The following is a 53,302-nucleotide window of genomic DNA, read 5'->3' on the forward strand; positions in this document are numbered from 1 at the left end:
CGCTGAAGATGCGCGAGGCCGCGGGCGCCTGGACGGAGTCCTACCCGGCGATGGAGTACCGCCACGGCCCCATCGCCATCACCGGCCCCGGCCGGGTCGCCTGGATGTTCGGCACCCTGCCCGAGGGCCTCGCCGGTGACGTGGCCCGCGTCGGCGGCGAACTGGTCGCCCGCCAGGAGGCTGACCCGCTGGCCGACCTCATCCGCGCCCAGCGCCTCGCGGTGGCCCTGGCGGAGGCCCGCGGCTTCGACCCGGACCGCCCCCGCAACCTCACCCGCAGCGTCATCCTCACCTGACCCCGCGGCTCCGCCCCCGGAAAAGGACCCCCGTCCACCACGAAAAGACCCCCGTCCACCACGCCCACCCCGAAGTGGACTAGACCTCTCACGGGGTGACGCGCGAGACTGTCCCCCGTGAGACACGTCATCGCCCTCGATGTGGGCGGCACCGGAATGAAAGCCGCCCTGGTAGGGGCGGACGGCGCCCTGCTGCACGAGGCGCGCCGGCCCACTGGCCGCGAGCGGGGCGCCGACGCCGTCGTGGAGTCCATCCTCGACTTCGCCGCGGACCTCCGCGCCCTCGGCATCGCCCGCTTCGGCGAACCCGCCGCCGCGGCCGGCGTCGCCGTCCCCGGCATCGTCGACGCCGAGCACGGCATCGCGGTGTACGCGGCCAACCTCGGCTGGCAGGACGTCCCCCTGCGGGAGCTGCTCAGCACCCGTCTGGAGGGCGTCCCCGTGGCCCTGGGCCACGACGTCCGCACGGGCGGCCTCGCGGAGGGGCGGCTCGGCGCGGGCAGGGGCGCCGACCGGTTCCTGTTCGTCCCCCTGGGCACGGGCATCGCGGGCGCGATCGGCATCGGCGGCGCCATCGAGCCGGGCGCCCACGGCTCGGCCGGCGAGATCGGCCACATCGTCGTACGCCCCGGTGGCCCGCCCTGCGGCTGCGGTCAGCGCGGCTGCCTGGAGCGCCTGGCCTCCGCGTCCGCGGTGAGCCAGGCGTGGGCCGAGGCGAGCGGCGACCCGGAGGCGGACGCCGCGGACTGCGCGAAGGCCGTGGAGTCGGGCGACCCGCGGGCCCAGGAGGTCTGGCGGAACGCCGTCGACGCGCTGGCCGACGGCCTGCTCACCGCCCTCACTCTGCTGGACCCGCACACGCTGATCATCGGTGGCGGTCTGGCCGAGGCCGGGGAAACGTTGTTCACGCCGCTGCGGGCCGCCGTCTCGGCACGCATCGTCCAGTTCCAGACGCTGCCGGACATCGTCCCCGCGGCCCTCGGCGACACCGCCGGATGCCTGGGTGCGGGCCTGCTCGCCTGGGACCTCGTCGACCGGAAGACCGGCGACCGGAAAACCGACCCCACGGAGGTAGCCACCTGATGGCCACTAGCAAGGTTCTCGCCGGTGCCCGGGTGGTACTGCCCACCGGGACCGTCACGAACGGCCGCGTGCTCGTCGAAGGCACCCGTATCGCGGGGGCCCCCGGCGCGGACGCCGAGACCGTCGACCTCACCGGCCACTGGGTCGTCCCCGGCTTCGTCGACATCCACAACCACGGCGGCGGCGGCGCCTCCTTCACCTCGGGCACCGTCGAGGACGTCCTCAAGGGCGTCCACACCCACCGCCTGCACGGCACGACCACCGTCGTCGCCTCCACGGTCACCGGCGAGATGGACTTCCTCGTCCAGCGCGCCGGTGTGCTCAGCGAACTCGCCGAGCAGGGCGACCTCGCGGGCATCCACTTCGAGGGCCCCTTCATCTCCCCGTGCCGCAAGGGCGCGCACAGTGAGAGCCTGCTGCGGGACCCCGACCCCTCCGACGTCCGCAAGCTGATGGACGCGGCGCGCGGCCAGGCGAGGATGTTCACGCTCGCCACCGAACTGCCCGGCGGCATCGACTCCGTACGGCTGCTCGCCGAGCACGGCGTGATCGCGGCGATCGGCCACACCGACGCCACGTACGAGCAGACGGTGGAGGCCGTCGACGCGGGCGCCACCGTCGCGACGCACCTGTTCAACGCCATGCCGGGCCTCGGCCACCGCGTCCCGGGGCCGATCGCCGCCCTCCTGGAGGACGAGCGGGTCACCGTCGAGCTGATCAACGACGGCACCCACCTCCACCCCGCCTCCTTCGAGCTGGCCTTCCACCACGCGGGCGCCTCCCGCGTCGCGCTGATCACCGACGCCATGGACGCCGCGGGCTTCGGCGACGGCCGCTACATGCTCGGCCCGCTGGAGGTCGAGGTGAAGGACAGCGTGGCCCGGCTCGTCGAGGGCGGTTCGATCGCGGGCTCGACCCTGACCCAGGACCGCGCGTTCAAGCGCTCGGTGACCGTCGACGGGCTGTCCGTCGAGGACACCGTCCGCGCGATCTCCGCGAACCCGGCGCGGCTCCTCGGCCAGTACGACCGGATCGGCTCCCTGGAGCCGGGCAAGGACGCGGACCTGGTGGTCCTGGACGCGGCGTTCGACCTCAAGGGCGTGATGCGCAAGGGCGAATGGGTGGTTGAGCCCGTTTAGCCCGCCGTATCAGTCCCCCGTGAACCCGTGAACCCGTGAAACGGAAGGCGGTTGGCCCTCACCCCTGGGCCAACCGCCTTCCGTTTGGCATGATCAGAACCCTAAAGAGGCCGGTGGCAAGGTACTTCGGGGGTGGCACGCATGATCATCACCGTCACGCTGAACGCCGCCCTGGACCTCACCTACCGCGTCCCCGCCCTCGTCCCGCACGCCTCGCACCGCGTCACCGAGGTGACCGAACGCCCCGGCGGCAAGGGCCTGAACGTCGCCCGCGTGCTCGCCGCCCTCGGCCACGACGTGACGGTCACCGGCTTCGCGGGCGGCGACACCGGCCGCACCCTGCACGAGCGGCTCGCCGGCGAAGCGCGCGTCACGGACGCCCTCGCCCCGGTCGCGGGCGCCACCCGCCGCACCCTCGCCGTGGTCGACGCGACGACCGGCGACACCACCCAGCTCAATGAGCCGGGCCCGACCGTCACCCCCGCCGAATGGGCCGCCTTCCTGGACTCCTACACGGAGTTGGTGCACCGCGCGGGCACGGCCGCGGTCGCGCTCTGCGGCAGTTTGCCGCCCGGCGTGCCCGTCGGGGCGTACGCCCTGCTCGTCCGGGCCGCACGGACCGCCCGCGTCCCCGTCCTGCTCGACACCAGCGGCGAACCGCTGCGCCGCGGCGTCGCCGCCCGCCCGGACATCGTCAAACCCAACGCCGACGAGCTCGCCGAGCTGACCGGCTCCCACGAACCGGCCCGGGCCACCCGCGACGCCCGCCGCCGGGGCGCGCACGCCGTGGTCGCCTCGCTCGGCGCGGACGGGCTGCTCGCCGTGACACCGGACGGCACCTGGCAGGCCCGGCCCCCGGAGCGGGTGCGCGGCAACCCGACCGGCGCCGGTGACTCGGCGGTCGCGGGGCTGCTCTCCGGGCTCGCCGAACACCTGCCGTGGCCCGACCGCCTGGCCCGCGCCGTGGCGCTGTCGGCCGCGACGGTGGCGGCGCCGGTGGCGGGCGAGTTCGACCCCGCCACGTACGACGGACTGCTGCCGCGGGTCGCGGTGGCGGCCGCCGCGTCCACAACGACGTAGAGCCGTACGCAGGCCCCTGCGCAGAGCCGTATCCGCACCGCACAACGGGGCGCAGCGCCCCGGGAATTGGGGAGCACGTGCCACTGGTCAGCACCGGAGACCTCGTCACGGAGGCCCGCGAGGGGGGCCACGGCGTCGCCGCGTTCAACGTCATCACCCTGGAGCACGCGGAGGCGGTCGCACGCGGCGCGGAGCGGGCCGGGGCCCCGGCGATCCTGCAGATCTCGGAGAACGCGGTGACGTTCCACGGCGGCCGCCCGACCGCGATAGCGGCGGCGACGGCGGCGGTGGCCCGCGCGTCCGCCGCGCGCCTCTCGCTCCACCTGGACCACGTGACGGACCCCGGACTGCTGCGCGCCGCGCACCCCGAGGGCTTCAGCTCCGTCATGTTCGACGCGTCGAAGCTGCCGTACGGCGAGAACGTGAAGGCGACGGCGGACGCGGTGCGCTGGGGCCACGAGCGGGGCATCTGGATCGAGGCGGAGCTCGGCCGGGTGGGCGGCAAGGAGGGCGAGGCGCCGCTGGACGCGCACGCGCCGGGGGTGCGGACCGATCCGGCGGAGGCGGCCGCGTACGTCGCGGAGACGGGCGTGGACGCCCTCGCGGTGGCGGTGGGCTCCTCGCACGCGATGACGGAGCGCACGGCGGCCCTGGACCACGAGTTGATCGCTTCCCTCGCGGCCGCCGTGCCCGTACCGCTCGTGCTGCACGGCTCAAGTGGCGTGCCGGACGCGGAGATCCGGCGGGCCATCGGCTCCGGCATGGTGAAGATCAATGTGGGCACGGCCCTCAACACGGCGTTCACCGGCGAGGTCCGCGCCTACCTGAACGCCCACGAGAAGGGCGTCGACCCCCGGAAATACCTCGCCCCGGCTCGCGAGGCGATGGCCGGGACGGTGGCGGGTTTCCTGGGGCTCCTGACGTAGCGGAGGGCCCCCGGGCGGGGCGCGCGGCGGTCAGCCGTTGGTGCCCTCCACGAGCCACATCTGGTCGATGTTCGCCCCGGTCGTCCCGCACAGGTCGCTCTGTGCGCAGGAGAGCGTGACGGTGTTGGTGCCCTTGGTGAGCTGGACCACCGCCCAGGTGTTGGTCCAGCCCTTCTCCCAGTTCCCCTCCTCCGCGTGCGCGAAGTTCTTCATGTTCAGGGGGCGGGTCTGCTTCTTGCCGTTGACGAGGATGGTGGCGTTGGAGTCCTTGCCGGGCACGCCGTAGTTCACCCGGAGGCTGTACGAGCCGGCCTTGGGGATGCCGTTGACGGTCCAGGTGACCTGGGCGCCGACCTTGTCGAACCCGGCCACGTACACCCCGCCGTCCGCCTTGGCGCCGTCGACGTCGGACGCCGTCGTCGTGCCGCCCTCCAGCTTCAGGGCCTTGGCGTCCGTCTCCGGCAGCTCGACCTTCTTCTCGGGCTTCTTGCTCGGCTTCTCGCTGGGCCGGACCGACGCGGCCTGCGACGGCTTGCCGCCCGCGTCCGCGTCGCCGCCCTTGTCGTCGTCGTTGCCGGTGATCACGGCGGCGAGGATGCCCACCGCGACGACCGCCACCACGGCGACCGCGCCGATCAGCAGCCCCTTGGTGTTCGGGCCCCGGCCGCGGCCGCCGCCCGCGGGCGCGTACTGCGGCGAGGCGACGGGGGCGCCGCCGGGCTGCGCCTCGGGGGCGGTGTAGTGGGCGTTCGGCTGGCCGTAGGGCTGCTGGCCCTGCTGCTGCGGGACCTGCTGGCCATAGGTCTGCTGCTGGCCGTAGGTCTGCTGCCCGTACGCCGGACGCCGGTCGCCGACCGCCCGCACGTGGTTGTACGAGGAGCGGGGACCCGGGTATCCGTAGCCACCCCCACCGCTGGGCGGGGTCGCTCCGGCCGCCTGTCCGTCCTCGTACAGGTAGCCGAACGGATCGTCGTCGCCCTGCGGCGCGCTCGGCGTGTTCTCGCCGTTATTGCCGGGCGTCATTCCCAGGTCACTCCCTCACATCGCTGACGCGGGGAGCCTACCCGGTCCACACGGGCCCAAGGGGTGGCGTCGGCCTCATCCGGACCGCTACCCGGCCCGCCGGTGCTGTTTGGCACGGGACCGTTTCTCCACGTACATCCGCTGGTCGGCGGAGTGCAACACTTCGTCCGCCGACATCCCGCAGTGTGCCCAGCCGATGCCGAAACTGGCCCCCACGCGGACCGCCCTGCCGTCGACGCGGATCGGCGGGATGATGCCGTTCCGCAGCCGGACGGCGAGGTCCTGGGCGTCGGCGCGGCCGAGCCCGTCGGCGAGGACGACGAACTCGTCGCCGCCGAGCCGCGCCACCGTGTCCCCGTCCCGCACCGCGTGGGTGAGGCGCCGGGCGACCTCGATGAGGACGGCGTCGCCGGTGTGGTGGCCGAACCTGTCGTTGATCGACTTGAAGCCGTCCAGGTCGCAGAAGAGGACGGCGAGGCCCTTGGTGCCGTCGTCCACGTCGCCCTCCCCGCCCTCGGGGGCGATGGTGTGCACGTGGTGGTCGAACCCGTCGTCCTGCTGGCGCGCGGCGGGCCCGAAGTCGAAGCCGTGCTCGTACGCGGCGTCGAGGGAGTCCACTGCGCTGGGCTGGCCCGCGTGGGGCCTGCGACAGAGACGGGCGCTGAGCCGGGCGCGCAGCTCGGCGGAGTTGGGCAGTCCGGTGAGGGAGTCGTGGCTGGCCCGGTGGGCGAGCTGGAGCTCCCGGCGCTTGCGCTCCTCGATGTCCTCGACGTGCGTGAGCAGGAAGCGGGGCCCATCGGCGGCGTCGGCGACGACGGAGTTGCGCAGCGACACCCAGACGTACGTGCCGTCGCGGCGCGCGAGCCGCAGCTCGGCGCGGCCGCCCTCGGCGGAGGTGCGCAGGAGCGTCCCGATGTCCTCGGGGTGCACGAGGTCGGAGAACGAGTAGCGCCGCATGGCCGAGGCGGGCCGCCCGAGCAGGCGGCAGAGTGCGTCGTTGGTCCGCAGGATCCGTCCGTGCTGGTCGCCGCCCATCTCGGCGATGGCCATGCCGGAGGGCGCGTACTCGAAGGCCTGCCGGAAGCTCTCCTCGCTGGCCCGCAGTGCCTGCTGCTCGCGCTCCAGGCGGACCAGGGCGCGCTGCATGTTGGCCCGCAGGCGGGCGTTGCTGATCGCGATGGCGGCCTGGAAGGCGTACATCTGGAGGGCCTCGCGGCCCCAGGCGCCGGGCCTGCGGCCGTTGCGGGGCCGGTCCACGGAGATCACGCCGAGCAGTTCGCCGCCGGCCGCCCCGGTCGCGTACATGGGGGCGAAGAGTCGGTCGGAGGGGTGCCACTCGTCCTCGAAGCGGGGCTCGGGCCCTTCGGTGTACCACTGCGGGACGTCGTCGTCGTCGAGGACCCAGCCCTCGGTGTACGAGATGAAGCGCAGGGCGCCCCAGGCCTCACCCATGGCGAGGCGGCGCTCCCAGGCGTCCCGCGAGCCGACGCGGCCGGTGATGAGGGCCTCGGCGGAGGAGTTGCCCGCGAAGGCGGCGACGACGAGATCGCCGTCCGGGCGCACGAGATTGACACACGCCAGCTCATAGCCAAGGCCGTTGACGACGCCGTCGGCGACGGTCTGCAGCGTGTCCGCCAGGCTCCGGGCCGTGTTCAGCTCCGCTACCACCTGGTGCAGCTGCCGCAGGGTCGCAAGACGGACGTACGGCTCCGACTCGGTCTCCATGCTCGTTCTCCCCGAGACCTCGACAGCAACTCCAGGATGCGCAGCGCCCGCAGCGTTTCCGTGCCCGTGCCCGTACTTCGTGTGGCAGTGACTCTTCCGTGCCCTTGTGCCTTTGGTGCCCTCAGTGTCTTATTGCCACCGTCACTGAATCACAGCGAGCTGCTCACTCGGTACACAGGGTCAACAAAATATGGCCCCTGTGACTCAAGTCACAGATGGGATACCGTCGTTGGTCCAGTCCCTTGGACTAGTCCACCGCGCCGACGGCACTGCGTGCCAGGCCCGGCGGCCGGGGCCTGCGAACCGCCGGAGGGCCTTCGGAGGACCTTCGGACCTAGGACCGGTCTGGGCCCACAGCCCGATGTTTCGGGCGACGCGCAGGGGCTAGCTTCGACCACGTGGCTCATGTACTCAAGACTCTCCCGGCCCCGCCTTCCCCTCGCCACCCGTCATCGGATGGGCATGCTGATGGGGTGAGCAACGACGAGTTCCGCGCTGCGATGTCCCGGCTGGCCGCGGGCGTGGTCCTGGTGACGGCGCGCGAGCCCGGCCTGGACCCGGACGACCCGGGCGCCCCGCTGGGCGAGGACGTGGGCATGACGGCCACGGCCTTCCTCTCCGTCTCCCTCGACCCGCCTCTGGTCATGGTCAGCCTGCGCGAGGGCTCCCGCATGGACGACCTGCTCGCCGAGCAGCCGCTGTGGGCGGTCTCGGTCCTCGCCGAGAGCCAGCGCCACATCGCGGGCCGCTTCGCGATGAAGGGCCGCATCAGCGACCGCCTGCTCTTCGAGGACATCCCGTACACGCGCGGTCCCGTGTCGGGCGCTCCGCTGATCGGCGGCGCCCTCTCGACGCTGGAGTGCCGCACGGAACAGACGGTGCGGGCGGGCGATCACACGCTGGTGATCGGCCGCGTGCTGACTGCGTCGCTGCCGAGCGGTGAGGGTGGTCCCCTGATGTACTTCAGGGGTCGCTACCGCCAGCTGGGCTGAGCGAGCGGCCCTACGGGGCCCTTAAGGGGCGCGGGGAACTGCGCGCTCAGCCAACGCCCAAGCCGCAGACGCATCGTCCGGGACCCCGGCAGTCGCCCCTGCGGCATTCCCGTGACTGGACCGCGCAGCTCCCCGCGCCCTTGACGGGGCAGGGGTCAGCCCCACCCCTGCCCCGACCGCCCCCGCTTCGTCTCACTCCGCTGCTTCTTCGTCCGCAGACGCCGCTCATTGATCCCGCGAGGAACCTTCGTGGCGCGCCGCGGCTTCGGCGGCGGCGCGGTCGCCTCGGCGAGCAGGGAGGCGAGCCGAGCCGCGGCCATCTCCCGGTTCCGCCACTGCGAGCGGTGCTCACTCGCCCGGACGCTGACGACGCCGTCGACGAGCCGGGAGGCCAGGCGCTCCAGGGCGCGCTGTTTCCACACGTCGGGGAGCGCGTCGGTGTTCGCGAGGTCGAACCGCAGCTCGACCTGGGAGTCACTGGTGTTGACGTGCTGCCCGCCCGGCCCGGACGACCGCGAGAAACGCCACATGAGCTCGGCCTCCGGCAGGGAGACCGAACCGCGGATTACATAGGGACCGGACATGCCCCCATGGTCCCGCGCCTGTCGGGCTCACGTCACGCTCTTTTTCCCGGGTCGCGGAAGGCCCGGGTAAAGAAAGTAAAGCCAAGTGGAACCTTGGGGACCCCGGTCGGCGTTGGTAGGAGTGAAGGTAGCTTCGTCCCCAGTACGAAGCCCGTACGCACTGCCCGCACAGGCGGCGGTGCGTCGTAACGAGGGAAGGGACTCCCAACAATGGCAGTAAGCCTGTCCAAGGGTGGCAACGTCTCGCTCACCAAGGAGGCTCCGGGCCTGACCGCCGTCACCGTGGGGCTCGGCTGGGACGTCCGCACCACCACTGGCACCGACTTCGACCTGGACGCCTCCGCGATCGCGGTGAACACGCAGGGCAAGGTCTTCTCCGACCAGCACTTCGTCTTCTTCAACAACAAGGCGACGCCGGACCAGACCATCGTCCACACCGGTGACAACGTCACGGGCCAGGGCGAGGGCGACGACGAGCAGATCAACGTGAACCTCGAAGGCCTGCCGGCCGACATCGAGAAGATCGTCTTCCCGGTCTCGATCTACGACGCCGAGAACCGCTCGCAGAACTTCGGCCAGGTCCGCAACGCGTTCATCCGCATCATCAACCAGGCGGGTGGCACGGAGATCGCGCGGTACGACCTCTCCGAGGACGCCGCGACCGAGACCGCGATGGTCTTCGGCGAGCTGTACCGCAACGGCGCGGAGTGGAAGTTCCGCGCCGTGGGCCAGGGCTACGCGTCCGGCCTGGTCGGCATCGCGCAGGACTTCGGCGTGAACGTCTGAGACGACGTGACCGTCTGACACATCGGAGGGCCCCGGCAGCAGTTGCCGCCGGGGCCCTCTGTCATCCGTACGCCTCCGTACGCCCCGGACGCCTTTCCCCCTACGCTCACCGCATGATCGCCAACCTGCAGTGCGTGGTCCTGGACTGCCCCGCTCCCCTGCCCCTCGCGGAGTTCTACCGCGCCCTCCTGGGCGGCACGGTGAACCACCCGGACCCCCGCTGGGCCATCAGTGCCGCCTGGTCGACCCTGCACACGCCCACGGGCCTGATCCTGGCCTTCCAACGCGTGACCCCGTACACCCCACCCCGCTGGCCCGACCCGGCCGCGCCCCAGCAGTTCCATCTCGACTTCCAGGTCGCCGACTTGGAGTCCGCCCACGAGCAGGTGCTGGCACTGGGCGCGACGGTTCTGGACGAGAAGTCCGGGGGCGGCGGGTGGCGGGTGTACGGGGATCCGGCGGGGCATCCGTTCTGCTTGGTGCGGCATTGAGGGAGGTCCGGAGGTCCCTCAGAGCTGCGGAACGGGGCATGGCAGGCCGGGCGCCGACTGGTTGGGGGAACAGGTGACCACGGCCAGGGAGAGGTACGAGGGGCGTTCGAGGTAGAAGCCCAGGGAGACGTCGCCGCCCCAACCCAGCCGATCGGTCGCGGCGTTGACGAGACACTCCAAACGTGTGCCGTCCCGTTGCTCCTCGGTGTCGAAATGAGGCGCGTACTCGGTCAGCCGCGCCCGCAGCCAAACTGCCGCCTCCTTCGGCCCGTGCCACGTGCCGCACACCACGGAGCCGGGCTTCATCAGCCACAACGCCGTTTCCAGGGGCGGCAGATCAGAGCCAGGAAACTCGGCGACCACCTCTCGGTAGCGCTGGATCAGTTCCGGTCTGCTCCCTGCCGGGGGCGGCTCAGGATGCGGGGGCCGCCGCAGCGCCTCTTGGTCGAAGCGCTGCTTCGGGCCCGTCCACAGGTATCCGTGGTGGTGCAACCGTCCTCCCGCCGACGGATGGCGAGGAGAAATTAGACCGAGAGGCCGAAGCGCACCGGATCGATGCCGGCCGCGTCGAGCTCGGCGCTGGTGAAGCGCAGCGGCTCCGCTTCGGGCTTCTTGCTGTCCCCGACCGCCCACGCATCGGGGCCGATATGGGCGAGCGTCACGCAGGACTCACCGTCGGGGTGGGTGTTGCCGCCGCACGCCTTCGCGAACTCGGCGTGTTCCACAGGGATTCGGTACAGATCGATTACGTGCATGATTCACCTTCCGGAGCAGATGGAGAAGTGACAGCAGACTCAGCACCGGCTAAGAATGCTGCCATCACGTAAAGCATCTGACCGGACCCCTCTAGCACTCAATGAACTTCTACGCACTTGCGCGGATTCACCTAAGTGCGTCAGTGGCCAGAGTGATCAGCTGCTGCGCGGCTCTTCCGTACACGGCGGCTCCGGCCAACTCGGCGAACGTACGGGCGTAATCAGCTACCCCGCGCGGTTGGCGCACGTTCAGGTGCGCGCTGACCAGTTCCACACCGACCTGTTCATTGTCGAAGATCGAGAATTATTCTGTCGGCCAGGCATTTCCACGGGGGACGCCCATGGGAATGACCCCGAGGCTGACGGAAGGAAATGATGCAGCAGTGACGAGTCGGCCAAGCTGGGCAGCCATGATAGAAGTGTCGCCGACTACGGTTCGCAGGACCCACTCTTCGATCAGGAACGCATACCGACGACCGCCGGAATGGAGAATGCTCTGCCGCGCCATCCTCGTGGCAACGGCTTCCGTGATGTCGCCCGGGGCCTGCCTGAGTGACACGAGTGTCTCCAGCACTGCCCGGGTGTATGCGGGGGTCTGCAGCAGGCCGGGGATGACCCACGACTGGTAGAAGCGGAACCGGTGGGTGCGCTCATAGAGCGGCAGGACGGACTCCTGCACACGCTTCAGGCCGGCCCGCTCCAGACGGCGCCAGTCGACATACATCTCCTCTATGCCGCGGACCGTGGCAATGAGGTCCTCGACTTGACCCTCCGCCCGGCACACGCCAGCCCACATCCGAATATCAGTGTCCGAGGGCAGAGTTACGCCGTTCTCGATCCTGGATGACTTGGATTCATGCCAACCGGCCCGGGCAGAAGATGCCCGGGCCGTCTCGAATCCCGCCGCAAGCCGGAGCTCGCGAAGTGTGTTACCCAGAGTCCTGCGGGCCTCCTGCACAGCCGAGGAAGGGGAGGTAGTCACTGGATCACCGATACCGCACCCTCAGGAAATCCTGTATTCCTCGTGGGGAACGGCCCGGCCCCACACAGCTTCGAAAGCCGTTGAGCACAGCCGGGCCAGGGCGGGATCCGTCGTACGCTCCTCATCCCCATCCGGGGACAGCTCCCCGTCCCCGGTGAAATGCAGGAACACGACCAGGCTGTCGTCGAACAGCCAGAAATCGTTCCCCGGAAGCGCGAGATCCGAGGCCCGGCGCCGGGGCAGCCAGCGGACCTGCTCCCCCGCCTGGATGTTCCCGGCCGTCAGGTGGTGCTCAAAGCGGATGTAGTCGGTGACGGGTTCCGACACGATCCGTGCCCGGCGCACCTCGACGCCCCGGCCGGTGATCTCCCGCATGAGCGAGAGCCACGCGCCCGCCTCTCGGTCCAGGCAGCGAGTGGTGTCCCACGCGCCCTCTCGCCAGGCGATGTAGTCCGGGGCGGCCTGCATGTATCCGTCCCGCATCTCCAGGTGCACGGCGGACCGTCGCGCCAGCCGGAACAACTCCTCAAACGCGGGCGTCTCCGCCACCGCTCACCTCCGGGAAGAACTGCAGCATCCGCCGGGGAATCTCCACGACAGTCTCGTGGTCCGGCAGCTCCAGCTTCGACAACCGCTCCCGGTCCAGTACCTTCCAGCCCTGGACCAGAAAGTTCTCCGTCACGTCGTCGTAGTACACCGTCGGCGACTTGCCCTCCGGCGACTCGGGGTCCTTGCCCAGCAGATGCAGAGCCATGAGGTCCTCCACGCTAGCGGTCCGAACGATCTCCGCGTCCGAGCTTGCACGGGGGCCTCCGCGTCATGCATCGAACTTGCGGATACTTGCAGGGATTTAAGGTTCCCACCGGGCAGGACCACGGGAAGACTCCCGCACATGGCAACGTCCGGCAGTGAACACAAGACGTGGGACAAGGCCCTCCAGGAGGGCACCGGGCCGGTGCAGGACGCGTTCCTGGAACTCGTCCGCACGACCCAGCACTCGCACCACTACTGTCCGAACATCATCTGGGGCAACCTCCAGACCGCCGACTACGCCAGAGCCGTCTTCCAGCGGGTCGTGGACTTCCACGAGACCCTCGACGACGTGGAAGAAGGTGTGGTGCGTCGGATCGCCCGCGCACAGTTCCTCGGACAAGGGGAACGCACGTATCACACGCTCCTGGGCGAGCAGGCGCTGCGGACGAATCTTGGTGGTGCGGAGGTCATGAGGGGGCAGTTGGAGCGGCTTATTGGTGCGCTGGACGTACGGGGCCTCAGGCTCGGCATCATCCCTGCACGGGCGGAACTGGCCCTCTACCCAGGGCACGCCTTCTCCATCTTCGACGGGCGCCGGGTCGACGTAGAAAACTTTTCGGCAGGCCTCACCATCACGGACGAGGACGAAGTCCTCGCCTACGGGCGGGCGTTCCGGCTCCTTGAGCAGTCAGCGGTCTACGGACGCGAGGCCCGAGCCCTGATCGAGGCTGAGCTGCACGCCATCTCATGACCGAGCGCCCAGCGTTCGGCCTTGCACGTGCGTATCAGGGCGGCGAGGCCCTCGGGGGTGACGGTGAGGGTGGCGTGGGGGGTGTCGCTTTCGCGGAGCAGGGTGTGGGACGCGTGCCGGCCCAGCTCGACGCAGTTCTCCCCTCCGGCGCCGGAGAAGGACGACTTCTGCCACTGAACGGACATGGGGTGGGCTCTCACAGTTCTCTCGCGATGCGGTGGATGAGCTGTTGGGATTTCTGGACGTCGAGGGAGGCACGTTCCGCGATGTCGAGCAGGACCGCGTACTTCTCGAGCTGGGCACCGACGCCGAGGAAAACGCCGCCCACGGCCGCATCCACCTGCACCGTGTCCAACTGCGGGACCACTCCCCCTGCGTAGAACACGGGTTGAGTGGCCTCGACGAACTCCTCGCTGGAGAAGGGGATCACCCGCAGGGTGACAGTCGGCCACTGGGCGACTTTCAGCAGGTGGTCCAGCTGCTCCCGGACGACTTTGCGCCCACCGGCTCGCATGCGCAGTGCTGCCTCATGGACGATCACCCTGAAGGACGGCGGGCTGTCACGGTCGAAGATCCGCCGACGCCTCAGCCTGAACCCGACCCGGACATCGACCTCTTCCGCGGGAAGCGTGGGGATGTGCCCCCCGTAAAGGGTGCGCGCGTAGGCCTCCGTCTGGAAGATGCCGGGCAGCGTCATCGGCTGCAGCGCGCGCAGGTACGTCGCGTGGTGCTCCAGCTCGGCGATGTCCAGGAACCCCGGCGCGAGGACGCCCCGGTACTCCTCCCACCAGCCCTGCCCCCGTGACTCCCGCGCAATGGCGCACAGCGCCTCGACGAGCTTCGCGTCGCCGCACGAGTAGAAGACCGTAAGCCGTCGGATGCGCTCTTCACTCACGCCCAGACGGCCCGACTCCATGTGGCTGATCTTCGCCTGGTCGGTCGAGAGCAGACCGGCGGCCTCGCGTGCCGTCTTTCCTGCGAGCTCCCTCAACTTGCGAAGTTCTGCGCCCAGTCGAGCCTGGCGGGCGGTGGGGTTGTCTCTCAGCGGCATGGTCAATCTTCCCTTCGTGACCCGAGTCTGCCGTCCGGCGACGGGCCCGGTCCACTCACTCGGGTGAACCATGCGGGACAACCTTGCCCCGGGGCAAGGTTGTCCCTAGTTTCATAAGAGCCAGCACGCCAGTGATCCCGCAGAGCAGTCGCCCCTCGGCGACCGAGCCACGGTGGCGTCCACCGCAACACGTCTACGTACGCGTGGAGTTGACGACCATGGACCACCCTCACGAGTCCCCGGCCACCCCTCAGACGTACCACCTCACCACCCCCAACACCCCCCTCTCCCCCAAGATCTGCCGCGACACCGTCACCCTGCTTCTCACCCTGACCGGCAGGCCCGAGCTCGTCGACACCGCCCGCACCCTCGTCTCCGAAGTCGTCACCAACGCCGTCAAGCACACCGGTTCGCCGACCATCGGCATGGACACCCTCGTCCTGGCCGACGGCGGCATCCGCGTCGCCGTGTACGACGACTGCCGGGCCGAACCGCTCGCCGCCCTCGACATGTCGCAGGACCGCGAGCACGGGCGGGGGTTGTTCCTCGTGCAGGCCCTCGCCCACGACTGGGGGGCCACACGAACACCGCCCCGCCTCCTGCCGCGCGGAAAGCACATCTGGTTCGAGCTGCGCCAGCCGAACCGCGCGGCGGCCAGGATTTACAAACGGTCGACTATTCTGGATACTTGAATAGTCGGGAAAGACGAGTAAGGGCGAAGGGAAAGAGCACCGTGGCCGTTCCGCCCACCGCATGGACCCGTGCCGCGCTCCCCCTCTGCCTGCTCGGCATCCTCGACGGGGAGCCCAAGAGCTATGGGTACGCCCTGCTCAGCAGGCTCGGTGACGCCGGGCTCGACGGTGTCAAGGCAGCGACCCTCTATCCCGCGCTCACCCGCCTCGAAGAGGAAGGTGCCGTGGAGGTCGAGTGGGGAGCCGGCGAGGGCGGGCCCGGGCGCAAGTACTACCGGATCACCGCGGAGGGGCGGGCGAGGCTGCGGCGTGACCAGGCCGCCTGGGGGGACTTCTCCCGGACCGTCGCCTCGCTGCTCCCGGCGAAGGGGGATGAAGATGATGACAAGTAAGTCACGTGCGGCCGAGCTCAGTTGGGCGCGCCAGGAGGACCAGGAGTGGGCCGACACCGTCCACGTGCGGCTCGCCCTCGACGAGGACGTGCCGGTCGGGTTCGCCGAGGAGATGCTCGCCGAGGCCCACCAGCTCGTGAGCGAGGCGGGGCAGCCCGCCGCCGACGTGCTCGGCGACCCCGTCACGTACGCCCGTACGGTCGCCGCCGAGCGCGTCAGCGAGCAGTACCGGGCCGGGATCGACACGCGCGGCCTGCGCCCCGGGGACCGGGTCACCGCCTCGCTCGGAACGCTCGGGTTCGTCCTGTTCAGTGTCTTCGGCCTGTACTGGATCCAGGACGGCCTGTGGGTGCCGGTGAGCCGGTCCTCGCTCGCCGGATTCGCCGCGATAGCGCTGAGCCTCACGCTGGGCTGCCTCGCCTTCGTCGCCCGGGCCGCCGGGCTGTTCCGGGGCATGTGGGGGTTCCTGGCGGGCGCGGCCGCCGCGCTGGTGGGCGGGATCACCCTCGCCACCACGCTCTCCGACGAGCGGCTGTTCCGCGTGCCCGCGCCCGTCCTCATGCTGGCCGGCCTCGCGTGGATGGTGGCCGCCTTCCTGCTCCCCGACGAGCGCGTCAACCGCTGGTTCACCCCGGCGCGCCCGGTCGGTGGCCTCGACGACGACCAGTGGCTGGCCCGCCTGGACAGCCTGCTGCGCGGGCGGCACGGCATGACGGCGGCCGAGGCCCGCGGCCACGTGCGCGAGGCCCGGCAGCACCTCGCCGCGGCCCCGCAGGACGGACGCGCCGAGGACGTCTTCGGCGACGCCGAGATCTACGCCCTGCGCCTCTCCGAAGGCCCGCGCAAACAACTGCGCGTCACGCGCCAGAAGTTCTACGGTGCCCTGTTCTCGTCCGTGGTCTTCGCGGTCCTCACCGCGGACCAGCTGATCGATCCGCAGGAGCGGTCGGGGTGGGCCGCCTGTTACGTGGGCGCGTTCGGCTGCGCGGCCTGGACCGCGATCGGCGAATGGCGGCGCCTGCGCAAGCTGCGCACCGCCGGGGCGGACGACGGGGCGTAGCGGGCTCGTTCGGAAACGGGCCGCCAAGCGGCCGTCGGGGAGCCGTCAGGCGTGGTCCGGCTTTCCGTCCCCGTACAGCCAGTCCCCCCAGATCCGGCCGACCTTCCGCCGCGCCGCGTCGCCGCCCGCGTGCCGCTCCACGTACTCGGTGAAGTCCGCGGTGTCCGCGTTCTTGTGCCGGTACGTCTTCGCCCAGCCCTGCACGATGTCGTAGAAGGCGTCGTCCCCGACCGCCTGGCGGATCTTGTGGATGACCATCGCGCCCCGGTCGTAGACGGGCGGGTCCGAGATGTGGGCGGCGTCCGTGGGCCTGGCGGGCGGGAAGTCCCAGACCGCCTCGTTGTCGTCGGCGTCCTCGTAGTAGTCGCCGTCGTAGAGCGCGTCGAAGGTCTGCTGCGCGCTGTCGCCGTCGTGGTCCTCCTCGTAGAGCCACTCCGCGTACGTCGCGAAGCCCTCGTTGAGCCACATGTCCCGCCACGACTTGGGCGTCACGGAGTCGCCGAACCACTGGTGGGCCAGCTCGTGGACGAGGAGACCGGTGTCGGGGGCACCGGGGAGGACCGGGCGGGTCTGGGTCTCCAGGGCGTACCCCGCGTCCCCCTCGCGGTCGACGATCGCGCCCGCCGAGGAGAAGGGGTAGGGGCCGAAGTTGTACTCCTGCCACTCCAGGATGTCCGGGATCTTCGCGAGGACCTTCGCGCTCGCCTTCGCCTGGGTGGGGTCGACGGCGGTGACGACCGGCAGCCCGTCGTCCGTCGTCGACGTCTTCATCTCGAACTTCCCGATGGCCACGGTCGCCAGATAGCTCGCCATCGGCTCGGCGCTGTGCCAGGCGAACGTGGTGCGGCCGCCCTTGGTCGACTCGCGGGTCAACTCGCCGTTGGAGACGGCCTTCAGGCCCTCGGGCACGGTGATTTCCATGTCGTACGAGGCTTTGTCGCTCGGGTGGTGGTTGCCGGGGAACCACGCCATGGACCCGGCGGGCTCGCCGAGCGCGAGCGCGCCGTCCTCGGTCTCCAGCCAGCCCTCCTCGGCGTCGTCCGCGTCGGTGATCGTCTGCGGGGTGCCGGAGTAGCGGACGCTCGCGCGGAACGTCTCGCCCCGGTCGAGCTCGTCGGCCGGGCGCACCCGCAGCTCCTGCCCGGCGCGCTGGAAGCGGGCCGCCTTGCCCTCGACGGTGATGCCCGAGACGTCCAGGCCCTTGAGGTCGAGGGTGAAGGAGCTGAGGTTCTTGGTGGCGCGGGCGGTGATCTCGGCGGTCCCTGTGAGGTGCCGGGAGTCGGGCTCGTAGCCGAGGGTCAGGCCGTAGTGCGTCACCTCGTACCCGCCGTTGCCCAGCTTCGGGAAGTACGGGTCGCGCACGCCGTCGGCGCCCGGGGTGCCGTCCACGCCCGCGCCGCAGGCGCCGAGCGCGGCGAGCAGGGCGAGGGAGCAGGTGACGGCGGCGGCTCGCACGGCCGGAGATCGCAGGTCCACCGGGTGATCTTATGCGGCAAATGTGTGGGGCGGGTCGGTATGGGCGCCCGGCGCCGGGTCCCCTGCCGAGAGTGCATACGGGCTGGTCAGAGCACCGCTGTACCCAACGGCCGGGCGCCTGCGGGGAGTCGGCGTACCGTGCCGTCGTCGGTGACCGTCACACCGCGCGTGTTCGCCGCCGTCTTCTCGACGCCGTGGTCACCGGTGCGCGGATCGGGCACGACGCGCCGCTCTCCCCGTACGGGCCGTCATACGGGCCGGGAAGAGCCTCAGCGGCCGAGGGCCGCCACGCCCGCCTTCGCGAACTTCTCGTCCAGGTCGCCGCTCGGGGCGCCCGCGACACCGATGCCCGCGACGGGCGCGCCCTTGGCGGTCACCGGGGCGCCGCCCGCGAGGAACAGCGTGCCGGGGATGTCCTTCAGGTTCGGGGCCTGCTCCAGGCGCTTGGTCAGCTCGGAGGTGGGCGCGTTCCAGGAGACGGCGGTGTAGGCCTTCTTCACGGCGGACTCGGGGGACTGCGGGCCCGCGCCGTCGCCGCGCAGCTCGACGATGGTGTTGCCGTTGCGGTCGACGACGGCGACGGAGACGCGCTGGTTCTCCTTCTTCGCGGCGTCGAGGGTGGCCTGCGCGGCCTTGGTGGCGGCGGCGACGGTGAGGTGCGTCGACTGCGTGAGGTTCTTGTTGCCCGCGTCGGCGGTGACGGCTGCCTTGGGGGCGGCGGCCGGGGACTCGGCGCTCGCGGAGACCGCGCCGAAGGTACCGGCGCCGAGGACGGCGGCGGTGGCGGCGAGCGTGAGGACGCGGGTACGGCGGGAGGGCTTCCGCATCGAGGGCTTCTGCATCGGGGGCTCCTGGGGTGAGGTGCGAGGGGTGAGGTGCGAGGCGGTTCGGTGGATCCGAGGGGTCCTTGCCTCTGCCCTCCATCCTGTTGCCGCGTCCGGGGCCCACCCCTCGGCGTACCGGCTCGCCGTGGCGCGCGACTCGGCCGACACCCGGGTCAACCGATCGGTTGACCCCCCGGAGGTCCGGGCGGGCCACAATGAGGGTGTCTGCCCAGTTCAGCGCCCGCGTGACGGCATTACGAGAGGGAGGTGCCCGCTGTGGAACCCCCCGTGGAAACCCCCGTGGAACCCCCCGCCAAACTCCTGGAGGGGCACCGCACGCCGAGCCTCCACACCCGCACGCCGGGCCTCGACGCCCGGACGCCGGACCCCGACGCCCGCTGGCTCGCGACCGTCATGCACACGGCGTTCTTCCTGCTCCTGGGCTCCTCGCTCACCCGCTTCCTCATGCGCCACCCCGGCGAACCCCGCACCCCGTGGATCATCGCGCTCTCGGTCTCCCTCGCCCTCCTCTACGTACTCGGCCCCACCGTCGGGGCCCGCCCCTCGGCGCCGCGCCGCCTCATCTGGCTGACCCTCGTCGTGGCCGTCTGGGTCGTGATCGTGATCCTCGCGCCGAGCTTCGCCTGGTGCGCGGTGCCGCTCTTCTACACCGGCCTGCGGACGCTGCCACCGCGCGCCGCGCTCTTCCTCGTGGCCGTCCTGACCGTCTTCGTGGTCGTCGCGCAGCTGAAGCTCGCGGGCGGCTTCGACCCGATACTGCTGTTCGCGCCGCCCGCCTGGGCGGCGGTCGCGGCCGCCGTCTTCCTGTACATGCAGCGTCAGGCGGCGCGGCAGCGCGCGCTGATCGACGACCTCATCCGCACCCGCCGCGAACTGGCCGCCACCGAGCGCCGCGAGGGCACCCTCGCCGAGCGCCAGCGCCTGTCCATGGAGATCCACGACACCCTCGCGCAGGGCCTGTCCAGCCAGCAGATGCTGCTGCAGGCGGCCGACCGCGTCTGGGACACGGACCCCGCGAAGGCCCGCACCCACGTCCGCACCGCCGAGTCGATCACCGAACACGGCCTCGCCGAGGCCCGCCGCTTCGTGCACGACCTCGCCCCCGCCGACCTCGCGGACGGCGGCGGAGCCGCCCAGGCGCTGCGGATGCTCGCGGAGCGCGAATCCGGTGCCGGACTCACCGTACGTTTCCACGCGGAGGGCACGCCTGTCCCTCTCCCCGACCGGGTCGGCTCGGCGCTGCTGCGCATCGCGCAGGGCGCGCTGGCCAACGTACGCGAGCACGCCGGCGCGACCACGGCGGCGCTGACCCTGACGCTCCTGGACGACCAGGTGGTCCTGGACGTCGCGGACGACGGCCGAGGCTTCACGCCCCCCGACACCGCTTCCGACACCGCTTCCGGCACCGGTCCCAGCACCGCGCCCGGCACCACCTCCGCCACGGCCGGTGGCGTACGGGGGCACGGGCTGCCCGCGATCCGCGCCCGGGCCGGCCAGCTCGGCGGCACGCTGACGATCGAGTCGGCGCCCGGCGAAGGCGCGGTCCTCTCCGTATCGATCCCGCTGGAGCCGCAGTGACGAACGCCCCCGCACCCTCCGTCCACCCCGACCGCCCCGAGCGTCCTGTCCGTCTGCTGGTCTGCGACGACCACGTCGTCGTACGCGCCGGACTGCTCGCCCTGCTCGGCAGCGCACCGGACATCGAGGTCGTCGGCGAGGCGGGCACGGGTGAGGAGGCGCTCGCCCTGGCCACGAAACTGACCCCGGACGTCGTCCTGATGGACCTGCAGCTCGGCGACGGCATCGACGGCGTCGAGGCGACCCGGCGCATCACGGGCCTCTCCCCCGCCCCGCACGTCCTCGTCCTCACCACGTACGACACGGACGCGGACATCACCCGCGCCATCGAGGCGGGCGCGACGGGCTACCTCCTCAAGGCGGAGCGCCCCGAGGAACTCTTCGCCGCGATCCACGCCGCGTCCCAGGGGCGCACCACGCTCTCGCCGCCCGTCGCCTCCCGCGTCATGGCCCACATGCGCGCCCCGCACCCCACGCTCACCGACCGCGAGCGCGACATCCTCGGCCAGCTCTCCCGGGGCCTCGGCAACCGCGACATCGCCCGTGCCCTGTTCATCAGCGAGGCCACGGTGAAAACGCACCTGGGCCGCATCTACGACAAGCTCGGTGTGGACACGCGGGCGGGGGCGGTGGCGGTGGCGAAGGAGCGGCGGCTGTTGCCGTGATCCCGGTGTCCGTCGGACGTGACACCATCGACCCCGTGCTCGACATCGGCTACGCGCTCTCCGCCCGCTTCCCTGACCCCCCTCAGCTGGACTACAGCCGGGCGGACGTCCACACCCTGCGCCACGACCTCTTCTGCGGGGACGTGTACCTGGCGGACACGAAAGCGGACCGGGAACTGTCCACAGCCTGGGGATGGGTGCCCGTCCTCGACTTCGCGTGGGCGCTGTGCGACATCGTCGAGGCGCTGGATCAGGATCCCCTCGGCAGTCGGGCCTCCCGGCCCCAGTACGCGGAGCTCGACTTCACGGAGTCGACGGACCGCATGCTGTTCGCTCGCCGCTTCGGGTGGGTGGACATCGAGGCGGACTGGATGGATCCGGATGATCCTCCGCTCTCCTTCTCGCATGCGGAGCTGCGGCGCGAGGCGCGGGATTTCCTCCACGATGTCGTGGCGGATCTCACCGACCTCCACGATTCGCTGTCCGACAACCCGGCGATCTGGGCGCTCCTGTCGCGGTATCCCCGGAGCTAGGGGCTCCCGCTGCGGGTACGGGACGGGACGGGATGTGTTCCGCTGCGCGGCGGATTTCTCCCACCCGCCCCCCACTCGTTTGCCCCGCGACGTCCCGCCGGAGCAGGGGCGGGACGTTCCCCCCTCAAGACACCACCCGCACCCCCACCTGCGCCGCGAACACCGGCGCCAGTTCCATCAGTTGGGTGGGGCTGATCACCGCCCCGGCCATGCACTCCACCCCCCGCGCGACCTCCAGCTCCGAGGCGCCCCGAAAGTCCACGTCCACCATCCGTGTGCCCGAGAAGTCGGCCCCCCGCACCGCGCACCCCCGGAACTCCACCCGCTCCAGCGACGCGAGCCCGAAGTCCGGCTCCACCAGTACGCACTCCTCGAAGACCACGTCCCGCAACCGTGCCTTCCGCAGGTTCAGGCAGTCGAGCTTGCCGCCCCGCACCACCACCCGCTCCAGCACGCCCCCGTGCAACTGCACGCCGCCGAGCCGCGCGTCGACCACCTCGACGTCCCGCAGCGACGCCTCCATGAGGTCGGTCCCCACGCCCCTCGGCTCCGTCAGGACGGAGTCGACGAAGCGCGCCCGGACGAGCCGGGTCTCGTCGACCGCGCAGCCCGTCACCGCGGAGTCCATGAAGAGCGCGCCCGCACCGTCCTGCCCGCGGAGGTCCAGGCCACGGAACTCGACCCCGTCGTAGTCCCCGTCGGGCTCCAGTCCGGCACCCTCGAACGGCTGGAGGGGGGGCAGCCTCACCTCGGCCCGCCGAGCCGCCTTGACCACCCGTGCCGGTTTCGCTTTCTGAGCCATGTCCCCATCCTGCACGCCACGACTGACAACGCCCGCCGCCCCGGGCAGGGCACCCGGCGACCGGCGCGACCGACCACCGACGTCGCCGACCCCAGCCAACCCCGGCCGACTCCAGCCAACCCCGGCCGACTCCAGCCAACCCCGGCCGACCACGCACGCGCGGTCCCCCCGATGTCACATCCGGCCCACCCCCGAGCGTCCAAGAGGTGAAGCCCACGCACCCGCCCCTAGGGAGCCCACCCCATGCCCGACACGAACGCCCACCACATCACCGTCATCGGCGGCGGCTTCGCCGGCCTCACCGCGGCCATCAGCGCCGCCGAGGCGGGCGCCCGCGTCACCCTCCGCGAGGCGCACCACACGCTCGGCGGCCGGGCCCGTACGTCCGAGGGCACGTACAAGACGAACGAGGGCCCGCACGCCCTCTACAACGGCGGCCCGCACTGGGCCTGGCTCAAGCAGCGCAACCTCATCGGCCCGCTCGCCCCCCTCCCGCCCCTCGAAGGCGCCCGGCTGCGCCTGCTGCACCGCGGCGAGCTGCGCCGTACACCGCCTCTCGCCATGCTCAAGCTGCTGCGCCGCAAGGCGGAACACGCCCCGGTGGACCGCGATTTCACCAGCTGGGCGACGGACGAGGTCGGCGAGGAGGGCGCGCACGCCGCCGCGCACTACGTCGCGGTGGCCACGTTCCACCACGACCCCGGCTCCCTCTCCGCCCGCTTCGTGCAGGAGCGCCTGCGCCGCGCCGCCAAGCTGCCCCCGGAGGCGCACTACCCGCGCGGCGGCTGGGGTTCGCTCGTCGACCGGATGGCCGCGCGGGCCTGGAACATGGGCGTACGCACGGAGACGCTCGACCGCGTCGACAGCCTGTCCGACGTGTCCCGGCACGGGCCGGTGATCGTCGCGACGTCCCTGGACTCGGCCCGCCGGATCCTCGGGGACGAGTCCCTGCGCTGGGAGAGCGGCCGCACCGCGCTCGTCGACGTGGCGTTCCGTTCCCGCAGGGGGGACGCCTTCGTCGTCTCCGACCTGGACAGGACGGGCTGGGTAGAACGTTTCACCGCCCAGGACCGCACGCTCGCCCCCGACGGCGAACAGCTCGTACAGGCGCAGATCCCGCTCGCCCCGAACGAGACCAAGGCGGACGGCGTGGCCCGCGCCGAGCACCTGCTCGACCTGGGCTGCCCCGGCTGGCGCGAGCGCCTGACGTGGCGCCGTGCCTCGGTCGCAGGCGGCCGTACGGGCGCACTCGACCGCCCCGGCACCACGTGGCGGGACCGCCCCGCGATCGTCCGGGGGGACGGCGTCTACCTGGCGGGCGATCAGGTCGCGGCCCCGGGCCTGCTCTCCGAGGTGTCGTTCAACAGCGCGGTGGAGGCGGTGTCGCTCGCGCTGGCCGGGTGCGCCCTTGACCTCAAGTCCACTTCAGGTTGAAGGCTGAGGGGCGTACCACGGCAGGCACCTCGCAACGGTGCCCGAGACCTCAAGGAGCCCCCCATGTCCGCCCCTTCCGCCCCCGCCCCCACCGCACCCGCGCCCACCACGTCCGCCCCCACCATGCACGCCATACGCCTCCACGCCTTCGGCCCCGCCGAGAACCTCGTCCACGAGGAGACGGAGATCCCCGAACCGGCCGCCGGCCAGGTCCGCATCACCGTGGCCGCGGCCGGCGTGCACCTCCTGGACACCACGGTCCGCGAGGGCGTACGCGGCCCGCTGCCCGAACTCCCCGCCCTGCCCACGATCCCCGGCCGGGAGGTCGCCGGCATCGTCGACGCGGTCGGCGACGGCGTCCCCGCGCACTGGCTGGGCCGACGCGCCGTCGCCCACATCGGCTTCGCCCCCGGCGGCTACGCCGAGCGCGTCGTCACCGAGGCGGCCCGCCTGCACGAGATCCCCGACGAGCTGGACGCGGCGGAGGCGGTGGCGCTGATCGGCACGGGGCGTACGACGATGGGAATCCTCCAGTTCGCGCCGCTGACCCCCGACTCCGTGGCCGTCATCCCCGCGGCGGCGGGCGGCATCGGCACGCTCCTCACGCAGTACGCCAAGCACCGGGGCGCCACGGTGATCGGCCTGGCGGGCGGCCCGGAGAAGACGGACCGCGTCCGCGCGAACGGCGCCGACCTGGCCGTGGACTACACCGACCCGGCGTGGCCCGACGAGGTCCGCACGTACCTCGCGGAGCAGCTCGGCGGCCGCGCGGCCACCGTCGTCTTCGACGGGGTGGGCGGCAAGGCGGGCCTGGCCGCGGTCGACCTGCTCGGCCCCGGCGGCATCCACCTCGTCTTCGGCTGGTCCGGCCGGGGGCCGCAGGACGAGGAGTTGAAGTTCACCGAGGCGGAGCTGGCCCAACGCGGCATCACGCAGCCCGACGTACTCGGCCCGGCGATGATGCGGAAGGCGGGCGGGGCCAACCCCGTCCGCTCCCTGGAGCTGGCCGCACTGGCCGCCGCGTCGCTCGGCCACTTCAGGCCGGCCGTGCAGCGTTTCCCGCTCGCCGAGGCGGCAGCGGCGCACCGCGCGCTGGAGAACCGCGCCACGATGGGCAAGGTGGTCCTGATCCCCTGATCCCCTAATCCCCTGAGTCCGGCCCCTTCACGGCACCCGGCCCTCTCGCGGCCCCCGGCTCCTCCGCGCCAATATTCGGATGCCTTCACCGCATACAGGAACTACCGTCCGTTATATGGGTATGGAATCCGTCCAGTTCCGCGACATCCCCGAGTCGGGAATCGACCGCGCGCTCTCCCTCTCCTACCTCGTCTTCCACGAGAACCCGGAGGACGAGAAGCGCAAGCACCACCACGATCTGCTGCGCGAGTGCGTCCGCGTCGGCGCGTACGAGAACGGCGAACTCGTCGGCCTCGTCGCCGCCTTCCCCTTCACGGTGTCGGTGCCCGGCGGCGAACTGCCCTGCCCCTGCCTGACGTTCGTCTCCGTCGCGCCGACGCACCGGCGGCGCGGCGTGCTCTCCGGGATGCTCGCGGAGCTGTTCGCGCGGGCGGCGGCGGACGGTTCGCCGATCGCCGCCCTGTGGGCGTCGGAGGACGCGATCTACGGCAGGTTCGGCTTCGGCCCCGCCACCCACGGCCACACCGTGGAGATCGACTCCCGGCGCCCGCTGGCCCTGCGCATCGCCCCGGACGAGCGCCCGCTGCGCCTGGTCGACCCGACGGAGGCCCCCGCGCTGCTCGCCGCCCCTTACGACCGCACCCGTACCGAGCGCGCGGGCCGCATCGCCCGCGGTGAGGCCTGGTGGCGCGAGGAGTGGCTGGTGACGGAGGACGAGGAGGACGACGAGCTGTCGCCGCCCCGCGTGGTCGTCCTCGGCGCCCCCGGGGAACCCGTCGCCGGTTACGCGATCTACCGCACCAGGACCCGCGACGACGCCCCCGGCCTGGTCCGCCTGGACGAACTGGAGGCGGACACCCCGGCCGCCGCGGCCGCGCTCTGGCGCTATCTCGCGTCGATCGACCTGACGGGCCTGATCCGCGCCTGGGGCCGCCCCCTCGACGACCCGCTGCACCTCTTCGCCGCCGACCGCGACCAGGTCCGCGTGACGGGCGAGTTCCCCGCGCTGTGGCTCCGCCTGATCGACGTGCGGGCCGCGCTCACCGCCCGCTCGTGGGCGGCGCCGGTGGACGCGGTCCTCGACGTACGGGACGACCGCATCCCGGCCAACGCGGGCCGCCACCGCCTGACGGCGTCCCCCGACGGCTGTACGTACGAGAGCACCGACCGCCCCGCGGACCTCACCGTAGAGGCGCGCGACCTGGCCTCGGCCTATCTGGGCGGTACGCGGATCGACGCCCTCGTCCGCGCGGGCCTGGCGACGGAGCACACGCCGGGCACGGCGGCGGCGCTGGACTCGGCGCTCCGCACGGCCCTGCTCCCGCACACCGTGGACGAGTTCTAGGCCGCCCCCGCTTCCGGGTGGGCCGCGGGCAGGGGCCGGTCGTGAGGTCGCGCCTCAGCGTCCGAGCAGCCGGCGCGCGATCTCCATGTCGTCGGCCTCCGGCTGCCGTCCGTCCTCGGCCTCCCACAGCGCGTTCTGCAGGACCCGGCCCAGCGTCCACGCCCGCGCCCGCTCCCGGTCGAGCCCCAGGACCTCGGTCATCGCGTCGAACCGCCACAGCACCTCGTCCGGCTCGAACCGGTTGTCGAGGGCGGGCCACAGGTCGAAGCCCGGGTCGCCCGCGAGCGGCTTCGGGTCGATGGCGAGCCACGGTTCGCGGGCGCTCGCCAGGACGTTCTCGAAGTGCAGGTCCCAGTGGAGCAGCCGGTCGCCCGGCTCACCCATGACCTCGCGCACGGCGCCCCCGCACCGTTCGACGACGGCGCGTTCGGCCGGGTCGGCGATCGCCTTCAGCGCCGCCGGCAGGCCGTCGACCATCTGCGCGGCGATGTCGCCGAGGCGGCGCATGCCGTCGGGCGCGGGCCCCTCGGTCAGCCGGGCGAGGAGTTCGGCGATGACGAGGACGGCCTTACGGGTGTCGGTCACCGTCGACAACATCCGCCCGGCGTCGAGGCGTTCGAGGAGCATCGTGCCGGTGGCCTCGTCGTGGTCGAGGAGGCGGACCGCGCCGTCGCCGTCCCAGCGCCGCAGCGCGACCGGCTCGCCCTCGGTCTCCTCGTCCAGGACCTGGAACTTGACCGCGGCGGGCGTGCCGTCGGCGCGCACCACGGGCAGCACGAGCGCGGCCATGCCGTGCATCGGATCGCCGTCGGGCGTCAGGTCCCAGCGCTCGGTGAACTCCCGTACGCGGGCGGGCAGCGCGGCGATGAAGGCGCGTCCCGCCTCCCCGGCGTACAGGTGCTGCGACTCGACCAGTGCGTCCGGAATGCGAATGTCGATCACGTTCGGGACCCTACCGGCGTGCGTGAATCACCGCATGAGGATTTTCCGGGACGCGACATGAGGCCCTTCCGGGGCGCGGCATGAAGCCCTTTCGCGGCGCGACCGCCGCGGCCCGCGCCACGAGCGGCGCCGTCACCTCATACGTCCGCAGCGCCCCGGGAACGTACGTCTGGCTGGCGGCCCTCTTCGTGACGGCCGTCGCGATGCACCACATGTCGCCGGAGTTCGAGGCCGAGTTCCTGCGCCAGCGCTCCACGAACATCCACGAGCTGTCGCGGAATCCGGTGCGGGTGCTGATCTCCAGCGCGTTCTGGATCGACGGCGGCGGCTGGCTGTCGTACGCCGTCCTCTACACGGTGTTCCACGCGAACGCCGAGCGCCGCCTAGGCACCCGGCGCTGGCTGGCGGTGGCGGCGCTCGCCCACGTCCTCGCCACGCTCGTCAGCGAGGGCGTCCTCGCGCTCGCCGTCCACCACGGGGCGGCGCCCCGCTCTGCGGTCAACACCCTGGACGTCGGGGTGAGTTACGCGCTGGCGGGCGTGGTCGCCGTACTCACGTACCGGATTCCCGCACCGTGGCGGTACGGGTACCTCCTCGTCGTCCTCGCGGTGTACGGCGCCCCGCTGATCACGGGCAGGACCTTCACCGACCTGGGCCACTTCACGGCGGCCCTGATCGGCCTGGCCTGCTACCCGCTGACGCGGGGCGCCGCACACCACTCGCGAGGGCGGGTCAGGAAATCCCCACCGCCTTGAGCTGCCGGGCGAAGGCGGGCCGCTCGTACAGCGCGTTGCCGTCGGCCTTCTTTCCGTCGATGAAGACGGTCGGCGTGCCCTGGATGCCGTCGTCGGAGAAGGAGTTCATCGCCTCACCGACCCACTTCTTGTACGTCCCGCCCTTGACCGCCTTGTCGAAGGCGCCGCCGCGCAGCCCCTCGATCTTGCCCGCGATCTCCAGGAGGAAGGCGGGGGTGAAGGCGTCGTCCGTCTCCTCCGCCGGCTGGTGGGCGAAGACGGCGGCGTGGAACTGCGGGAAACGGTCCGCCTCCACGGAGGCTCGGAGCGCGTTCGCCGCGTTCACCGAGCCGCTGCCGCCGAGGCTCTTGTCGAGGAACGAGGCGATCGTGTACTCGACCTTGACCTTGCCGTCGGCGACCGGCTTCACCAGCGCCTGCGCCCCGCCGTCCTCGAACTTCTTGCAGAACGGGCAGCGCGGGTCCTCGTACACCTTGACCGTATGCTTGGCCTTCGGATCGCCGACGGTGATCACGCCGCCCTTCACCGACGCGGGGACGTCGGCGAGTCCGGCACCGGCGGACGCGGACGCCGACGGCTTGTCGCCGCCGCTGTTGCCGCCGCCGCTGTCGCTGCCGTTGTCGTCGGGGCCGCAGGCGGACGCGGCCACCCCGATCAGCGCCGCCGCTGCCACCGCGGCGGCGACGCGCCCGGTCCTGCGTCCGGCCATGCGTCCGGCCTTGTGTACGGCCATGAGTGGAGCCCTCCAGATTTCGACACGTACCGCTCAAAGTATCGGAATCTATCCCGCGCCCCGGCCGCCGAACGACCCACCCCTCGGGACCAAGGCCCCGACCCCTCCACACGGCCCCCACCTGCGCAGTAACGTCCGCCCATGAGCAGCGCGAGCAACACGCACCACGGGCCCGGCACGGTCAACGGCGGCATATCGTTCTGGTACGCGGACCAAGGCCTGCCCACCGTCCGCGAACCCCTGACCTCCGACGCGACGGCGGACGTCTGCATCGTCGGCGGCGGCTACACCGGCCTGTGGACCGCGTACTACCTGAAGAAGGCCGCCCCCTTCCTCCGCGTCACCGTCCTTGAGCAGAAGTTCTGCGGCTACGGCGCCTCCGGCCGCAACGGCGGCTGGCTCTACAACGGCATCGCGGGCCGCGACCGCTACGCGAAACTGCACGGCCACGAAGCGGCGGTCCGCCTCCAGCGGGCCATGAACGAGACGGTCGACGAGGTGATCAAAGCCGCCGCCGAGGAGCGGATCGAGGCGGACATCCACCACGGCGGCGTCCTCGAAATCGCTTACACCCCGGCGCAGTTGGCCCGCCTGAAGGCATTCCACGAGACGGAACTCTCCTACGGCGAGAAGGACCGCACCCTGCACGGCGCCCGCGAGACGGCCGAGCGGGTACGGGTGGCGGGCGCCGTCGCCTCGACCTGGACGCCGCACGGCGCGCGCCTGCACCCCGTGAAGCTGGCGCAGGGCCTCGCGACGGCCGTCGAGGCGCTCGGCGTGACGATCCACGAGTCGACCCCCGTCACCGAGATCAAGCCCAAGCACGCCATCACGCCGTACGGGACGGTCCGCGCCCCCTACGTCCTGCGCTGCACGGAGGGCTTCACGGCCTCCCTCAAGGGCCAGCGCCGCACGTGGCTCCCCATGAACTCCTCGATGATCGCGACGGAACCCCTGACGACCGCCCAGTGGGAGTCGATCGGCTGGGAGGGCCGCGAGACGCTCGGCGACATGGCGCACGCGTACATGTACGCCCAGCGCACCGCCGACGGCCGCATCGCGCTCGGCGGCCGCGGCGTCCCGTACCGCTACGGATCGAAAACGGACAACGACGGCCGCACGCAACCCGCCACGATCGAGGCGCTCCGGGCCGTCCTCACCCGCTTCTTCCCCCAGCTCACCGGCGTCCGGATCGACCACGCCTGGTCCGGCGTCCTCGGCGTCCCCCGCGACTGGTGCGCCACGGTCACCCTGGACCGCGCCACGGGCCTCGGCTGGGCGGGCGGCTACGTCGGCTCGGGCGTCGCCACCGCCAACCTCGCCGCCCGCACCCTGCGCGACCTGGTCCAACAGGACTCGGGCCAGGCGGGCCCCACGGACCTGACGGCCCTCCCCTGGGTCAACCACAAGGTCCGCAAATGGGAACCGGAACCGCTCCGCTGGCTCGGCGTCCACGGCATGTACGCGACGTACGCCACAGCCGACCACCGCGAACAGACCACCCACACGGCCACGTCGTCACGCCTGGCACGGTGGGCGGACCGAGTGGCGGGCCGGAACTGAGCACCGGGGAGGCCCCGGCCGGGCCTCCCTCTCCCCCTGTGCGACGGGGCACCGCTGTGCTGTGCCGTTAGCTGTGCGGCCTGCGCCCGGGGCCCCCGACAAGGGCGGTGAGCTCCATGGCGACCAGGGCTGCCACCTGCGTACTGACAGTGGCCGTCAAGGTGACGACGACCAGGATGACGACCGTGACGAGTGCAGGTCGAAGAAGACACTCGACCATCATTGCTGTACTTCCCATGACGTCCCCTTGCCGATTCACGGACAGAAACCGGAGCGGCCACCCCGGGGGGAGCATGGCACGAAATGCCTGCGTTCGCTTTGCTCCTAATCCTTGACAGCCTTCAGCAATATGGAAGAAGTCGCCTTCAGCCTTCGATTCACCCGGCCCCCTTGCGGCTCGGGTACGCCGTCCCTCGCGGGAGCCGCCCGCCACCCTGATTCGGAAAGTTACGAAGAGGCGGCGAACCGTGCCTCGCCGCGACCAGCGGGCAACCAACGCGGTTCACCTTCGATCCGTACAAGATCTTCCGCCGACTTCTGGTGGTCCACGGCGGCCGCGGGGCCGGGCGCTCGCTCAGCAGACCGGGCGTGTGCCGGTGTCGACGACGAAGGGCAGGCCGGGGGGGTGAACGCCCCCTGACCTGGCCTCCAGTGGAGCCCCCTGTCGGATTCGAACCGACGACCTACGCATTACAAGCTGTCCGGCCTTGATCCATCACGGTCTGGAGGCGCCCCGGAGTGAGCAAACTCCGCAGGTCAAGGGCGTTGGCGGACGCTCAGGGACGAGTACAAACGATGCCGGATTCGGCGGTAATCGAGACTAGAACTGAGACCGGCCCAGCCACCAGACCACGCTGGGGCTAGGGCCCAACTATGGCTTGGGCTTGGGCAGCTCGGTAACGAAGGTTCCGATGCCGGGTTGCATCTGCGCGAGCCCGGCCTCCCGAAGCTCAGTGAGTACTCGTCGAGCGGTCATCTGCGCAATGCCGAACTCACCCTGGATCGCGAGGACACCCGGCAGCTGACTGCCCGGCGGGTACTCGCCATCGGCGATCCGCTGCTCGAAGACCGCGTAGACCTGCTTCCAACGCGGGATGTCCGGCTTCCACTCCATGATCCGAAGCTAGGCAGGACAGGCTTGGTCAGCGAGACGAGTAAGCCTGTATGGCCTAGCTACCCTAGCTAGCTACTACTACGCTGCGTGAACGCACAGCACCCCTACGGCCGCGCGAACGACCCAGGGGCGTGGACGACTGACGTGGAGTCGACGTGAACGAGGCTAAGCAGAATCCGAACACTCCGAACAGCTCAGACACGGCCAAGATGGAGCCCGGCAGCTACGGCTACTGCTCATGGCACCGCGGCTATAGCGCAGGCATCCGCGTCATCAACGTGGTGGAACAGGGCTCCGGCCCGGGGGCGTGGACTTCGCGTGCCTCCCCTGCCGCAAGGAGCACGACCTAGTCCCGTTCGCCGACCGGCCATGAACGAGACGGGGCGCCCGAAGCCCCCGCGGGCCAAGACGCTCAACGGCTGGCAGGACCTCGGCTGGCACTGCTGCTGGTGCGACGCCCCGATCTGGCAGGGCGCAAGGTCCGTCGGCCGCGCCGAAGGACGCGAGGGTGCGCACGACTTGTCCATCGAGGTGTACGAGTGCGGACCACTTTGCCCAAAGCGCCCAGCCAACGCCGAACCAGAGTGGCTATAGCCAGAGACACCCTTTGCATCAAATACGACACCCGCCACACGTGGAAAGGTCCTCGCCAGGCCGAACGCGTCACCCCGGCGCGGCCCTGAACGGGCCACTATGCACGCCCCGGACTGCCACAGCCAGCCTGGCTCGCAGCGCCAGTTCGGACAAATTAAGTGCAGGAGCCCCAGCAATGAACGACACTTGCACCGTGGCTCTACGAATCGACCAAAGTGACCCTTTCCGAACGCCGCTTCAACTGAGATCACTCGTCGAGGCGGTCGAAAACGCCGGGGAGCATGACGAGAGCGATTGGATCGAGTGGAAATCGCACTACGATCTAAGTACAAAAAAGACTAAGGCTACGATCGCGCGGCATATCATCGCCCTCGCTAACCGCTCTATCGATAAGAGCCGTCAGACCGCCGGCGGGTATGGCTACATCCTAATTGGCGTCGAGCCAGGGCATACCGAAGGGATCCGTACCATAGATTTGGCGGATTTAGAATCCGGAATTCGCCCATATCTTGGCCCTTTGGGGCCTGAGTGGATTCCTGCATACGTTTCACACGAGGGTAAAGATGTGCTCGTGATCTCTGTAGATCCACCCAAGCAGGGAGACAGAATCCACACCCTCGAAAAGGAATTTGATAAATACTACGCAGGGATGATATTCGTCCGGAGGACAGCTCAGACCGTCCTGGCGGACCCCGGAGAAGTTCTAGCACTGACCCAGCGGGCTCAAGTTGCGGAAGATCGGCAGTTCCTGAACCTGACGACTACGCATGACACACTTTCAGTTCCGTCATGGCCATGGCTCGATGGCGTCATCGAATCCATGCTCCTCATCGAAAAAGAGGAGGTGGAGGCCGATGGGCGCGGAAAGAGAGCGCATCAAGTGTTGCCCAACTTGAACCAGGACCCTCGCTCTCGACACGATTACATCGAAGAAGCGAAGGAGCATTTGGAACGGTTCAAGAACTACCTGAACGAGGTGGCCGTTCAGGCATACGTGCGCGGCGAACACGGGGCATTGCAAATTACCCTCCACAACACTCAAGAGCGCAGCTACCAGCAAGTGAGAGTGGAGGTGGTTATTCCATACGGCATCACCGCCTACGAGGCCGATAGGTACTCTGGTGACGACATTGATCCCCCGAGAAGGCCGATACCTCTCGGTGAGCAGCACTTCACCACGACGGGATCTGCCACCTATTTCCCCATGGCCGATATGATTGCCCGAACCTCAGGTCTTGATCTTTATGCACGAGTGGAGGAAGGTCGGATCATTTGTGACATTGCGAGTCTCCGGGCAGAGGAAGCCATCACTCTCCCAACTTTTCACCTTCTTGCTTCACCAGGCCTCGATCACGGTCTAGTTCTGATGCCATGGTCCATTACTGCCGTCAACGCTCTTGGCCGAACTAGGGGCACCATAGAGCTTGAGATAGGTGCCACGGTTGAAAGGCAGACCGAGGAACTCGGCCCCAGTGAAGCACAATGAGAGGGCGTCGGACCCTGCATTAAGGGCCCCACGCGGCCCTTGCGTCGGCTACTTCAAGTAATGGGCAGTACCGGCGGGCAAGCGCTGCCGCATATTTGCCGATCGTTCCCACTCGGGCCTCCCACTCCGCACCGCCACGGTGGTCCGGGTGAGCGGTCGTCTGGTCGGGGTGCTTGCGGTAGTGGAGTCCCGCCTCGCCGATGAACCAGCCGTCAGCCATCACGTCGAGAGCCAGCAACAGGACGGTGTCTTCCGACGCGGGCAGCGCCATCCACCCCCCGGCTTCGGCGAGCAGGCTCTCCCGGATACAGAGCGACGCGGGATGCACCGCGGGCCGATGCGTGGTTGACCAATAGGCATACAGCTCGCCCCTGGTGAGCTGGCCGGGGTCCGGGTCGCCGAGCGTGTAGTGCACGAGTGAGCCGTCTGGCATGAGGTCGAGCACCTTGCACACCGTCCAGCCGACGGACGGGTGCGCCTCCAAGACCTCAATGTCTCGGGCGAGGGCGCCGGCGGGCAGGACGTCGTCAGCGTCCAAGACCTTCACCAGCTCGCCCTTGCTGCGGCCCCACGCCATGGTCCGGGCCACTCCAGGGCCGCCGCGCCTGTTGTCACCGACCGCGACGCGCGCATCTTCGCGGATGTCGGCCGGTACATCGAGCGCCTTGCCACCGTCGACCTGGATCAGCCACTCCCAGGCCCAGCCAGTGGGCAGTTCCTGCGAACGGAGCGAGGCATAGGTCTCGGGCAGGAAGGGCAGCGCCGCGTCGTGGACCGGCGTCACGACCGACATGATCCGAGTCATGGGGTCCACTTCTCCAGCGGCACGGAGTACCGCAGCTCTGTGCGCTCGCCAGGGAGCACCACGTGCGAGTACTCGACGACGTCCGCCCTTGGTCGAAATGCTGGTCTTGTCGAGGAGCAGTACCGCGCTGACGGTCGGGATGCCCAGCTTGCGGGCCTCGGCCTGGGTGGCAAGCCGGGTCCTGATGCCGTCGTCGATACGGTCGATCTCAATGCCGACAGTGCTCAGCTGATGGTGCGTCCCGCCTGGCCTCGGCTCCTTGGCGCTGTCCAGCAAGTCGGGGTTACGGGCCGCGACCTCGTGGGCAAGGTAGGAGTCGATCAGCGATAGCGCGGTCGGATCGTCCCCAGCGCTGTGCCAGTACCGCCGGTGCAGCATCAGGGTGCCCACCTCCACACCGAACCGTTCAGCGAGATCTGCATCGGCTCGGATGGCCCTGAACGTCGCATGCGTCGCGATCTCGTCGTGCTCCAGGCCCGTGTCCTTGTCGACCACGCCACTGGTGCGGCGCACCTCATCGGGCCGTAGCGCCAGCTTCTTTTCCCAGACGTATCACTCCTGGTGGCGGCGGATCTGGTGCGGCGGGCGCTGGCGGACCTTCGTCCCGTGCCCGCGGACCATGCTGGGTAGACCCTCGGCTTCCAGCGCCTTGTACTCCGCAAGTACGGGGACCTTCCATCCCTTGCCTTGCGCAACCGAGTCCCGGATCTGCGGGAGCTGATCTCCAGGCCGGTATCCGGAGGCGGCCGGCGAACTCTGGCAGGAGCACCAAGCCGTGTTCGCTCGCGCCGACGGACGCCCTATCGATCCCCGCGAGGACTGGGCGGAGTTCAAGGAACTACTCGCGGAGGCGGGCATCGACGACCGCCGCCTCTACGACGGGAGCCGCCACACCGCAGGCACGATCCTGAACGAGCTGGGGGTCGACATGCCCACGATCATGGAGATCCTCCGGCACACCCAGATCAGCCAGACACGCCGCTACGTAAAGGGCCGCTCGCACCTCTCCAAGGACGCGATGCGACGGATGGGGAACGCTTTCCTGCCTGCCCCGCAACCGGCCCCCGGGACCTCAACTGAGACTGGAACTGAGACTGAGGACCGCCGCGCCGCCCGCGCCCGCCGCCGACGCCGCATCCGCTGAACAACAAAACCCCAGGTCGGAGTAGATCCGACCTGGGGTTCCAGAAGAGCCCCCTGTCGGATTCGAACCGACGACCTACGCATTACAAGTGCGTTGCTCTGGCCATCTGAGCTAAGGAGGCACACCCGCGCGGACCCGAACAGATCGCGCCCGAGCAGTGTAACCAACACCGCCCGTGCGACCGTCGAAAATTTCGGCGAAGGTCGGCGCGCCCCGACTACTGACAGACCTGTGACCTCCGGGGTACGGTCACGAGCAGTTCACTCAGGTGGACTACACCACTCCCTCTACTCGGATCGTCCGGCACGTTCCTGCCGGTGAAGGGGGCCCTCACCATGGCCACTGTTTCGTTCGACAAGGCGACCCGCATCTACCCGGGTGGCGACAAGCCCGCCGTCGACCAGCTCGAGCTCGACGTCGCGGACGGCGAGTTCCTCGTACTCGTCGGGCCGTCCGGCTGCGGCAAGTCCACCTCCCTGCGCATGCTCGCGGGCCTGGAGGACGTGAACCAGGGCGCGATCCGCATCGGCGAGCGCGACGTCACGCACCTGCCGCCGAAGGACCGGGACATCGCCATGGTGTTCCAGAACTACGCGCTGTACCCGCACATGACCGTCGCCGACAACATGGGCTTCGCCCTGAAGATCGCCGGCGTCAACAAGGCCGAGATCCGCCGGAAGGTCGAGGACGCGGCGAAGATCCTCGACCTCACCGAGTACCTGGGCCGCAAGCCCAAGGCGCTCTCCGGCGGTCAGCGCCAGCGTGTCGCCATGGGGCGCGCCATCGTGCGCGAGCCGCAGGTCTTCCTCATGGACGAGCCGCTCTCCAACCTCGACGCCAAGCTCCGCGTGAGCACCCGTACGCAGATCGCCAGCCTGCAGCGGCGCCTCGGCATCACCACCGTGTACGTGACGCACGACCAGGTCGAGGCCATGACCATGGGCGACCGCGTCGCCGTCCTCAAGGACGGTCTGCTCCAGCAGGTCGACTCGCCGCGCAACATGTACGACCGCCCGGCCAACCTCTTCGTCGCGGGCTTCATCGGCTCCCCCGCGATGAACCTCGTCGAGGTCCCGATCACCGACGGCGGCGTGAAGTTCGGCAACTCCGTCGTGCCGGTCAACCGCGAAGCCCTCTCCGCCGCCGCCGACCGCGGCGACCGCACCGTCACCGTCGGCGTCCGCCCGGAGCACTTCGACATCGTCGAGCAGGACGGCTCCACCGCGAAGTCCCTCTCCAAGGAGACCGCCGACGCCCCGGCCGGCCTCGCCGTCTCCGTGAACGTCGTCGAGGAGCTCGGCGCCGACGGCTACGTCTACGGCAGCGCCGAGGTCAGCGGCGAGCACAAGGACCTCGTGGTCCGCGTCAACGGCCGCCGCGTCCCGGAGAAGGGCACCCAGCTGCACGTCGTACCGCGTCCGGGTGAGACCCACGTGTTCTCGACGTCGACGGGCGAGCGCCTCAGCGACTGAACCCCCGCCCACCAGCGACGCGCAGGGCCCCGCACTTCGGTGCGGGGCCCTGCGCGTTCGGCCACGTTGTCGACAAATACCCCGGCAGACCGGTCATTTCGCCGCCGCCCCGTCAACACCGCTCCAAGAAAACCTGATTCCCCATCCCTCGACCGAGTGACTAAATGTCGCCAAATCATCACCTAGCGCTACGCTCACTCGCGTGACGCACTCCGCCAACTACACCCAGAAGCCGCGCCGATCCCACCGGGGACCCGCCCGCCGAGTCGGCCGCACGCTCGCCCTCGTCCTGCCCGTGATGCTGGTGCTCTCCGGAACCCTCGCGGTCACCAGCGTCAACTGGTCGGGGAACTCCTCGGACTCGATGCTCACCGCATCCGCCGACAACCTCTCCAAGCCCGCCAAGGCCCGCGCCCCGCACGACGTGCTGCGCGACCGGCTCCTCCTCGAACTCCAGGAGAAGAACCCGGGCATCGCGCTCACCCACCTCCAGCAGGAGGTGAACCGCCATCCCTCGCTCGCCCGGCACTGTGCCTCGCTCGCCCGCGCACTCGGCCGCGCCGCCGTGCGGGTGTACGGCCCGAGCCGCGCCCAGTCGTACGCAAGGCCCGTCTGCGACACGTCCTACGCCACGGGCGTGGCCCGGTACGCCTCTTGAGACGTCCGGCGCCCGATGACCGGGGTCCGGGGCCCGGCCCCGCGACGTCCGTTTATCGTGCAGTGCATGACTGCTGACCCGCCTCCCAGGCAAGCCGTGATCCTCGCCGGAGGCCAAGGCTCCCGGCTCCGCCCGTACACCGACGACCGGCCCAAGCCGATGGTCGAGATCCCCGGCACGGGGACCCCGATCATCGGCCATCAGCTTGCCTGGCTGGCCGCGGAGGGCGTCACGGACGCCGTCGTCTCCTGCGGCCACCTCGCCGAGGTCCTCCAGGAGTGGCTGGACTCCGCCGAACTCCCGCTGAACGTCACCACGGTCGTCGAGAAGGAACCGCTCGGCCGCGGCGGCGGCCTCAAGTACGCCGCCCGCCACCTGCCGCACGCCGACCAGCCCTGGTACGCGACGAACGGCGACATCTGGACCCGCTTCTCCCTGCGCGAGATGGCGGCCTTCCACGCCGAGCGCGACGCCACCGCGACCCTCGCCCTGGCCCGCCCCCGCATCCCGTGGGGCGCCGTCGAGACGGACGCGTTCGGCCACATCACGGACTTCATCGAGGCCCCGCCGTCCCCGTACCTCATCAACGCGGGCGTGTACGTCTTCTCCGCCTCCTTCACCGCGCTGCTGCCCGACCTCGGCGACCACGAGCGCACCACGTTCCCGCGCCTCGCCCGGGAGAAGCGCCTCGCGGGCTTCCCGCTGTCGCAGGGCGCCTACTGGCGGGCGATCGACACCGCCAAGGACCTCACCGAGGCCGCCAAGGAGCTCGCCGCACAGGGCCGTTGAGGGCCCGCCTCCGAACCCCCGCCGCCCACGCCTTCCCGTACGCACACCGACGGGGCCCCGCGCACGTGTCGCGCGGGGCCCCGTCGGCGTAGGGGGAACAGCGGGGTCAAGCCGTTCAGCGGCCGAGCACACCGCCCAGCAGGCCACCCGGCTTCTCGCCCCCGGCACCGCCCGAGGCCGAGCCCGTGCCGGCCGCGCCGCCCGCCCCGCCGCCGGAACCGCCGCTGGACGACGGCCCCGCGGTCGTGGCCGACGGCTGCTGGGGCTGCGACTGCTGCTGCGGCGGCGCCTGGCCCGTCGTGCCGCTGCCCCGCGTCTGGCTGGGCTGGGTCGAGCCCGCCGTGGCCGTCTCGCGGGAGCGGGCCGTGTCCGGCGCCGTGGCGCCCTGCGTGGGGCTCGCGGAGCTGCCCTGCGTCGGGGAGGCGCCCGCCGACGCGGTGGGGCTCTGCGCCTGCCGGTGCTGCCGCTTCTTCGCGGGGTCCCCGGGGAGCGGGGAGCCCGGCAGTTCGTTGCGCGGTGCCTCGCCGGGGCCTGGTGCCGTGACGCGGTCCGCGTCCCGCACCGCGCCGCCCAGCATCGACCCGATGAGCAGCGTCAGACCGACCACGACCGCCCCGATCAGACCGCCGCGCCGCAGCACGCGCCGCCGCAGGTCCCAGATGTCGACGCGCGGCCCGAGCGTGCGCCAGGCCTCGCCCGCGAGGCGTCCGTCGACGGAGTAGACGGGCGCGCCCGCGATGATCAGCGGCGACCAGGCGGCGAGGTAGATGATGTCCGGCGCGTCGTAGGCGGGGACGGTCTTCCAGCTCACGGTGACGATGAGCGCCGCCGAGAGCAGCACGCCGATGGAGGCGGCGACCCGCTGCCACAGCCCGAGCACCGTCAGGACGCCGACGACGACCTGGAGGAAGGCGATGAAGAGCCCGGCGCCCACCGGGTGCTGGAGGGCGAAGTCCCGCAGCGGCTCGGCGAGCGCCCAGGGGTGCAGCGAGGTCAGCCACTTGACCATGGAGCCGCGTTCGCCGCCGTCGAAGTAGACGGGGTCGCAGAGCTTGCCCATGCCGGCGTAGACGGAGATGAAACCGAGGAAGACGCGCAGCGGGAGCAGCACGACGCCGAGGTTCATGCGGCGGCCGGGGTAGTAGGCGTGCCGGACCGGATCCGAGCCGTGCCTGCGGGGCCGCTCCGCGCCCGCGTCGTCGTCCTCGTACGCGTCGTACGCGTCGTCGGCGTCCTGCTGGGCGAGGCGTTCGTCGTAGTCGCTGCCGGGCAGCCGCATCTGGGGCAGCAGCCGGGTCCCGGGCTCGGGGGTGCGCGGCCCGATGACGGCGGGCGTCTCGGCGGTCCCGGGGCCCTCGTCGACCTCGACGCGCGGGATGACCTGCGTGGCGCCCGCCTCGTCGTAGGGACCCGCCTCTTCGGCCGAACGGCGCACGCTGTTGCCGCGCACGGCCTGCAGCAGTCTGATCGCGCCGGTGTCGTCCGGATCGGACTTCCCGCTCCAGACGACGGGCGCGCGACGCTTGGCGGCCGTCCCGACGGCGGGAATGCGCACCGTTTCGTCGGGAATGCCCAAGTGCCGTGAGATACGCGGGGATTGAGTGCGCCCAGCGGCGGGAAGCTGCACGCGGAAACTCGCGTGATTGACGATGACCTGCGCCGGGTCGCTCGGCACCTTCACCATGCTCAGCGCGGGAGCATCGTCGAAACCTGACGAGCTTCCCCCCGTGGGAGTGCGGGGTGTTCTGGTGTCCACACTCATCTAACCGAGTGATGTGTGTTTAGGACACTGCCTTGACCTTGGGGAAATGTCCGGACCGCGTCAAGAGATCACCGCGGCCCGGACTTCCCGGACGATCAGACCCGTCGGCGCGACGCCTCGTACAGCACGATGCCCGCGGCCACACCGGCGTTCAGGGACTCCGCGCCACCCGGCATCGGAATCCGCACCCGGAAGTCGCAGGTCTCCCCGACCAGGCGGGACAGACCCTTGCCCTCGCTGCCGACGACCACGACGACCGGACCGTTGAGCGCCTCGAGGTCACCGACCTCGTGCTCCCCGTCGGCGGCGAGGCCGACGACGGCGATGCCCGCCTTCTTGTACGCCTCGAGGGCGCGCGTCAGGTTGGTGCACCGGGCGACCGGCGTCCGGGCGGCGGTGCCCGCGGACGACTTCCACGCGCCGGCCGTCATACCGGCGGCGCGCCGCTCGGGCACGAGGACGCCGTGGCCGCCGAACGCGGAGACGGAGCGGACGACGGCGCCGAGGTTGCGCGGGTCCGTCACGCCGTCGAGCGCGACGATCAGCGGGTCCTGGCCCTCGTCGTACGCGGCGGCGGCGAGGTCCTCGGCGTGCGCGTACTCGTAGGGCGGGACCTGCAGGACGAGGCCCTGGTGGTTCAGGCCGTTCGTCATGCGGTCCAGCTCGGGCCGCGGCGCCTCCATGAGGTGGATGCCGCCGCGCTCGGCCGCGAGCTGCAGCGCCTCGCGGACCCGCTCGTCGTTGTCGATGAACTGCTGGACGTAGAGCGTGGAGGCGGGCACGCCGTCGCGCAGCGCCTCGAAGACCGGGTTGCGGCCGACGACCATCTCGGAGGTGCCCTTGCCGCCGCGCCCCTTGGGCGTGGCGGTGCGGCGCCCCACGGCCTTCTTGGCCTTGGCGTTGGCGATCCGGTTCTTCACGTGCCCCTTGCGCGCCTCGGCGGGCGGCGTCGGACCCTTGCCCTCGAGGCCGCGGCGCCGATTGCCGCCGCTGCCGACCTGCGCGCCCTTCTTGCCGGACATGCGGCGGTTGTTAGCGGCCATGACCTACCTGTCTGTCGTGATGCGTGGGCGCGTACGTGCGTACGCGCACGGGTGTACGTCTATGAAGTGTGCCGCCCGGAACGCCGGGCGGCACATCAGCGGTGCCGCTCAGCGCGGACCGAGCGTCCAGCGTGGGCCTGCCGGGCTGTCCTCGATGACGAGGCCCGACTGGTTCAGCTGGTCGCGGATGGCGTCGGCGGTGGCCCAGTCCTTGCGGCCGCGGGCGGCCTCGCGCTGGTCGAGGACCAGGCGCACCAGGGTGTCGACCACGCCGTGCAGGTCTTCGCCCCGGTCGCTCTCCCCGCCGTCCCAGTGCGGGTCGAGCGGGTCGAGGCCGAGGACGCCGAGCATGGCCCGCACCTCGGCGAGGCGCGCCACGGCGGCTTCCTTGTCGTCGGCGGCCAGCGCGCTGTTGCCCTGGCGGACCGTGGTGTGCACGATGGCGAGCGCCTGCGGGACGCCCATGTCGTCGTCCATGGCGTCGGCGAACGCGGGCGGCACCTGGGCCGCGGGCTCGACGATCCCGCCGGCCTTCTCCACCACGCGCTGCACGAAGCCCTCGATGCGGGCGAACGCGGACTCGGCCTCGCGCAGGGCCTCCGGGCTGTACTCGATCATCGAGCGGTAGTGCGGGGTGCCCAGGTAGTAGCGCAGGACGATGGGGCGCCACTGATTGACCATCTCGCTGACGAGGACCGAGTTCCCGAGGGACTTCGACATCTTCTCGCCTCTCATGGTGACCCAGCCGTTGTGCACCCAGTAGCGCGCGAACGCGTCGCCGAAGGCCTTGGCCTGGGCGATCTCGTTCTCGTGGTGCGGGAAGATCAGGTCGATCCCGCCGCCGTGGATGTCGAACGCGCGGCCCAGGTACTTGTGGGCCATGGCCGAGCACTCCAGGTGCCAGCCGGGGCGGCCGCGGCCGAAGGGGGTCTCCCAGGCGGGCTCGCCCGGCTTGACGGCCTTCCACATGGCGAAGTCACGCGGGTCGCGCTTGCCCGAGACGCCCTCGTCGGGCTGGCGCAGGTCGTCGATGTCCTGGTTGGAGAGCTCCAGGTACTGGGGCCAGGAGCGCACGTCGAAGTAGACGCTGCCGTCCGCCTCGTACGCGTGGCCGCGCTCGATGAGGCCGCGCATCATCTCGACCATCTCGGTGACGTGACCGGTGGCGCGGGGTTCGTAGGTGGGCGGGAGGCAGCCGAGCGCGTCGTAGCCGTCGTTGAAGGCGCGCTCGTTCTCGTACCCGATGGACCACCAGGGGCGGTCCTGTTCGGCCGACTTCTTGATGATCTTGTCGTCGATGTCCGTCACGTTCCTGATGAACGTCACGTCGTACCCGCGGTAGGCGAACCAGCGGCGCATGATGTCGAAGTTCAGGCCCGAGCGGATGTGCCCGATGTGCGGGGCCGCCTGCACCGTGGCACCACAGAGGTAGATCGAGACGCAGCCGTCATTGAGGGGGCTGAAGTCACGGATCTGCCGGGCGCTGGTGTCGTACAGGCGAATCGTCACCACTCCAGGGTAGTGGTCGTGGGGCAGTGCCCTGTGCCCCCTTGGGCCACAGGGCACCGAACTGTGATGTCACCCGCCACGCGGCGTCCCTCAGATGCTGCCGACGACCTTGCGCGCGGAGACCCTGACGACGACCCGCTGGGTGTCGTCCTTGGAGCCCGGGTTGAACTCGGCGTACTTCTTCCCGGTGTACTTCACCGACAGCTCGTCGATGAGCTCCTGCCCGCCCTCGGTCGTCATTGTCGCCGTGCCGCGGATCTCCGCGTACGTGTAGGGGGCGTCGAACGGCTGGACCAGCACCGTCACCCGCGGATCACGCCGCAGGTTCTTCTCCTTGCGCCGGTCGACGGTGGTCGAGAACAGCACGTCGTCCCCGTCCCGCTTCACCCAGACCGGCGACACCTGGGGGCTGCCGTCGGGCTGGATGGTCGCGACGGTGATGAAGACGGGGGTGTCGAGCAGGGCCTTGAGCTGGTCGGACAGTGCGGCGGACATGAATCTCACTCCTTCGTGGGGGCGGTCGGTACGGCGCTTTCACCCCGTACAAGCCATACGACTACCCCGTTGCCCCGCTCAGGACGACGTACGTACGACCAACGCGGTGGCGATCGCCGCGAGCCCGTCGCCGCGGCCGGGGAACCCGAGGCCGTCGGTGGTGGCCCCGGAGACGGACACGGGGGCCCCGGCCGCCTCGGAGAGCACCTTCTGCGCCTCGTCCCTGCGCTTGCCGATCTTCGGGCGGTCGCCGATGACCTGCACGGCGACGTTGCCGACGGTGAAGCCGGCGTCCCGGACGATGCGGGCGGCCTCGGTGAGCAGCGTCAGGCCGGAGGCGCCGGACCACTCCGGGCGGCCGGTGCCGAAGTGCGCGCCGAGGTCACCGAGGCCCGCGGCGGAGAACAGCGCGTTGCAGGCGGCGTGCGCGACGACGTCGGCGTCGGAGTGCCCGGCGAGCCCCGGCCCCTGGCCCTCCCACTTCAGGCCCGCGCACCACAGCTCGCGGCCCTCCTCGAAGGCGTGGATGTCGGTGCCGATGCCGACCTGCGGCAGCACGGGGGCGGGCGCGGGCGTCTCAGAAGCCATCGTTGGCCCTCCTGCGGGCGAGAACGGCCTCGGCGAGCACGAGGTCCAGGGGGCGCGTCACCTTGAAGGCCTCCTCGTGACCGGGCACGACGACGACGGGCAGACCGAGCTGCTCGACCATGCTCGCGTCGTCCGTGACGTTCTCGGTGACTCTCTCGTGGGCGCGTACGAGCGTGTCCCTGTCGAAGCCCTGCGGGGTCTGCACGGCGCGCAGCCGCGCCCGCTCGGGCGTGGCCACGACGGGCTCGGGCGCGTCCGGCTCCGCGGCAGGATCGACCTGCTTGACGGTGTCGGTCAGCGGCAGCGCGGGCACCACGGCGGGCGCTCCGTCGCGTACGGCCGCGATGACGCCGTCGACCGTGTCGACGGGGACGAGGGGGCGCGCCGCGTCGTGCACGAGCACGATGTCGAAGCCGGGCGGCAGCGCGTCGAGGCCGGCCCGCACGGACTCCTGGCGGCTCTCCCCGCCGGGCACGACGAGGAAGTCGGTCCGCTCGGGCAGCGCGTGGTCGTCGAGGAGGGTCTTGACCTCGGGGGCGCCGTCCGGCGGTGCCACCACGACGACGAGGGAGACGGCGCGGGACTCCGCCATGGCGCGCACGGCGTGGATGAGCATCGGGGTGCCGTTCAGCGCGCGAAGCGCTTTGGGGGCGCCGGGGCCGAGGCGCACGCCCCGCCCAGCCGCGGGAATGACCACCGCGGTACGGGATTCGCTAGACATCGGTTCCGTTCAGGTTTGTGTGCTCGACCGACGTGGGTATGGCCTGGGCGTGCCCCCTGCTCGCGTGCGAACGGGAGCTTGGGGGAGTGCCGGGCGCGAGCCTCGACCGGACCCTTCCGTGACATCCGGTCGAGCCAGCTGCCCGGGCCCGGCACACCGAACACGGCCCCGCGGGTCGCCTCACCACATCCGCCTGGATGACGAAAATCCAGCTCTGACCAAGAGCTGATTCTGATTCCGGGTACGAACATGCCGCAGCGCCCGGCGACTCCCAAAAGGGTCAGCGGGCACCGCGGCATTACTGCGCCGATTCAGCGCGGAACCGCCGAGGCAGGAGCCCCGGGCCGTCCGCGTCAGGACGCGAGGACCTCGTCCAGCAGGGCCTCGGCCTTGTCCTCGTTCGTGTTCTCCGCGAGGGCGAGCTCGCTCACCAGGATCTGGCGGGCCTTGGCGAGCATGCGCTTCTCGCCGGCCGACAGTCCACGCTCCCGCTCACGACGCCACAGGTCACGTACGACTTCCGCGACCTTGATGACATCGCCGGAGGCGAGCTTCTCGAGATTTGCCTTGTAGCGACGCGACCAGTTCGTGGGCTCTTCGGCGTACGGCGCGCGCAGTACTTCGAAGACCCGGTCGAGGCCGTCCTGCCCGACCACATCACGCACACCGACGAACTCCGCATTGTCCGCTGGCACACGTACCGTCAGGTCGCCCTGGGCGACCTTCAGCACCAAGTAGGTCTTGTCCACGCCTTTGATCTGGCGAGTTTCGATAGCCTCGATCAGCGCGGCCCCGTGATGGGGATAGACCACGGTGTCGCCAACCTTGAACGTCATGTGACAGGTACCCCTTCCGTGGCTATCCATCCTAACACGAGAATCGCCTCTTCTGAATGGCGTTTTCGCAGGTCAGGGCATATCTCGGGGCTTGACAACAGCAACAGGAACGTGCTTCGAAGGGGCCTCGGAACGGGGTATTCGCAGGTCGGAGCGGCTCTCCGGGGAGCCGGAAACACACCCGTCACGCGCCCCCGAAGAGCGTCCGGGGCGGCCGAACGTCCCGGTTTGCGCGGTTCCAAGCGGTGAACTTTCGATACTCCGTTCGGAGGTCGCAGAGGTGTGCTGAGCGCCGTCCGGCACGATTCCTGAATTGATCAAGCGGCTGTGTGATCAATTTCCCGGCGCCCCCCGCATTCCTTACCGGAAATCCGCTGGACGGGGCGCGGGAGCCCTTGGCTGCGCTTATACGAATGGTGACCACGAGGACTTCGGGGCGGGTGAGGCGCGGGGTGCCCGGCGGGGCTCGGGGGACGTCGCGACGCACCGGAGGCCCTAAGGGGCGGGTCGGGTGCGGTGGCGCGGGAACGGCTCGGTAACCTAAGCGCGCTGACACACCCTTAGGGCGGCTTTACGGTCGCCCGACCGTCCTGTACCGCCCACGTTCAAGGAGTTGCCGCCGCCGTGAGCCGCAGCCTTCGACGCGGCGCCCTCGCCGCCACCGCCATCGCGTTCTCGCTTGCGTCGCTCTCCGCGTGCGCCGCAGGCAACAACGCTCAGACGATGGAGGTCAAGCCGGACAACGCCGCGACCTCCGTCGGCAACATCAAGATCCAGAACGCCATGGTCATCACGCAGCCGGACCCCGAGTCCAAGGGCCCGGCCGCGGTCTCCGCGACGATCTTCAACACCGGCGACAAGCCCGAGACCCTGAACGCCATCGCGGTCGACGGCACGGCCAAGAAGGCCAAGCTCACGCCGGGCAAGGACGACAAGGCCTCCAAGCCGAACGGTCCGCTGACCATCCCGGCCGGCGGCTCCGTCGTCATCGGCGGCAAGGACAACGCCTCGGCCGTCCTGTCCGCGAGCCGCGAGGCCGTCAAGGACGGCAACGCGCAGCCGGTCACCTTCTCGTTCGGCACCACCGGCGACGTGAAGATGGAGGCGTTCGTCGTCCCCGCGAACAGCTACTTCAGCAAGTGGGGCCCGACCGAGGTTCCGCAGTCGCCGGACGAGAAGCCGGAGAAGCCCATCAAGTCCGGCGAGCCGACACCGAACGGCTCCGGCGAGCCGTCCGACAAGGCGTCCGACAAGGCGTCCGACGGAGCCCGCACGAACCCGTCCGGCTCCGCGTCGCACAACGCGGGCACGGGCACGGGCACGGGTTCCGGCACGGACGCCGGTGACGGTGCCGACGCCGGCAGCGACACCGGTGCCGGTGCCGAGCACTGATCGGCGTACGTAACGCAGCACGGCAGACATGAAGGGCGGGACCCCGACCAGGGGGTCCCGCCCTTCATGCCGTTCCGGACGCCGTTCCGGGGCCGTGTGCGGCCGGTGTGGCGGCCGGTGCGGCGGTTTACGGCTCGAACTTGTAGCCCAGGCCGCGGACCGTCACCAGATAGCGCGGCGCCCCCGGGTCCGGCTCGATCTTGGCGCGCAGGCGCTTGACGTGGACGTCGAGGGTCTTGGTGTCCCCCACGTAGTCCGCGCCCCAGACGCGGTCGATGAGCTGCATACGGGTCAGTACGCGGCCCGCGTTGCGCAGCAGCATCTCCAGGAGGTCGAACTCCTTGAGGGGCAGGTCGACCTTGGAGCCGGAGACCGTCACCACGTGGCGGTCCACGTCCATGCGGACCGGGCCTGCCTCCAGGGCCTGCGGGGTGACCTCCTCCGGCTCGCCGCGGCGGCGGAGCACCGCGCGGATGCGGGCGACCAGTTCCCGCGAGGAGAAGGGCTTGGTGACGTAGTCATCGGCCCCTATCTCCAGGCCCACCACCTTGTCGATCTCGCTGTCCTTGGCGGTGACCATGATCACCGGGACGTTGGAACGGCTGCGCAGCTGACGGCAGACCTCGGTGCCGGGCAGGCCGGGCAGCATCAGGTCGAGCAGGACGAGGTCGGCGCCGTTGCGCTCGAATTCGTCGAGTCCGTCCGGGCCCGTCGCCGCGATGGCGACTTCGAAGCCCTCCTTGCGGAGCATGTAGGACAGAGCGTCGCTGAAGGATTCCTCGTCCTCGACGACGAGCACTCGGGTCACGGAAGGACCTCCGGGGCAGGAATGGGTTCGTACGTGGTGGTCTCGGCCGACTCGCCGGGTGGGGTGGTCTCTTCGCTGAGACCGCCGCCGTGACCGGTTCCGCGGTCGCGGTGCGCGGCCGCCTCGGGCAGCCGCAGGGTGAAGGTGGAGCCCTGTCCCTCGGAGCTCCACACGGTGACTTCCCCGCCGTGCGAGGCGGCCACGTGCTTGACGATGGCGAGGCCGAGGCCGGTACCGCCGGTGGCCCGGGAGCGGGCCGGGTCGACGCGGTAGAAGCGCTCGAAGATGCGCTCCTTGTCCTTGTCGGAGATGCCGATGCCCTGGTCGGTGACCGCGACCTCGATCAGGTCCCCGCCGGGTGCGGTGACCCGGCGGGCGGCTATGCCCACGCGGGTGCGGGCCGGACTGTAGTTCACGGCGTTCTCGACGAGGTTGCCGAGGGCCGCCGCGAGCTGGCCCCGGTTGCCCCAGATCTGCAGCTCGGCGGTGCCGCCGGCGGCCATGGTGATCTGCTTGTGGGAGGCCTGGTGACGGCTGCGGTCGATCGCCTCCGCCACCAGTTCGTCGACCCGTACGGGTTCGGCGTCCTCCAGGGGGTCGTCGTTCTGCACCCGGGAGAGGTCGATGAGCTCCTGGACGAGGCTGGTCAGGCGGGTCGCCTCGATCTGCATGCGGCCCGCGAAGCGTTCGACGGCCTCGGGGTCGTCGGAGGCGTCCATGACGGCTTCGGAGAGGAGGCTGAGGGCGCCCACGGGGGTCTTCAGCTCGTGGCTGACGTTCGCGACGAAGTCACGGCGGACGGCCTCGATGCGGCGGGCCTCCGTGAGGTCCTCGACCAGGAGCAGCACCAGGCGCGAGCCGAGCGGTGCCACCCGCGCGGAGACCGCGAGGGCCTCGCCGCGGCCGGTTCCGCGCCGGGGCAGGTCCAGCTCGACCTGGCGTATCTCCCCGTCGCGGCGGGTGTCGCGGGCCATCTGCAGCATCGGTTCGACGGCGAGCTTCCCGCCGCGCACGAGCCCGAGTGCGTACGCCGCCGAGCTGGCCTTGACCACGCTGTCGGCCTCGTCGAGGACGACGGCGGAGGAGCGCAGCACGGAGAGCACCGTGTCCACGCCCGGCGGGAGTACGGGGTCGGTGTGCAGGGAGGTCCGGGTGGGGCGTTTCTGGTCGCGCTCGCTCCATCGGAACGCCAGCATGGCGATGACACCGGTGCACACCCCGGCGATCGCTGCAGCTGCGGCGACCGCCGCGTTCACGTCCATGTCTCCAGGTTATGCGCCGGTTCGGTGTCGCCCACAGCCAAACGGGTGCCGCCTCGAACACTCGTCGCCCAGAGTTCACCGTGGGGACGGTGCTGGTTCACTTCCCCCGCCCGGATCACGGCGGGTGCGGGCGGGGTCACCGCCCTGCGTCGCCCACAGTTCACCTTGATGACGGTGGTGATTCATGTGGGGTGTCGGAAACGGACGCGTCGGGCCCGCACCGTGGGAGCGTAGGGGCCAGCCCCTTGCGACGTATTGAGCGGTAGGGGCCGGCCCCCTGGACGTACGAGAGTAGGGACAGCCACATGCGGGACGCGTACCACGAGGAACTTGACTCGATCGGCGACAGCCTGGTCGAGATGGCCCGCCTCGTCGGGTCCGCGATCGGGCGCGCCACGACGGCCATGCTCGACGCCGACCTGAAGATGGCCGAGAGCGTGATCGCGGCCGACCAGAAGGTCGACGATCTGCAGCACGACCTGGAGGCCCGCGCGATAGCCCTGCTCGCGCGCCAGCAGCCGGTCGCCACCGATCTGCGCATCGTCGTCACCTCGCTGCGCATGAGCGCCGACCTGGAACGCTCGGGCGACCTCGCCCAGCACGTCGCCAAGCTGGCGAGGCTCCGCTTCCCGGACTCGGCGGTGCCGCGGGACCTGCACGCCACGATCCTGGAGATGGGCCAGCTCGCGCAGCGCCTGATGGCGAAGGCGGCGGAGGTCATCATCACCAAGGACGTCGACCTCGCGCTCCAGCTGGAGCAGGACGACGACGAGATGGACCAGTTGCACCGCACGCTCTTCCAGCACCTGATGGACGACCGCTGGAAGCACGGCATCGAGACGGCCGTCGACGTGACGCTCCTCGGCCGCTACTACGAGCGCTTCGCGGACCACGCGGTGTCGGTGGCGAAGCGCGTCGTGTACCTGGTCACGGGCGAGCACGCGGACGAGATCCAGCAGACGGGTCCGGCGGCGACGGGTTCGACGGCGACGGGTTCGGCGCCGGTGGAGGGCGGCGCGTAGCCCCGCCGCACGGAACGTGCCCCATCCGCCTGTGCCCCGCCCGACGTCATCAGGACGCCGCGCGGGGCACAGCCGTGTGCGCTCCTGGTGCGCTCCTGGTGCGCTCCTGCCGGTCCTTCGGTCAGCCGCAGCCGCCCCCGCACTGGCAGGGACCACCGGACTGGCAACCACAGCTGCAGCCGGAGCCGCAGCCGCAGGCACCCAGAAGGACGAGGGCGGGCAGCCCAGGCGTGTCGACCGGCTGCTCGGGGACGGGTTCGCGCATAGGGCACTCGGCCATGGTCTCCTCCTCGAAGGCGTACGACGTACTGCCTGTTGCCCATTGCATGCCCACCCGGGCGGGGCGCGTCAACGGCGCACGCGCGCGTGGGGAGTTGCGGGGCGGGCTGACCAACGCGCCGATCGAGGCTCACCCCAGCGCGGCCTGCCGATCGCTTGAGCCGCGTATCGATTCGGCCCCGAGTGAGCACATTGCTGCCAACTACAGGTAAGCGGGCCGCCACGGTGCGGAGTTCTGGGCTACAACAGGAAGCCCGGGACGTTCTCATGGGCAGGGGGCCTGGCCGATGGTGCTGACGATCAACGTTGCGGTGCTCCTGGCAGTCATCCTCTTCTTCCTGCTACGCCGCAAGGTGCAGGCCAGGAGCCGGGGCGACCAGATGGTGACGATGGCGCTCGCGGTGGCGTTCGGAGTGGTGGTCGCCCCGACTGACTTCGGCCACAGCATCCTGAACGCGGTGGGCCAACTCGCGGAGGGCATAACGGATTCGGGGTCACCGTGAGGTGCGGCGCCCGCCGTGAGGAAGGTTGCCACTCGACAGCAGCTGGGACAGTGCGCCCACCGGAACCAGACGGCTGGCCACGGCAGCTGAGCGGTTAGGCGTCGAAGTCGTACTCCAGGACGTACGAGGCGGCGTCCAACGTCATTTCATTGACCTCGACGGGGCGTCCTTCGGCCGTGAAGGCCGTACGGCAAATGACGATGACAGGGGTGCCCCCCGACATGCTCAAGCGCGCCCCTTCACCCTTCGACGGCATGCGTGAGCGGATCTCCTCGCGGAAGTGCACCGGTTTGTGGCCGAGGTCGGCGAGCCTGGCGTACGTTCCGCCCTCCCCGGTGTCCTCTTGGGTGATCGCGGATCCGGCGACCAGGGGCATGGGCAGGTAGCTCGTCGCGAGCAGGACAGGCTTGCCGTCCAGAACGAAACGCCGGCGCCTCACGCACACCGGTTCCTCGGCGGCCAACTCCAGGACCGCCCCGATGCGTTCGGGTGCGGTCTCCTCGGACACGGTGACCTGGTCCACTTCAAGAGAGCGGTCCTCGATGTCCGCCGACCAGATGGAGCGGCCGTTACCCCACTGCTGCTCGGCCAGCCGCTGGATGCCTCGACGCCGCAGCGGGCGAAAGGTGCGGACGAACACACCGGCACCCTTACGGGCTTCAGCGAGGCCCTCATCCCGAAGGACACCCAGGGCCTGGCGTGCCGTCATGCGGGCAACGCCGTGCGTGGTCATGAGGTCGTTCTCACCCGGCAGTCGATCACCGGGACCGTACTGGCCCGCCTGGATCGACTCGCGCAAAGCGTCGGCGATCCGCTGGTACTTAGGCCGAGGGCCGTCTTCGGTGTGGGCCATCCCGTAGGCCTCCTCCCACTCATCTCTAGACACCTTAGGCCACAGGTTGGGCGTTCGTTCGCTGCGAGTAGTCACCGATGCGGGCGTCTACCTTTTCCGCATTTTCGATTGACGTCTCTAGAGATGCTGGAGAGAGTGAGATGTATAGAGAGGTCAGTCTCGGGGGCCTCGGGAGCGAGAGGTGCGGGACGCTGATGACCTACACGTTCGACCACAATCCCTGCGAAGAGTCGCCGCGTCTCGGTGCGATGACCCTGCACCCCGTCGCGGAGTCCGTGCCTCGGGCTCGGCGTTGGTTCCGGAAGTTCATCACTCCGTACGACCCCGCCTGCTCCGTCGACGACTGCATCCTGATGATCTCGGAGCTCGTGACCAACGCCGTCGTCCATGGCAGGTCGGACGAGCCCTGGGTCGTTCGGGTGGAGTGGTTCCGCGAGGGTGGCTCCCTCCGGGTCAATGTGCACAACCCGGGACTCCCGGAGAACGTACGACTCAGGCGCCCCGATGCCAGCGACGCACACGGCCGCGGGCTACTCCTCGTCGACTCTGTCGCCGACTCCTGGCACGCCGGAGCAAGCCGCTTCGGCGGAACCGTGGTCACCTTCAGGATGGCCGACGCCTGGCCGTCATGAGCGCGCACTGGGTCGGCAACTACGGCCCATGGGGCGGCCCGCGCCCGCGTGCAGGCCCAGGTCAGGTGCGGTGCAGCACAGCGCGCAGGTTGGAGAAGCTCACCGGTGGGGGGACTCGGCGAGTGACGGACTGTTCCCGTCTGGGTCCAGCACGACGACGTGGCGCACGCCGTTGCTGTAGGTCTCGACCCGTTCGTGGTCGATACCGTGTGCGGCGAGTCGGGCCGGCATGTCGCCGAGGCCGTTCACGACGATCGTGATCATGGCTTTGCCCACTCGCTCAGCGCTTCGAAGTCGGACCGCCTACTGCTTAAGCGAAGACCAAGCCAGACAAGAGCTCGACTACCACTCACAGAAAGTTGAGGGTATTAGTTACGCGTGAGAGACTCGAAGCCAGTTAGCTTCAGTTAGCTTGAGTTGGTCTTAGAGAGTTACGACTCGAGAACCACCGAGGACCCGGATCCGGCGGCAACCAGATCCAGGCCCTCGTGCAGTCAACGAGCCCGGTCGCGTAGGAGTAGACCGGGCTCGCTGCATGTGCAGCACCCGACCCCGACCGTTCTCGCGCGTGACTCACTCATCGAGCGAACTGCATCACGCCGGTAACGATGGCCACCAGCAGGCCCGTCCCCGTAAGCCAGACTTGCCATCTCTCGGCACTGGTCCACCTACGAGGCTCGTCCTTCTTAAGGCTCACCTCTACCACCTCCCCTTCTCCTCCAGCCGACCCGCCGCTCGGGCCGGAGCCTTGGAACTCACGCGTCACAATGCGGAGTTCAGGGGAGGTTCAGGATGAGACGCGGCAAGCATACCGGGCACATTGCCATTCACCGAGGCATGCAGGGTCCCTTGACAACGGCCCCGAATCCCTTTCACGGCCCAGCGACGGCCCCGTTACCGCAACAAGCCCCCTGCCTGCGGAAAAACCGCAGGCAGGGGGCTGAATAGATGTGGCTTACTTCTTCTTGCCCTGGTTCTTGACCGCCTCGATGGCCGCCTTCGCCGCCTCGGGGTCGAGGTACGTGCCCCCGGCCTTCACCGGCTTGAAGTCGGCGTCCAGTTCGTACGAGAGCGGGATGCCGGTCGGGATGTTCAGGCCCGCGATGTCGGCGTCCGAGATGCCGTCCAGGTGCTTGACCAGGGCGCGGAGCGAGTTTCCGTGGGCC

59 protein-coding genes, 1 tRNA gene and 2 pseudogenes (2 of these 62 running past the window's edge) are annotated in these 53,302 nt (G+C 70.4%); 29 read left to right on the forward strand and 33 right to left on the reverse strand.

The features are described from left to right. From ACZ69I_RS08005 to ACZ69I_RS08025, 5 genes are all read left to right on the forward strand, one after another. Positions 1-296 carry the 3' portion of an SIS domain-containing protein gene (locus tag ACZ69I_RS08005; protein WP_470830963.1) on the forward strand. Its footprint begins 598 nt before the window's first position, so only the last 296 of its 894 coding nucleotides appear in the window; its start codon lies beyond the left edge, outside the window; its stop codon occupies positions 294-296. Between the two features lie 117 nt (positions 297-413). Then, a complete protein-coding gene (locus tag ACZ69I_RS08010; protein WP_470830964.1) occupies positions 414-1,379 on the forward strand; it encodes an ROK family protein in 966 nt (321 codons plus the stop codon). After that, on the forward strand, positions 1,379-2,518 hold the full coding sequence (gene nagA / locus ACZ69I_RS08015) for an N-acetylglucosamine-6-phosphate deacetylase (RefSeq protein WP_470830965.1): 1,140 nt from the start codon (positions 1,379-1,381) through the stop codon (positions 2,516-2,518). The genes ACZ69I_RS08010 and nagA overlap by 1 nt, the downstream gene beginning before the upstream one ends. 141 nt (positions 2,519-2,659) lie before the next feature. Then, the gene (locus tag ACZ69I_RS08020) at positions 2,660-3,598 is read left to right on the forward strand and encodes a 1-phosphofructokinase family hexose kinase (protein WP_470830966.1); all 939 of its coding nucleotides are present in this window, start codon (positions 2,660-2,662) and stop codon (positions 3,596-3,598) included. 77 nt (positions 3,599-3,675) lie between these two features. Further along, positions 3,676-4,524, forward strand: a complete 849-nt coding sequence (locus tag ACZ69I_RS08025) for a class II fructose-bisphosphate aldolase (protein ID WP_470830967.1) — start codon at positions 3,676-3,678, stop codon at positions 4,522-4,524. 30 nt (positions 4,525-4,554) lie between these two features. Here the strand turns inward: ACZ69I_RS08025 and ACZ69I_RS08030 are convergent, their stop codons facing one another. Then, the gene (locus ACZ69I_RS08030) at positions 4,555-5,547 is read right to left on the reverse strand and encodes a carbohydrate-binding protein (RefSeq protein WP_467672798.1); all 993 of its coding nucleotides are present in this window, start codon (positions 5,545-5,547) and stop codon (positions 4,555-4,557) included. 87 nt (positions 5,548-5,634) lie between these two features. Then, entirely contained in the window at positions 5,635-7,272 is a 1,638-nt protein-coding gene (gene cdgB, locus ACZ69I_RS08035) for a diguanylate cyclase CdgB (RefSeq protein ID WP_467672800.1), read from the reverse strand. A gap of 500 nt (positions 7,273-7,772) precedes the next feature. Between cdgB and ACZ69I_RS08040 the strand changes: the two genes are divergently transcribed. After that, positions 7,773-8,264, forward strand: a complete 492-nt coding sequence (locus ACZ69I_RS08040; RefSeq protein ID WP_470831071.1) for a flavin reductase family protein — start codon at positions 7,773-7,775, stop codon at positions 8,262-8,264. Between the two features lie 155 nt (positions 8,265-8,419). On the opposite strand, the gene arfB is transcribed toward ACZ69I_RS08040, so the two are convergent. Further along, entirely contained in the window at positions 8,420-8,848 is a 429-nt protein-coding gene (gene arfB, locus ACZ69I_RS08045; RefSeq protein ID WP_470830968.1) for an alternative ribosome rescue aminoacyl-tRNA hydrolase ArfB, read from the reverse strand. 210 nt (positions 8,849-9,058) lie between these two features. Between arfB and ACZ69I_RS08050 the strand changes: the two genes are divergently transcribed. Beyond that, positions 9,059-9,634, forward strand: a complete 576-nt coding sequence (locus ACZ69I_RS08050) for a TerD family protein (RefSeq protein WP_125513572.1) — start codon at positions 9,059-9,061, stop codon at positions 9,632-9,634. Between the two features lie 113 nt (positions 9,635-9,747). Next, a complete protein-coding gene (locus tag ACZ69I_RS08055) occupies positions 9,748-10,125 on the forward strand; it encodes a VOC family protein (RefSeq protein ID WP_389714144.1) in 378 nt (125 codons plus the stop codon). A gap of 18 nt (positions 10,126-10,143) precedes the next feature. Here ACZ69I_RS08055 and ACZ69I_RS08060 read toward each other — a convergent pair whose 3' ends face one another. From ACZ69I_RS08060 to ACZ69I_RS08085, 6 genes and pseudogenes are all read right to left on the reverse strand, one after another. Beyond that, entirely contained in the window at positions 10,144-10,617 is a 474-nt protein-coding gene (locus ACZ69I_RS08060) for a hypothetical protein (RefSeq protein ID WP_470830969.1), read from the reverse strand. Between the two features lie 32 nt (positions 10,618-10,649). Next, positions 10,650-10,880 carry a DUF397 domain-containing protein gene (locus tag ACZ69I_RS08065; protein WP_470830970.1) on the reverse strand — a complete coding sequence of 77 codons (231 nt, stop codon included), beginning with the start codon at positions 10,878-10,880 and terminating at the stop codon, positions 10,650-10,652. Between the two features lie 304 nt (positions 10,881-11,184). Next, positions 11,185-11,604: a DUF5753 domain-containing protein gene (locus ACZ69I_RS08070; protein ID WP_470831072.1), complete on the reverse strand. Its 420-nt coding sequence runs from the start codon at positions 11,602-11,604 to the stop codon at positions 11,185-11,187. Positions 11,605-11,658: 54 nt separating this feature from the next. Continuing rightward, a pseudogene (locus ACZ69I_RS08075) lies at positions 11,659-11,862 on the reverse strand (helix-turn-helix domain-containing protein); the annotation flags it as partial. A 21-nt stretch (positions 11,863-11,883) separates the two neighbouring features. Further along, entirely contained in the window at positions 11,884-12,411 is a 528-nt protein-coding gene (locus tag ACZ69I_RS08080; RefSeq protein WP_470830971.1) for a DUF6879 family protein, read from the reverse strand. After that, entirely contained in the window at positions 12,389-12,616 is a 228-nt protein-coding gene (locus ACZ69I_RS08085; RefSeq protein ID WP_470830972.1) for a hypothetical protein, read from the reverse strand. Before ACZ69I_RS08085 ends, ACZ69I_RS08080 begins: the two co-directional genes overlap by 23 nt. A 138-nt stretch (positions 12,617-12,754) precedes the next feature. On the opposite strand from ACZ69I_RS08085, the gene ACZ69I_RS08090 reads away from it, so the two are divergent. Continuing rightward, positions 12,755-13,366, forward strand: a complete 612-nt coding sequence (locus ACZ69I_RS08090; RefSeq protein ID WP_470830973.1) for a DUF5753 domain-containing protein — start codon at positions 12,755-12,757, stop codon at positions 13,364-13,366. On the opposite strand, the gene ACZ69I_RS08095 is transcribed toward ACZ69I_RS08090, so the two are convergent. After that, a complete protein-coding gene (locus tag ACZ69I_RS08095; protein WP_470830974.1) occupies positions 13,312-13,551 on the reverse strand; it encodes a DUF397 domain-containing protein in 240 nt (79 codons plus the stop codon). The genes ACZ69I_RS08090 and ACZ69I_RS08095 overlap by 55 nt on opposite strands. 11 nt (positions 13,552-13,562) lie before the next feature. After that, the gene (locus ACZ69I_RS08100; protein ID WP_470830975.1) at positions 13,563-14,417 is read right to left on the reverse strand and encodes a helix-turn-helix domain-containing protein; all 855 of its coding nucleotides are present in this window, start codon (positions 14,415-14,417) and stop codon (positions 13,563-13,565) included. 218 nt (positions 14,418-14,635) lie between these two features. On the opposite strand from ACZ69I_RS08100, the gene ACZ69I_RS08105 reads away from it, so the two are divergent. From ACZ69I_RS08105 to ACZ69I_RS08115, 3 genes are read left to right on the forward strand one after another with little or no spacing between them, the layout of a single operon-like run. Beyond that, the gene (locus tag ACZ69I_RS08105) at positions 14,636-15,109 is read left to right on the forward strand and encodes an ATP-binding protein (RefSeq protein ID WP_470830976.1); all 474 of its coding nucleotides are present in this window, start codon (positions 14,636-14,638) and stop codon (positions 15,107-15,109) included. Between the two features lie 41 nt (positions 15,110-15,150). Beyond that, positions 15,151-15,501: a PadR family transcriptional regulator gene (locus ACZ69I_RS08110; RefSeq protein ID WP_470830977.1), complete on the forward strand. Its 351-nt coding sequence runs from the start codon at positions 15,151-15,153 to the stop codon at positions 15,499-15,501. Beyond that, positions 15,488-16,561, forward strand: a complete 1,074-nt coding sequence (locus ACZ69I_RS08115; RefSeq protein ID WP_470830978.1) for a hypothetical protein — start codon at positions 15,488-15,490, stop codon at positions 16,559-16,561. The genes ACZ69I_RS08110 and ACZ69I_RS08115 overlap by 14 nt, the downstream gene beginning before the upstream one ends. A 45-nt stretch (positions 16,562-16,606) precedes the next feature. Here ACZ69I_RS08115 and ACZ69I_RS08120 read toward each other — a convergent pair whose 3' ends face one another. The 3 genes from ACZ69I_RS08120 to ACZ69I_RS08130 all read right to left on the reverse strand — a co-directional run bounded on the left by ACZ69I_RS08120 (position 16,607) and on the right by ACZ69I_RS08130 (position 18,864). Further along, positions 16,607-18,031, reverse strand: a complete 1,425-nt coding sequence (locus ACZ69I_RS08120) for a M1 family metallopeptidase (protein ID WP_470831073.1) — start codon at positions 18,029-18,031, stop codon at positions 16,607-16,609. A gap of 92 nt (positions 18,032-18,123) precedes the next feature. After that, on the reverse strand, positions 18,124-18,258 hold the full coding sequence (locus tag ACZ69I_RS08125; protein WP_470830979.1) for a hypothetical protein: 135 nt from the start codon (positions 18,256-18,258) through the stop codon (positions 18,124-18,126). Positions 18,259-18,306: 48 nt separating this feature from the next. Continuing rightward, the gene (locus ACZ69I_RS08130; protein WP_467673057.1) at positions 18,307-18,864 is read right to left on the reverse strand and encodes a GlcG/HbpS family heme-binding protein; all 558 of its coding nucleotides are present in this window, start codon (positions 18,862-18,864) and stop codon (positions 18,307-18,309) included. Positions 18,865-19,275: 411 nt separating this feature from the next. On the opposite strand from ACZ69I_RS08130, the gene ACZ69I_RS08135 reads away from it, so the two are divergent. The 3 genes from ACZ69I_RS08135 to ACZ69I_RS08145 are packed head-to-tail and all read left to right on the forward strand — an operon-like array spanning position 19,276 to position 21,658. Continuing rightward, positions 19,276-20,460, forward strand: coding sequence for a sensor histidine kinase (locus ACZ69I_RS08135; RefSeq protein WP_470831074.1), 1,185 nt, complete (start codon positions 19,276-19,278; stop codon positions 20,458-20,460). Further along, a complete protein-coding gene (locus ACZ69I_RS08140) occupies positions 20,457-21,125 on the forward strand; it encodes a response regulator (RefSeq protein WP_467672815.1) in 669 nt (222 codons plus the stop codon). Before ACZ69I_RS08135 ends, ACZ69I_RS08140 begins: the two co-directional genes overlap by 4 nt. A gap of 35 nt (positions 21,126-21,160) precedes the next feature. Beyond that, positions 21,161-21,658 carry a hypothetical protein gene (locus ACZ69I_RS08145; protein WP_467673061.1) on the forward strand — a complete coding sequence of 166 codons (498 nt, stop codon included), beginning with the start codon at positions 21,161-21,163 and terminating at the stop codon, positions 21,656-21,658. 124 nt (positions 21,659-21,782) lie between these two features. Here ACZ69I_RS08145 and ACZ69I_RS08150 read toward each other — a convergent pair whose 3' ends face one another. Then, positions 21,783-22,460, reverse strand: a complete 678-nt coding sequence (locus ACZ69I_RS08150; RefSeq protein ID WP_470830980.1) for a pentapeptide repeat-containing protein — start codon at positions 22,458-22,460, stop codon at positions 21,783-21,785. A gap of 243 nt (positions 22,461-22,703) precedes the next feature. Between ACZ69I_RS08150 and ACZ69I_RS08155 the strand changes: the two genes are divergently transcribed. The 3 genes from ACZ69I_RS08155 (at position 22,704) to ACZ69I_RS08165 (ending at position 26,376) form a co-directional block, all read left to right on the forward strand. Continuing rightward, positions 22,704-23,894: an FAD-dependent oxidoreductase gene (locus tag ACZ69I_RS08155; protein WP_470830981.1), complete on the forward strand. Its 1,191-nt coding sequence runs from the start codon at positions 22,704-22,706 to the stop codon at positions 23,892-23,894. 123 nt (positions 23,895-24,017) lie between these two features. Continuing rightward, positions 24,018-25,031 carry a zinc-binding dehydrogenase gene (locus ACZ69I_RS08160; RefSeq protein WP_470831075.1) on the forward strand — a complete coding sequence of 338 codons (1,014 nt, stop codon included), beginning with the start codon at positions 24,018-24,020 and terminating at the stop codon, positions 25,029-25,031. Between the two features lie 121 nt (positions 25,032-25,152). Further along, positions 25,153-26,376 (forward strand): GNAT family N-acetyltransferase, encoded by a 1,224-nt coding sequence (locus ACZ69I_RS08165; protein ID WP_470831076.1) that lies wholly within the window; start codon positions 25,153-25,155, stop codon positions 26,374-26,376. 54 nt (positions 26,377-26,430) lie between these two features. Here the strand turns inward: ACZ69I_RS08165 and ACZ69I_RS08170 are convergent, their stop codons facing one another. Further along, positions 26,431-27,318: an aminoglycoside phosphotransferase family protein gene (locus ACZ69I_RS08170; protein ID WP_470830982.1), complete on the reverse strand. Its 888-nt coding sequence runs from the start codon at positions 27,316-27,318 to the stop codon at positions 26,431-26,433. An 80-nt stretch (positions 27,319-27,398) separates the two neighbouring features. Here ACZ69I_RS08170 and ACZ69I_RS08175 point away from each other — a divergent pair, with 80 nt between their 5' ends. After that, positions 27,399-28,073 carry a rhomboid-like protein gene (locus tag ACZ69I_RS08175; protein ID WP_470830983.1) on the forward strand — a complete coding sequence of 225 codons (675 nt, stop codon included), beginning with the start codon at positions 27,399-27,401 and terminating at the stop codon, positions 28,071-28,073. Here the strand turns inward: ACZ69I_RS08175 and ACZ69I_RS08180 are convergent. Continuing rightward, positions 28,051-28,806, reverse strand: coding sequence for a DsbA family protein (locus tag ACZ69I_RS08180; protein WP_470830984.1), 756 nt, complete (start codon positions 28,804-28,806; stop codon positions 28,051-28,053). The genes ACZ69I_RS08175 and ACZ69I_RS08180 overlap by 23 nt on opposite strands. Before the next feature lie 141 nt (positions 28,807-28,947). Between ACZ69I_RS08180 and ACZ69I_RS08185 the strand changes: the two genes are divergently transcribed. Further along, complete coding sequence (locus ACZ69I_RS08185; protein ID WP_470830985.1) at positions 28,948-30,369, forward strand: NAD(P)/FAD-dependent oxidoreductase; 1,422 nt, start codon at positions 28,948-28,950, stop codon at positions 30,367-30,369. Positions 30,370-30,436: 67 nt separating this feature from the next. On the opposite strand, the gene ACZ69I_RS08190 is transcribed toward ACZ69I_RS08185, so the two are convergent. Beyond that, complete coding sequence (locus ACZ69I_RS08190) at positions 30,437-30,607, reverse strand: hypothetical protein (protein WP_470830986.1); 171 nt, start codon at positions 30,605-30,607, stop codon at positions 30,437-30,439. A 633-nt stretch (positions 30,608-31,240) separates the two neighbouring features. Then, the gene (locus ACZ69I_RS08195) at positions 31,241-31,483 is read right to left on the reverse strand and encodes a GntR family transcriptional regulator (protein WP_470830987.1); all 243 of its coding nucleotides are present in this window, start codon (positions 31,481-31,483) and stop codon (positions 31,241-31,243) included. Between the two features lie 769 nt (positions 31,484-32,252). Here ACZ69I_RS08195 and ACZ69I_RS08200 point away from each other — a divergent pair. Further along, positions 32,253-33,563 (forward strand): AlbA family DNA-binding domain-containing protein, encoded by a 1,311-nt coding sequence (locus ACZ69I_RS08200; RefSeq protein ID WP_470830988.1) that lies wholly within the window; start codon positions 32,253-32,255, stop codon positions 33,561-33,563. Between the two features lie 19 nt (positions 33,564-33,582). Here the strand turns inward: ACZ69I_RS08200 and ACZ69I_RS08205 are convergent, their stop codons facing one another. Then, positions 33,583-34,881 (reverse strand): UTRA domain-containing protein, encoded by a 1,299-nt coding sequence (locus ACZ69I_RS08205; protein WP_470830989.1) that lies wholly within the window; start codon positions 34,879-34,881, stop codon positions 33,583-33,585. Between the two features lie 229 nt (positions 34,882-35,110). Here ACZ69I_RS08205 and ACZ69I_RS08210 point away from each other — a divergent pair. Continuing rightward, positions 35,111-35,512 (forward strand): annotated as a pseudogene (locus ACZ69I_RS08210) (tyrosine-type recombinase/integrase); the annotation flags it as partial. Between the two features lie 47 nt (positions 35,513-35,559). On the opposite strand, the gene ACZ69I_RS08215 reads toward ACZ69I_RS08210, so the two are convergent. Beyond that, a tRNA-Thr gene (locus ACZ69I_RS08215) sits at positions 35,560-35,633 on the reverse strand. A gap of 214 nt (positions 35,634-35,847) precedes the next feature. Here ACZ69I_RS08215 and ACZ69I_RS08220 point away from each other — a divergent pair. From ACZ69I_RS08220 to ACZ69I_RS08230, 3 genes are all read left to right on the forward strand, one after another. Further along, entirely contained in the window at positions 35,848-36,984 is a 1,137-nt protein-coding gene (locus ACZ69I_RS08220) for an ABC transporter ATP-binding protein (protein ID WP_467672831.1), read from the forward strand. A 202-nt stretch (positions 36,985-37,186) separates the two neighbouring features. Beyond that, on the forward strand, positions 37,187-37,642 hold the full coding sequence (locus ACZ69I_RS08225; protein ID WP_467672833.1) for a hypothetical protein: 456 nt from the start codon (positions 37,187-37,189) through the stop codon (positions 37,640-37,642). A gap of 66 nt (positions 37,643-37,708) precedes the next feature. Beyond that, the gene (locus ACZ69I_RS08230) at positions 37,709-38,431 is read left to right on the forward strand and encodes a nucleotidyltransferase family protein (RefSeq protein WP_470830990.1); all 723 of its coding nucleotides are present in this window, start codon (positions 37,709-37,711) and stop codon (positions 38,429-38,431) included. 115 nt (positions 38,432-38,546) lie between these two features. Here ACZ69I_RS08230 and ACZ69I_RS08235 read toward each other — a convergent pair whose 3' ends face one another. The 7 genes from ACZ69I_RS08235 to ACZ69I_RS08265 all read right to left on the reverse strand — a co-directional run bounded on the left by ACZ69I_RS08235 (position 38,547) and on the right by ACZ69I_RS08265 (position 45,385). Continuing rightward, complete coding sequence (locus ACZ69I_RS08235; protein ID WP_470830991.1) at positions 38,547-40,193, reverse strand: DoxX family membrane protein; 1,647 nt, start codon at positions 40,191-40,193, stop codon at positions 38,547-38,549. Between the two features lie 95 nt (positions 40,194-40,288). Then, positions 40,289-41,236: a 23S rRNA (guanosine(2251)-2'-O)-methyltransferase RlmB gene (rlmB, locus tag ACZ69I_RS08240; protein ID WP_467672838.1), complete on the reverse strand. Its 948-nt coding sequence runs from the start codon at positions 41,234-41,236 to the stop codon at positions 40,289-40,291. A 108-nt stretch (positions 41,237-41,344) separates the two neighbouring features. Beyond that, positions 41,345-42,745, reverse strand: coding sequence for a cysteine--tRNA ligase (gene cysS / locus ACZ69I_RS08245; protein ID WP_470830992.1), 1,401 nt, complete (start codon positions 42,743-42,745; stop codon positions 41,345-41,347). 90 nt (positions 42,746-42,835) lie between these two features. Then, complete coding sequence (locus ACZ69I_RS08250; protein ID WP_470830993.1) at positions 42,836-43,240, reverse strand: PPOX class F420-dependent oxidoreductase; 405 nt, start codon at positions 43,238-43,240, stop codon at positions 42,836-42,838. A gap of 78 nt (positions 43,241-43,318) precedes the next feature. Then, complete coding sequence (ispF, locus tag ACZ69I_RS08255; protein ID WP_470830994.1) at positions 43,319-43,828, reverse strand: 2-C-methyl-D-erythritol 2,4-cyclodiphosphate synthase; 510 nt, start codon at positions 43,826-43,828, stop codon at positions 43,319-43,321. Then, complete coding sequence (ispD, locus tag ACZ69I_RS08260) at positions 43,818-44,549, reverse strand: 2-C-methyl-D-erythritol 4-phosphate cytidylyltransferase (protein WP_470830995.1); 732 nt, start codon at positions 44,547-44,549, stop codon at positions 43,818-43,820. Before ispD ends, ispF begins: the two co-directional genes overlap by 11 nt. Positions 44,550-44,902: 353 nt before the next feature. After that, positions 44,903-45,385, reverse strand: coding sequence for a CarD family transcriptional regulator (locus ACZ69I_RS08265; protein WP_003953493.1), 483 nt, complete (start codon positions 45,383-45,385; stop codon positions 44,903-44,905). Between the two features lie 624 nt (positions 45,386-46,009). On the opposite strand from ACZ69I_RS08265, the gene ACZ69I_RS08270 reads away from it, so the two are divergent. Then, positions 46,010-46,777 carry a copper chaperone PCu(A)C domain-containing protein gene (locus tag ACZ69I_RS08270; RefSeq protein WP_470830996.1) on the forward strand — a complete coding sequence of 256 codons (768 nt, stop codon included), beginning with the start codon at positions 46,010-46,012 and terminating at the stop codon, positions 46,775-46,777. Between the two features lie 127 nt (positions 46,778-46,904). Here ACZ69I_RS08270 and phoP read toward each other — a convergent pair whose 3' ends face one another. Both phoP and phoR read right to left on the reverse strand, forming a co-directional pair. Beyond that, positions 46,905-47,585, reverse strand: coding sequence for a two-component system response regulator PhoP (gene phoP / locus ACZ69I_RS08275; RefSeq protein ID WP_030682312.1), 681 nt, complete (start codon positions 47,583-47,585; stop codon positions 46,905-46,907). After that, the gene (gene phoR, locus ACZ69I_RS08280; protein WP_470830997.1) at positions 47,582-48,847 is read right to left on the reverse strand and encodes a two-component system sensor histidine kinase PhoR; all 1,266 of its coding nucleotides are present in this window, start codon (positions 48,845-48,847) and stop codon (positions 47,582-47,584) included. Before phoR ends, phoP begins: the two co-directional genes overlap by 4 nt. Before the next feature lie 305 nt (positions 48,848-49,152). On the opposite strand from phoR, the gene phoU reads away from it, so the two are divergent. Together phoU and ACZ69I_RS08290 are read left to right on the forward strand one after the other, a co-directional pair. Further along, a complete protein-coding gene (gene phoU, locus ACZ69I_RS08285; RefSeq protein ID WP_470830998.1) occupies positions 49,153-49,869 on the forward strand; it encodes a phosphate signaling complex protein PhoU in 717 nt (238 codons plus the stop codon). 566 nt (positions 49,870-50,435) lie between these two features. Then, positions 50,436-50,651, forward strand: a complete 216-nt coding sequence (locus ACZ69I_RS08290) for a hypothetical protein (RefSeq protein ID WP_361721604.1) — start codon at positions 50,436-50,438, stop codon at positions 50,649-50,651. Positions 50,652-50,745: 94 nt separating this feature from the next. On the opposite strand, the gene ACZ69I_RS08295 is transcribed toward ACZ69I_RS08290, so the two are convergent. Further along, on the reverse strand, positions 50,746-51,504 hold the full coding sequence (locus ACZ69I_RS08295; protein ID WP_470830999.1) for a GntR family transcriptional regulator: 759 nt from the start codon (positions 51,502-51,504) through the stop codon (positions 50,746-50,748). A 194-nt stretch (positions 51,505-51,698) separates the two neighbouring features. Here ACZ69I_RS08295 and ACZ69I_RS08300 point away from each other — a divergent pair, with 194 nt between their 5' ends. Next, complete coding sequence (locus ACZ69I_RS08300) at positions 51,699-52,136, forward strand: ATP-binding protein (protein ID WP_470831077.1); 438 nt, start codon at positions 51,699-51,701, stop codon at positions 52,134-52,136. A 99-nt stretch (positions 52,137-52,235) separates the two neighbouring features. Here ACZ69I_RS08300 and ACZ69I_RS08305 read toward each other — a convergent pair whose 3' ends face one another. Both ACZ69I_RS08305 and ACZ69I_RS08310 read right to left on the reverse strand, forming a co-directional pair. Further along, positions 52,236-52,400 (reverse strand): hypothetical protein, encoded by a 165-nt coding sequence (locus tag ACZ69I_RS08305; protein WP_470831000.1) that lies wholly within the window; start codon positions 52,398-52,400, stop codon positions 52,236-52,238. Between the two features lie 691 nt (positions 52,401-53,091). After that, positions 53,092-53,302: the 3' end of a phosphoglyceromutase gene (locus ACZ69I_RS08310; protein ID WP_470831001.1), read on the reverse strand. The gene runs 551 nt beyond the window's last position; 211 of the gene's 762 nt are visible here — the last part of the coding sequence; its start codon lies beyond the right edge, outside the window; the stop codon is at positions 53,092-53,094.

The organism is Streptomyces sp. NPDC036815, from assembly GCF_055609205.1.

What these genes read in the sequence shown, in the direction of transcription:
- ACZ69I_RS08250 (WP_470830993.1), bottom strand. Translation starts at nt 43,240, where the DNA reads ATGTCCGCCGCACTGTCCGACCAGCTCAAGGCCCTGCTCGACACCCCC.
- ACZ69I_RS08305 (WP_470831000.1), bottom strand. Translation starts at nt 52,400, where the DNA reads ATGATCACGATCGTCGTGAACGGCCTCGGCGACATGCCGGCCCGACTC.
- ACZ69I_RS08070 (WP_470831072.1), bottom strand. Translation starts at nt 11,604, where the DNA reads ATGTATGTCGACTGGCGCCGTCTGGAGCGGGCCGGCCTGAAGCGTGTG.
- ispF (WP_470830994.1), bottom strand. Translation starts at nt 43,828, where the DNA reads ATGGCTTCTGAGACGCCCGCGCCCGCCCCCGTGCTGCCGCAGGTCGGC.
- ACZ69I_RS08175 (WP_470830983.1), top strand. Translation starts at nt 27,399, where the DNA reads ATGAAGCCCTTTCGCGGCGCGACCGCCGCGGCCCGCGCCACGAGCGGC.
- ACZ69I_RS08230 (WP_470830990.1), top strand. Translation starts at nt 37,709, where the DNA reads ATGACTGCTGACCCGCCTCCCAGGCAAGCCGTGATCCTCGCCGGAGGC.
- ACZ69I_RS08200 (WP_470830988.1), top strand. Translation starts at nt 32,253, where the DNA reads ATGAACGACACTTGCACCGTGGCTCTACGAATCGACCAAAGTGACCCT.
- ACZ69I_RS08155 (WP_470830981.1), top strand. Translation starts at nt 22,704, where the DNA reads ATGCCCGACACGAACGCCCACCACATCACCGTCATCGGCGGCGGCTTC.
- cdgB (WP_467672800.1), bottom strand. Translation starts at nt 7,272, where the DNA reads ATGGAGACCGAGTCGGAGCCGTACGTCCGTCTTGCGACCCTGCGGCAG.
- ispD (WP_470830995.1), bottom strand. Translation starts at nt 44,549, where the DNA reads ATGTCTAGCGAATCCCGTACCGCGGTGGTCATTCCCGCGGCTGGGCGG.
- ACZ69I_RS08105 (WP_470830976.1), top strand. Translation starts at nt 14,636, where the DNA reads ATGGACCACCCTCACGAGTCCCCGGCCACCCCTCAGACGTACCACCTC.
- ACZ69I_RS08190 (WP_470830986.1), bottom strand. Translation starts at nt 30,607, where the DNA reads ATGGGAAGTACAGCAATGATGGTCGAGTGTCTTCTTCGACCTGCACTC.
- ACZ69I_RS08195 (WP_470830987.1), bottom strand. Translation starts at nt 31,483, where the DNA reads ATGGAGTGGAAGCCGGACATCCCGCGTTGGAAGCAGGTCTACGCGGTC.
- ACZ69I_RS08095 (WP_470830974.1), bottom strand. Translation starts at nt 13,551, where the DNA reads ATGTCCGTTCAGTGGCAGAAGTCGTCCTTCTCCGGCGCCGGAGGGGAG.
- ACZ69I_RS08165 (WP_470831076.1), top strand. Translation starts at nt 25,153, where the DNA reads ATGGAATCCGTCCAGTTCCGCGACATCCCCGAGTCGGGAATCGACCGC.
- ACZ69I_RS08050 (WP_125513572.1), top strand. Translation starts at nt 9,059, where the DNA reads ATGGCAGTAAGCCTGTCCAAGGGTGGCAACGTCTCGCTCACCAAGGAG.
- ACZ69I_RS08265 (WP_003953493.1), bottom strand. Translation starts at nt 45,385, where the DNA reads ATGACGTTCAAGGTTGGCGACACCGTGGTCTATCCCCATCACGGGGCC.
- ACZ69I_RS08090 (WP_470830973.1), top strand. Translation starts at nt 12,755, where the DNA reads ATGGCAACGTCCGGCAGTGAACACAAGACGTGGGACAAGGCCCTCCAG.
- ACZ69I_RS08295 (WP_470830999.1), bottom strand. Translation starts at nt 51,504, where the DNA reads ATGGCCCACACCGAAGACGGCCCTCGGCCTAAGTACCAGCGGATCGCC.
- ACZ69I_RS08040 (WP_470831071.1), top strand. Translation starts at nt 7,773, where the DNA reads ATGTCCCGGCTGGCCGCGGGCGTGGTCCTGGTGACGGCGCGCGAGCCC.
- ACZ69I_RS08130 (WP_467673057.1), bottom strand. Translation starts at nt 18,864, where the DNA reads ATGCGGAAGCCCTCCCGCCGTACCCGCGTCCTCACGCTCGCCGCCACC.
- nagA (WP_470830965.1), top strand. Translation starts at nt 1,379, where the DNA reads ATGGCCACTAGCAAGGTTCTCGCCGGTGCCCGGGTGGTACTGCCCACC.
- ACZ69I_RS08065 (WP_470830970.1), bottom strand. Translation starts at nt 10,880, where the DNA reads ATGCACGTAATCGATCTGTACCGAATCCCTGTGGAACACGCCGAGTTC.
- ACZ69I_RS08030 (WP_467672798.1), bottom strand. Translation starts at nt 5,547, where the DNA reads ATGACGCCCGGCAATAACGGCGAGAACACGCCGAGCGCGCCGCAGGGC.
- ACZ69I_RS08300 (WP_470831077.1), top strand. Translation starts at nt 51,699, where the DNA reads ATGACCTACACGTTCGACCACAATCCCTGCGAAGAGTCGCCGCGTCTC.
- arfB (WP_470830968.1), bottom strand. Translation starts at nt 8,848, where the DNA reads ATGTCCGGTCCCTATGTAATCCGCGGTTCGGTCTCCCTGCCGGAGGCC.
- ACZ69I_RS08100 (WP_470830975.1), bottom strand. Translation starts at nt 14,417, where the DNA reads ATGCCGCTGAGAGACAACCCCACCGCCCGCCAGGCTCGACTGGGCGCA.
- ACZ69I_RS08085 (WP_470830972.1), bottom strand. Translation starts at nt 12,616, where the DNA reads ATGGCTCTGCATCTGCTGGGCAAGGACCCCGAGTCGCCGGAGGGCAAG.
- ACZ69I_RS08290 (WP_361721604.1), top strand. Translation starts at nt 50,436, where the DNA reads ATGGTGCTGACGATCAACGTTGCGGTGCTCCTGGCAGTCATCCTCTTC.
- ACZ69I_RS08135 (WP_470831074.1), top strand. Translation starts at nt 19,276, where the DNA reads ATGCACACGGCGTTCTTCCTGCTCCTGGGCTCCTCGCTCACCCGCTTC.
- phoU (WP_470830998.1), top strand. Translation starts at nt 49,153, where the DNA reads ATGCGGGACGCGTACCACGAGGAACTTGACTCGATCGGCGACAGCCTG.
- ACZ69I_RS08185 (WP_470830985.1), top strand. Translation starts at nt 28,948, where the DNA reads ATGAGCAGCGCGAGCAACACGCACCACGGGCCCGGCACGGTCAACGGC.
- phoR (WP_470830997.1), bottom strand. Translation starts at nt 48,847, where the DNA reads ATGGACGTGAACGCGGCGGTCGCCGCAGCTGCAGCGATCGCCGGGGTG.
- ACZ69I_RS08180 (WP_470830984.1), bottom strand. Translation starts at nt 28,806, where the DNA reads ATGGCCGTACACAAGGCCGGACGCATGGCCGGACGCAGGACCGGGCGC.
- ACZ69I_RS08220 (WP_467672831.1), top strand. Translation starts at nt 35,848, where the DNA reads ATGGCCACTGTTTCGTTCGACAAGGCGACCCGCATCTACCCGGGTGGC.
- ACZ69I_RS08235 (WP_470830991.1), bottom strand. Translation starts at nt 40,193, where the DNA reads ATGAGTGTGGACACCAGAACACCCCGCACTCCCACGGGGGGAAGCTCG.
- rlmB (WP_467672838.1), bottom strand. Translation starts at nt 41,236, where the DNA reads ATGGCCGCTAACAACCGCCGCATGTCCGGCAAGAAGGGCGCGCAGGTC.
- ACZ69I_RS08160 (WP_470831075.1), top strand. Translation starts at nt 24,018, where the DNA reads ATGCACGCCATACGCCTCCACGCCTTCGGCCCCGCCGAGAACCTCGTC.
- ACZ69I_RS08020 (WP_470830966.1), top strand. Translation starts at nt 2,660, where the DNA reads ATGATCATCACCGTCACGCTGAACGCCGCCCTGGACCTCACCTACCGC.
- ACZ69I_RS08055 (WP_389714144.1), top strand. Translation starts at nt 9,748, where the DNA reads ATGATCGCCAACCTGCAGTGCGTGGTCCTGGACTGCCCCGCTCCCCTG.
- ACZ69I_RS08150 (WP_470830980.1), bottom strand. Translation starts at nt 22,460, where the DNA reads ATGGCTCAGAAAGCGAAACCGGCACGGGTGGTCAAGGCGGCTCGGCGG.
- ACZ69I_RS08115 (WP_470830978.1), top strand. Translation starts at nt 15,488, where the DNA reads ATGATGACAAGTAAGTCACGTGCGGCCGAGCTCAGTTGGGCGCGCCAG.